This is a genomic window from Pseudomonas vlassakiae (assembly GCF_014269035.2).
Classification (GTDB): domain Bacteria; phylum Pseudomonadota; class Gammaproteobacteria; order Pseudomonadales; family Pseudomonadaceae; genus Aquipseudomonas; species Aquipseudomonas vlassakiae.
The window spans coordinates 1-57154 of record NZ_JABWRP020000011.1 but is presented as its reverse complement, the minus strand read 5'-3'; the positions used below and the strand labels follow the sequence as shown (position 1 = coordinate 57154).

The 57154-nt window shown below is 64.2% G+C and carries 50 protein-coding genes (1 of these 50 cut by a window edge); 36 read left to right on the top strand and 14 right to left on the bottom strand.

The window, feature by feature from the left end:
* From HU738_RS15545 to HU738_RS15510, 8 genes are all read left to right on the top strand, one after another.
* On the top strand, positions 1-979 hold the 3' portion of the coding sequence (locus tag HU738_RS15545; protein ID WP_176510219.1) for an ATP-binding protein. 476 nt of this gene lie to the left of the window's left edge; only the last 979 of its 1455 coding nucleotides appear in the window; its start codon lies beyond the left edge, outside the window; the stop codon is at positions 977-979.
* A 101-nt stretch (positions 980-1080) separates the two neighbouring features.
* Positions 1081-2331, top strand: coding sequence for a D-mannose isomerase (locus HU738_RS15540; protein ID WP_186603937.1), 1251 nt, complete (start codon positions 1081-1083; stop codon positions 2329-2331).
* Between the two features lie 104 nt (positions 2332-2435).
* Complete coding sequence (locus HU738_RS15535) at positions 2436-3722, top strand: ABC transporter substrate-binding protein (RefSeq protein WP_186603938.1); 1287 nt, start codon at positions 2436-2438, stop codon at positions 3720-3722.
* A gap of 192 nt (positions 3723-3914) precedes the next feature.
* Positions 3915-4823, top strand: a complete 909-nt coding sequence (locus tag HU738_RS15530; RefSeq protein ID WP_085673494.1) for a carbohydrate ABC transporter permease — start codon at positions 3915-3917, stop codon at positions 4821-4823.
* Positions 4816-5661, top strand: a complete 846-nt coding sequence (locus HU738_RS15525) for a carbohydrate ABC transporter permease (RefSeq protein ID WP_186603939.1) — start codon at positions 4816-4818, stop codon at positions 5659-5661. Before HU738_RS15530 ends, HU738_RS15525 begins: the two co-directional genes overlap by 8 nt.
* 3 nt (positions 5662-5664) lie before the next feature.
* On the top strand, positions 5665-6819 hold the full coding sequence (locus HU738_RS15520) for an ABC transporter ATP-binding protein (RefSeq protein WP_186603940.1): 1155 nt from the start codon (positions 5665-5667) through the stop codon (positions 6817-6819).
* A gap of 41 nt (positions 6820-6860) precedes the next feature.
* A complete protein-coding gene (locus HU738_RS15515) occupies positions 6861-8204 on the top strand; it encodes a carbohydrate porin (RefSeq protein WP_186603941.1) in 1344 nt (447 codons plus the stop codon).
* 117 nt (positions 8205-8321) lie between these two features.
* Positions 8322-9176, top strand: coding sequence for a D-hexose-6-phosphate mutarotase (locus HU738_RS15510; protein WP_186603942.1), 855 nt, complete (start codon positions 8322-8324; stop codon positions 9174-9176).
* Here HU738_RS15510 and hexR read toward each other — a convergent pair.
* Positions 9169-10032: a DNA-binding transcriptional regulator HexR gene (gene hexR / locus HU738_RS15505; RefSeq protein ID WP_176510233.1), complete on the bottom strand. Its 864-nt coding sequence runs from the start codon at positions 10030-10032 to the stop codon at positions 9169-9171. The two genes, HU738_RS15510 and hexR, sit on opposite strands and share 8 nt — an antisense overlap.
* 211 nt (positions 10033-10243) lie before the next feature.
* On the opposite strand from hexR, the gene zwf reads away from it, so the two are divergent.
* From zwf to HU738_RS15490, 3 genes are read left to right on the top strand one after another with little or no spacing between them, the layout of a single operon-like run.
* Complete coding sequence (zwf, locus tag HU738_RS15500) at positions 10244-11713, top strand: glucose-6-phosphate dehydrogenase (protein WP_176510226.1); 1470 nt, start codon at positions 10244-10246, stop codon at positions 11711-11713.
* Complete coding sequence (gene pgl / locus HU738_RS15495; RefSeq protein ID WP_186603943.1) at positions 11700-12413, top strand: 6-phosphogluconolactonase; 714 nt, start codon at positions 11700-11702, stop codon at positions 12411-12413. The genes zwf and pgl overlap by 14 nt, the downstream gene beginning before the upstream one ends.
* 17 nt (positions 12414-12430) lie before the next feature.
* Positions 12431-13111: a bifunctional 4-hydroxy-2-oxoglutarate aldolase/2-dehydro-3-deoxy-phosphogluconate aldolase gene (locus tag HU738_RS15490; protein WP_186603944.1), complete on the top strand. Its 681-nt coding sequence runs from the start codon at positions 12431-12433 to the stop codon at positions 13109-13111.
* A gap of 129 nt (positions 13112-13240) precedes the next feature.
* On the opposite strand, the gene leuA is transcribed toward HU738_RS15490, so the two are convergent.
* The 4 genes from leuA to HU738_RS15470 form a co-directional block, all read right to left on the bottom strand.
* A complete protein-coding gene (gene leuA / locus HU738_RS15485; RefSeq protein ID WP_176510229.1) occupies positions 13241-14914 on the bottom strand; it encodes a 2-isopropylmalate synthase in 1674 nt (557 codons plus the stop codon).
* Between the two features lie 411 nt (positions 14915-15325).
* On the bottom strand, positions 15326-16153 hold the full coding sequence (locus tag HU738_RS15480) for a M23 family metallopeptidase (RefSeq protein WP_186603945.1): 828 nt from the start codon (positions 16151-16153) through the stop codon (positions 15326-15328).
* 3 nt (positions 16154-16156) lie between these two features.
* Positions 16157-17536, bottom strand: a complete 1380-nt coding sequence (gene xseA, locus HU738_RS15475; protein ID WP_186603946.1) for an exodeoxyribonuclease VII large subunit — start codon at positions 17534-17536, stop codon at positions 16157-16159.
* Positions 17537-17759: 223 nt separating this feature from the next.
* Positions 17760-18635, bottom strand: a complete 876-nt coding sequence (locus tag HU738_RS15470; protein WP_186603947.1) for a LysR family transcriptional regulator — start codon at positions 18633-18635, stop codon at positions 17760-17762.
* 97 nt (positions 18636-18732) lie between these two features.
* Between HU738_RS15470 and HU738_RS15465 the strand changes: the two genes are divergently transcribed.
* The 4 genes from HU738_RS15465 to guaA all read left to right on the top strand — a co-directional run bounded on the left by HU738_RS15465 (position 18733) and on the right by guaA (position 23303).
* Positions 18733-19488, top strand: a complete 756-nt coding sequence (locus HU738_RS15465; RefSeq protein ID WP_186603948.1) for a sulfite exporter TauE/SafE family protein — start codon at positions 18733-18735, stop codon at positions 19486-19488.
* 46 nt (positions 19489-19534) lie between these two features.
* A complete protein-coding gene (locus tag HU738_RS15460) occupies positions 19535-20092 on the top strand; it encodes a sugar ABC transporter ATPase (RefSeq protein ID WP_186603949.1) in 558 nt (185 codons plus the stop codon).
* A gap of 86 nt (positions 20093-20178) precedes the next feature.
* Entirely contained in the window at positions 20179-21648 is a 1470-nt protein-coding gene (guaB, locus tag HU738_RS15455) for an IMP dehydrogenase (protein ID WP_054886233.1), read from the top strand.
* 77 nt (positions 21649-21725) lie between these two features.
* Positions 21726-23303, top strand: coding sequence for a glutamine-hydrolyzing GMP synthase (gene guaA, locus HU738_RS15450; RefSeq protein ID WP_054886234.1), 1578 nt, complete (start codon positions 21726-21728; stop codon positions 23301-23303).
* 162 nt (positions 23304-23465) lie between these two features.
* Here the strand turns inward: guaA and HU738_RS15445 are convergent, their stop codons facing one another.
* The 3 genes from HU738_RS15445 to HU738_RS15435 all read right to left on the bottom strand — a co-directional run bounded on the left by HU738_RS15445 (position 23466) and on the right by HU738_RS15435 (position 27690).
* A complete protein-coding gene (locus HU738_RS15445; protein ID WP_186603950.1) occupies positions 23466-25661 on the bottom strand; it encodes an autotransporter family protein in 2196 nt (731 codons plus the stop codon).
* A gap of 208 nt (positions 25662-25869) precedes the next feature.
* Positions 25870-26715, bottom strand: a complete 846-nt coding sequence (locus HU738_RS15440; protein ID WP_186603951.1) for an alpha/beta hydrolase — start codon at positions 26713-26715, stop codon at positions 25870-25872.
* Positions 26716-26745: 30 nt separating this feature from the next.
* Positions 26746-27690 (bottom strand): helix-turn-helix transcriptional regulator, encoded by a 945-nt coding sequence (locus HU738_RS15435; RefSeq protein WP_186603952.1) that lies wholly within the window; start codon positions 27688-27690, stop codon positions 26746-26748.
* Between the two features lie 178 nt (positions 27691-27868).
* On the opposite strand from HU738_RS15435, the gene HU738_RS15430 reads away from it, so the two are divergent.
* From HU738_RS15430 to tadA, 6 genes are all read left to right on the top strand, one after another.
* Complete coding sequence (locus HU738_RS15430) at positions 27869-28303, top strand: hypothetical protein (RefSeq protein WP_186603953.1); 435 nt, start codon at positions 27869-27871, stop codon at positions 28301-28303.
* Between the two features lie 19 nt (positions 28304-28322).
* The gene (locus HU738_RS15425; protein WP_176510386.1) at positions 28323-28982 is read left to right on the top strand and encodes a hypothetical protein; all 660 of its coding nucleotides are present in this window, start codon (positions 28323-28325) and stop codon (positions 28980-28982) included.
* Positions 28975-29640 carry a hypothetical protein gene (locus HU738_RS15420; RefSeq protein ID WP_186603954.1) on the top strand — a complete coding sequence of 222 codons (666 nt, stop codon included), beginning with the start codon at positions 28975-28977 and terminating at the stop codon, positions 29638-29640. The genes HU738_RS15425 and HU738_RS15420 overlap by 8 nt, the downstream gene beginning before the upstream one ends.
* Positions 29637-31070 (top strand): M48 family metallopeptidase, encoded by a 1434-nt coding sequence (locus HU738_RS15415; RefSeq protein ID WP_186603955.1) that lies wholly within the window; start codon positions 29637-29639, stop codon positions 31068-31070. The genes HU738_RS15420 and HU738_RS15415 overlap by 4 nt, the downstream gene beginning before the upstream one ends.
* 108 nt (positions 31071-31178) lie before the next feature.
* Positions 31179-32561 carry a multicopper oxidase family protein gene (locus tag HU738_RS15410; protein ID WP_186603956.1) on the top strand — a complete coding sequence of 461 codons (1383 nt, stop codon included), beginning with the start codon at positions 31179-31181 and terminating at the stop codon, positions 32559-32561.
* Positions 32561-33040, top strand: coding sequence for a tRNA adenosine(34) deaminase TadA (tadA, locus tag HU738_RS15405; RefSeq protein WP_176510382.1), 480 nt, complete (start codon positions 32561-32563; stop codon positions 33038-33040). Before HU738_RS15410 ends, tadA begins: the two co-directional genes overlap by 1 nt.
* Before the next feature lie 49 nt (positions 33041-33089).
* Here the strand turns inward: tadA and mltF are convergent, their stop codons facing one another.
* Positions 33090-34547, bottom strand: a complete 1458-nt coding sequence (gene mltF, locus HU738_RS15400) for a membrane-bound lytic murein transglycosylase MltF (RefSeq protein ID WP_186603957.1) — start codon at positions 34545-34547, stop codon at positions 33090-33092.
* Between the two features lie 529 nt (positions 34548-35076).
* On the opposite strand from mltF, the gene purL reads away from it, so the two are divergent.
* Positions 35077-38973, top strand: coding sequence for a phosphoribosylformylglycinamidine synthase (gene purL / locus HU738_RS15395; RefSeq protein ID WP_186603958.1), 3897 nt, complete (start codon positions 35077-35079; stop codon positions 38971-38973).
* 3 nt (positions 38974-38976) lie between these two features.
* Entirely contained in the window at positions 38977-39288 is a 312-nt protein-coding gene (locus tag HU738_RS15390; protein WP_186603959.1) for a YqfO family protein, read from the top strand.
* Positions 39289-39324: 36 nt separating this feature from the next.
* Here the strand turns inward: HU738_RS15390 and HU738_RS15385 are convergent, their stop codons facing one another.
* The 4 genes from HU738_RS15385 to tatA all read right to left on the bottom strand — a co-directional run bounded on the left by HU738_RS15385 (position 39325) and on the right by tatA (position 42718).
* Positions 39325-41352, bottom strand: coding sequence for an HET-C-related protein (locus HU738_RS15385; protein WP_186603960.1), 2028 nt, complete (start codon positions 41350-41352; stop codon positions 39325-39327).
* Positions 41353-41427: 75 nt separating this feature from the next.
* Entirely contained in the window at positions 41428-42204 is a 777-nt protein-coding gene (gene tatC, locus HU738_RS15380; protein WP_186603961.1) for a twin-arginine translocase subunit TatC, read from the bottom strand.
* Positions 42201-42491 (bottom strand): Sec-independent protein translocase protein TatB, encoded by a 291-nt coding sequence (gene tatB, locus HU738_RS15375; protein ID WP_186603962.1) that lies wholly within the window; start codon positions 42489-42491, stop codon positions 42201-42203. Before tatB ends, tatC begins: the two co-directional genes overlap by 4 nt.
* Positions 42491-42718 carry a twin-arginine translocase TatA/TatE family subunit gene (gene tatA, locus HU738_RS15370; RefSeq protein WP_186603963.1) on the bottom strand — a complete coding sequence of 76 codons (228 nt, stop codon included), beginning with the start codon at positions 42716-42718 and terminating at the stop codon, positions 42491-42493. Before tatA ends, tatB begins: the two co-directional genes overlap by 1 nt.
* Positions 42719-42863: 145 nt before the next feature.
* Between tatA and gspK the strand changes: the two genes are divergently transcribed.
* Positions 42864-43829: a type II secretion system minor pseudopilin GspK gene (gene gspK, locus HU738_RS15365; protein WP_186603964.1), complete on the top strand. Its 966-nt coding sequence runs from the start codon at positions 42864-42866 to the stop codon at positions 43827-43829.
* Between the two features lie 46 nt (positions 43830-43875).
* On the opposite strand, the gene HU738_RS15360 is transcribed toward gspK, so the two are convergent.
* On the bottom strand, positions 43876-45945 hold the full coding sequence (locus HU738_RS15360; protein ID WP_186603965.1) for a PhoX family protein: 2070 nt from the start codon (positions 45943-45945) through the stop codon (positions 43876-43878).
* Positions 45946-46169: 224 nt separating this feature from the next.
* On the opposite strand from HU738_RS15360, the gene HU738_RS15355 reads away from it, so the two are divergent.
* Genes HU738_RS15355 through HU738_RS15300 form a run of 12 tightly spaced genes read left to right on the top strand, consistent with a single transcriptional unit; the run spans position 46170 to position 56799 of the window.
* Positions 46170-47810: a bifunctional UDP-sugar hydrolase/5'-nucleotidase gene (locus tag HU738_RS15355; protein ID WP_186603966.1), complete on the top strand. Its 1641-nt coding sequence runs from the start codon at positions 46170-46172 to the stop codon at positions 47808-47810.
* A complete protein-coding gene (locus HU738_RS15350; protein ID WP_186603967.1) occupies positions 47807-48232 on the top strand; it encodes a pilus assembly protein PilZ in 426 nt (141 codons plus the stop codon). Before HU738_RS15355 ends, HU738_RS15350 begins: the two co-directional genes overlap by 4 nt.
* A gap of 3 nt (positions 48233-48235) precedes the next feature.
* Positions 48236-50188 carry a type II secretion system secretin GspD gene (gspD, locus tag HU738_RS15345; protein ID WP_186603968.1) on the top strand — a complete coding sequence of 651 codons (1953 nt, stop codon included), beginning with the start codon at positions 48236-48238 and terminating at the stop codon, positions 50186-50188.
* The gene (locus HU738_RS15340; protein WP_186603969.1) at positions 50188-51636 is read left to right on the top strand and encodes a GspE/PulE family protein; all 1449 of its coding nucleotides are present in this window, start codon (positions 50188-50190) and stop codon (positions 51634-51636) included. The genes gspD and HU738_RS15340 overlap by 1 nt, the downstream gene beginning before the upstream one ends.
* 3 nt (positions 51637-51639) lie before the next feature.
* Positions 51640-52842 (top strand): type II secretion system inner membrane protein GspF, encoded by a 1203-nt coding sequence (gene gspF, locus HU738_RS15335; RefSeq protein WP_186603970.1) that lies wholly within the window; start codon positions 51640-51642, stop codon positions 52840-52842.
* A gap of 17 nt (positions 52843-52859) precedes the next feature.
* Positions 52860-53294, top strand: coding sequence for a type II secretion system major pseudopilin GspG (gene gspG, locus HU738_RS15330; RefSeq protein WP_176509771.1), 435 nt, complete (start codon positions 52860-52862; stop codon positions 53292-53294).
* Between the two features lie 3 nt (positions 53295-53297).
* Entirely contained in the window at positions 53298-53735 is a 438-nt protein-coding gene (gspH, locus tag HU738_RS15325; protein ID WP_186603971.1) for a type II secretion system minor pseudopilin GspH, read from the top strand.
* Positions 53732-54100 carry a type II secretion system protein GspI gene (locus HU738_RS15320; protein WP_186603972.1) on the top strand — a complete coding sequence of 123 codons (369 nt, stop codon included), beginning with the start codon at positions 53732-53734 and terminating at the stop codon, positions 54098-54100. The genes gspH and HU738_RS15320 overlap by 4 nt, the downstream gene beginning before the upstream one ends.
* Positions 54097-54687: a PulJ/GspJ family protein gene (locus HU738_RS15315; RefSeq protein WP_186603973.1), complete on the top strand. Its 591-nt coding sequence runs from the start codon at positions 54097-54099 to the stop codon at positions 54685-54687. The genes HU738_RS15320 and HU738_RS15315 overlap by 4 nt, the downstream gene beginning before the upstream one ends.
* Positions 54684-55760, top strand: coding sequence for a GspL/Epsl periplasmic domain-containing protein (locus HU738_RS15310; protein ID WP_186603974.1), 1077 nt, complete (start codon positions 54684-54686; stop codon positions 55758-55760). Before HU738_RS15315 ends, HU738_RS15310 begins: the two co-directional genes overlap by 4 nt.
* Complete coding sequence (gene gspM / locus HU738_RS15305) at positions 55757-56143, top strand: type II secretion system protein GspM (RefSeq protein ID WP_186603975.1); 387 nt, start codon at positions 55757-55759, stop codon at positions 56141-56143. The genes HU738_RS15310 and gspM overlap by 4 nt, the downstream gene beginning before the upstream one ends.
* Entirely contained in the window at positions 56140-56799 is a 660-nt protein-coding gene (locus HU738_RS15300; protein WP_186603976.1) for a type II secretion system protein N, read from the top strand. The genes gspM and HU738_RS15300 overlap by 4 nt, the downstream gene beginning before the upstream one ends.
* The last annotated feature ends 355 nt before the right edge of the window (positions 56800-57154 follow it).

The window sequence follows — 57154 nt, the reverse complement described above, 5'->3', positions numbered from 1 at the left end:
ATGGGCCCATTACTCGCTGACCCTGGAGCCGCTCAACCCGCCGGTGCTGGTGACCCAGATCCGTCTGGGCCAGGGCGAATGGCTGTACATCGCCTCGTTGCTGCCCGAGCCCTATACCAGCCTCGAAACCGAACGCCTGCCGCGTCAGCAGATCGGTTTCATCGTCCTGACCACCGCCTTGCTGCTGCTGTTCATCGGTTTGCTGGTGCACTGGCAGAGCTGGCCGCTCAAGCGCCTGGCGCGCGCTGCGCGCGAACTGTCATTGGGCGCCGACGTGGCGCCGGTGGCCGAGGGCGGTGGCAGCGAGGTGATCGAAGTGGGGCGGGCGTTCAACAGCATGCGCGAGCGCATCAGCCGTTACCTGACCGAGCGTTCGCAGTTGTTCAGCGCCATTTCCCATGACCTGCGCACCCCGATCACGCGCTTGCGCCTGCGCGTGGAGCTGCTCGAGGACGAACGCCTGCAGGCCAAGTTCAGCCAGGACCTCGACGAGCTGGAGCTGCTGGTCAAAGGCGCGCTGCAATGCGTGAAAGACACCGATATCCACGAGAACATCGAGCCGGTCGACCTTAACCAGGTGCTGGAGATTCTCGCCGAGCCGTACCTGGGTGATGGCCGTATCACGGTCGAAGGGCGAGCCGTGTTGCCGTACCCGGGCAAGCCACTGGCCCTGCGCCGCTGTATCGGCAACCTGATCGACAATGCCATCAAGTATGGCGAGCGGGCGCACCTGCGCATCATCGACAGCGCCGAGGGCTTCGTCCTGCAGGTCGATGACCAGGGCCCCGGCGTGCCGCAACAGCAGATGGAGCAGGTGTTCGAGCCGCATTTTCGCCTGGCCGGCAAGCAGCAGGGCTACGGGCTGGGCCTGGGTATCGCACGCAATATCGCCCATAGCCATGGCGGCGAGGTGAGTCTGCTCAACCTGCGCGAAGGCGGCTTGCGGGTGACGCTCTACCTGCCAAGAGGCGTGGAATGAGCTGTGTCACAGCTTGGTGACACAACTGCTCCGCTTCGTGACATCCCGGCCAGGACGGCTGGCTAGACTTCCCCGACGACAGGCAAGGAACGCGCTACTCCATGACGAGCCTCGATCTGGCCCCCGGCAGTTGGCTGGGTTCTACCGCACATGCCGCTTGGCTGCAGGCAGAAGGGCAGCGTCTGCTGGCATTCGCCAAGGCTTCGCAGCTGCCAGACGGCTTTGGCTGCCTTGATGCCCAGGGCTGCCTGCCGGCCGATGCGGGCAGCGAAACCCTGCAGACCACGCGCATGACCCACGCCTTCGCCCTGGCTCACCTGCAGGGTGTGCCTGGCTACCTGCCGTTGGTCGAGCATGGCGTCAACGCCTTGCACGGGGCCTTGCACGACCCCCGCCACGGCGGCTGGTTCGCGCGCCCCCACGGGCTGGGCGACAGCGACAAGGCCGCCTACCTGCATGCCTTCGTCGCATTGGCCGCGAGTTCCGCAGTGGTCGCCGGCGCTGCGGGGGCGCACGGCTTGCTGGAAGATGCCATCGACGTCCTGCAAACGCGGTTCTGGAGCGAGGAGCAGGGTGCCCTGCGTGAGTCGTTCTCCCGCGACTGGCAGCAGGCCGAGGCTTATCGTGGAGCCAACAGCAACATGCACGCCACCGAGGCGTTCCTGGCCCTGGCCGATGTCACCGGCGATACGCTGTGGCTCGATCGCGCCCTGCGCATCGCCCAGCGCATCATCCACACCCACGCTGGCGCCAACGACTATCGGGTTATCGAGCATTTCGACGCGCACTGGCAGCCGCTGCCGCACTACAACCGCGATCACCCCGCCGACCCCTTCCGGCCATTTGGCACCACGCCTGGCCATGCTTTCGAGTGGGCCCGGCTGCTGCTGCATCTTGAAGCTGCTCGCGAACTGGCCGGCCTGCACGCACCGGACTGGCTGCCGGGCTGTGCCCGTGGCCTGTTCGACAGTGCCTGCCGCGATGCCTGGAACGCCGATGGCGGCAAAGGCATCGTCTACACCCTGGACTGGGACAATCGCCCGGTGGTGCGCGAGCGCCTGCACTGGGTGCACGCCGAGGCCTGTGCCAGCGCGGCGGCCCTGCTGCGGCGTACCGGCGAAGCGCAGTACGAACGCTGGTACCGCTGCTTCTGGGACTTCATCGACGGCCATTTCATCGACCGCTTGGCCGGCAGCTGGCATCACGAACTCGACCCGGGTAACCGCCCTGCCGCGACGCTATGGGAGGGCAAGCCGGATCTCTATCACGCCTATCAGGCAACCTTGATACCCGGGCTGCCGTTGGCCCCGAGCCTGGCAACTGCCGTTGCCGGTCATGTAACCAAACGATGACATTCATGCATCGCTTCGTTACCTGACGAGGCGGGCGCGCTGATTAGACTCCATGCAATGCAAGCGATCGACTTGCCCGGCATAACAACAAGAAAGGTACTCCGATGAATTCCACTCTCCGCCTCGCCGCCGCGATCTCCCTCGCCTCGCTCCTGCCGCTCAGTGCCAGCGCCGCCGAATCCAAAGGCAGCGTCGAAGTCGTGCACTGGTGGACCTCCGGGGGTGAAAAAGCGGCTGTCGATGTGCTCAAGGCCCAGATCGAGAAGGATGGCTTCACCTGGAAGGACGGCGCCGTTGCAGGCGGCGGTGGTGCCACGGCCATGACCGTGCTCAAGAGCCGTGCGGTGGCGGGTAACCCGCCTGGCGTCGCGCAGATCAAGGGGCCGGACATTCAGGAGTGGGCTTCCACCGGGTTGCTTGATACCGAGGTGCTCAAGGACGTTGCCAAGGAAGAGAAGTGGGACGCGCTGCTCGACAAGACGGTCTCCGACACCGTGAAGTATGACGGTGACTATGTCGCGGTACCGGTCAACATCCACCGCATCAACTGGCTGTGGATCAACCCTGAAGTTTTCAGGAAAGCCGGCATCGACAAGGCGCCGACCACCCTCGACGAATTCTACGCCGCCGCCGACAAGCTCAAGGCTGCAGGCTTCATCCCGCTCGCCCATGGCGGCCAGCCCTGGCAGGACAGCACCGTGTTCGAGAGCGTGGTGCTGTCGGTAATGGGTGTGGATGGCTACAAGAAGGCCTTGGTCGACCTGGACAGCGCGGCGCTGACCGGCCCCGATATGGTCAAGGCGCTCACCGAGCTGAAGAAGGTCGCCACCTACATGGACCTGGATGGCAAGGGCCAGGACTGGAACCTCGAGGCGGCCAAGGTCATCAATGGCAAGGCCGGCATGCAGATCATGGGTGACTGGGCCAAGAGCGAGTGGACCCTGGCCAGGAAAGTCGCCGGCAAGGACTACCAGTGCGTGCCGTTCCCGGGTACCGACAAGGCGTTCCTCTACAACATCGACTCGCTGGTGGTGTTCAAGCAGAACGACAAGGGCACTGCTGCCGGTCAGCAGGACATCGCCCGCAAGGTCCTGGGCGAGGACTTCCAGAAGGTCTTCAGCATCAACAAGGGCTCCATCCCGGTGCGCAACGACATGCTCGCCGACATGGGCAAGCTTGGCTTCGACGCCTGCGCCCAGACCTCCGCCAAGGACTTCCTCGCCGACGCCAAGACCGGCGGCCTGCAGCCGAGCATGGCGCACAACATGGCCACCACGCTGGCCGTGCAGGGCGCATTCTTCGATGTGGTGACCAACTACATCAACGACCCCAAGGCCGACCCGGCCGATGCGGCGAAGAAGCTGGCGGCGGCGATCAAGGCGGCCAAGTAGACGACAGTCCGGAGGCTTGCGCGGCCCTTGGTGTGGGAGCGGCCTTGCGTCGCGAAAGGACCGCAGAGCGGTCCCACAACCAGGCAGCGCAGTCCTTTTAGAACACTCATCCGGCCCCGGGGCTGCTACGCAGCCCTTTCGCGACGCAAGGCCGCTCCCACAAACAGTGTGGCAGTGCCTGAAAGGTGACCCATGACAACAGCAACCGCCCAACTGCGGGCCTCCCCCCTGGACGCGCTGCAGCGCTGGTTACCCAAACTGGTGCTGGCCCCCAGCATGTTCATCGTCCTGGTGGGCTTCTACGGCTACATCCTGTGGACCTTCGTCCTGTCCTTCACCACCTCGACCTTTCTGCCGACCTACAAGTGGGCCGGCCTGGCGCAATACGCCCGGCTGTTCGACAACGACCGCTGGTGGGTGGCGAGCAAGAACCTGATGCTGTTCGGTGGCCTGTTCATCGCCATCAGCCTGGCCATCGGCGTGCTGCTGGCCGTGCTGCTGGACCAGCGCATCCGCCGCGAAGGCTTCATCCGTACCATTTACCTGTACCCCATGGCGCTGTCGATGATCGTCACCGGTACCGCCTGGAAGTGGCTGCTCAACCCCGGCATGGGCCTGGACAAGCTGCTGCGTGACTGGGGCTGGGAGGGTTTTCGCCTGGACTGGCTGATCGACCCTGACCGGGTGGTGTACTGCCTGGTGATCGCCGCCGTGTGGCAGGCCTCGGGCTTCATCATGGCGATGTTCCTCGCCGGCCTGCGCGGGGTCGACCAGTCGATCATTCGCGCCGCACAGATCGACGGTGCCAGCCTGCCGCGCATCTACTGGACCGTGGTGCTGCCCAGCCTGCGCCCGGTGTTCTTCAGCTCGCTGATGATCCTGGCGCACATTGCGATCAAGAGCTTCGACCTGGTGGCGGCCATGACCGCCGGTGGCCCGGGTTACTCCTCCGACCTGCCGGCGATGTTCATGTACTCCTTCACCTTCAGCCGCGGCCAGATGGGCATGGGCTCGGCCAGTGCCATCCTCATGCTTGGGGCGATCCTGGCGATCCTCGTGCCGTACCTGTACTCGGAACTGCGGAGCAAGCGCCATGCATAGTCCAACGGAAAAACCGGCGCTGAGCCTGAGCCGCATCGCCATCCATGCGGTGCTGCTGATCGCCGTGCTGCTGTACCTGGTGCCGCTGGTGGTGATGCTGCTGACCAGCTTCAAGTCCCCGGAAGACATCAGCACCGGCAACCTGCTGAGCTGGCCCGCCGTGATCACCGGCATCGGCTGGGTCAAGGCCTGGGGCGCGGTCAGTGGTTACTTCTGGAACTCGATCATGATCACCGTGCCGGCGGTGCTGATCTCCACCGCCATCGGTGCGCTGAATGGCTATGTGCTGTCGATGTGGCGCTTTCGCGGCTCGCAGCTGTTCTTCGGCCTGTTGCTGTTCGGCTGCTTCCTGCCGTTCCAGACCGTCCTGCTGCCGGCGTCGTTCACCCTCGGCAAGCTCGGCCTGGCCAGCACCACCACCGGCCTGGTGCTGGTGCACGTGGTCTACGGCCTGGCCTTCACCACGCTGTTCTTTCGCAACTTCTACGTGAGCATCCCCGATGCCTTGGTCAAGGCCGCGCGCCTGGATGGCGCCGGCTTCTTCACCATCTTCCGCCGCATCATCCTGCCGATGTCGACGCCGATCATCATGGTCTGCCTGATCTGGCAGTTCACCCAGATCTGGAACGACTTCCTGTTCGGCGTGGTGTTTTCCAGTGGCGACTCGCAACCGATCACCGTGGCCCTGAACAACCTGGTCAACACCAGCACCGGGGCCAAGGAATACAACGTCGACATGGCGGCGGCGATGATCGCCGGCTTGCCAACCCTGCTGGTCTACGTGGTGGCAGGCAAATATTTCGTCCGCGGGCTCACCGCCGGCGCGGTCAAGGGGTAAGTCATGGCAACGCTTGAACTTCGCAATGTGAACAAGACCTACGGCAGCGGCCTGCCAGACACACTCAAGGACATCCAGCTGTCGATCAAGGACGGTGAGTTCCTGATCCTGGTCGGCCCCTCTGGCTGCGGCAAGTCGACCCTGATGAATTGCATCGCCGGCCTGGAGAGCATCAGCGGCGGTGCAATCCTCATCGACGAACAGGACGTCAGCGGCATGAGCCCCAAGGATCGTGACATCGCGATGGTGTTCCAGTCCTATGCGCTGTACCCGACCATGAGCGTGCGCGAGAACATCGAATTCGGCCTGAAGATTCGCAAGATGCCGCAGGCCGCCATCGACGAGGAGGTGGCGCGGGTGGCCAAGTTGCTGCAGATCGAGCACCTGCTCGCGCGCAAGCCGGCGCAGCTGTCCGGTGGCCAGCAACAGCGTGTGGCCATGGGCCGGGCGCTGGCGCGGCGACCGAAGATCTACCTGTTCGACGAACCGCTGTCCAACCTCGATGCCAAGCTGCGGGTCGAGATGCGCACTGAAATGAAACTGATGCACCAGCGCCTGAAGACCACCACGGTGTATGTCACCCACGACCAGATCGAGGCCATGACCCTGGGCGACAAGGTGGCGGTGATGAAGGACGGCATCATCCAGCAGTTCGGCACGCCCCAGCAGATCTACAACGACCCGGCCAACCAGTTTGTCGCCAGCTTCATCGGCTCGCCGCCGATGAACTTCATTCCGGTACGCCTGACCAAACAGGACGGGCGCCTGTTGGCGGTGCTCGACAGCGGCCAGGCCCGCTGTGAACTGCCGTTGGGGCCGGCCAATGATGACCTCGATGGTCGCGAGATCATCCTCGGCATTCGCCCCGAACAGATCGCCTTGGGCGCAGGCGAGGGCAATGGCCTGCCGGGTATCCGCGCCGAAGTGCAGGTGACCGAGCCCACCGGGCCGGACCTGCTGGTGTTCGTTACCTTCAACCAGACCAAGGTCTGCTGTCGCCTGGCGCCGGACATTGCCTGCCGGGTAGGCGACAGCCTGGATCTGCAGTTCGACCCGGCTCGGGTGCTGCTGTTCGACGCCGACAGCGGCGAGCGTTTGCACCTGGCCAGCAGTCATACCGCCGTAAAGGACAACGTGGCCCATTTCAAGGGCCGATAACTCGTCTACACCGTCAATAAGAAAAAAGAGGACGCAAAGGGATGGAACAGCGCAATCGCATCAGGACATTGGGTTCACTGGCCCTGCTCGCCGTGGTTGGCAGCAGCGGGGTGCAGGCTGCCGAGGCATTCTCCAGCGAGTCGAAATGGATGACCGGCGACTGGGGCGGCGCCCGCACCGAGTTACTGGACAAGGGCTATGACTTCACCCTCGACTATGTCGGCGAGGTGGCCGGCAACCTGCATGGCGGCTACAACGACGACAAGACCGCGCGCTACAGCGACCAGTTCGCCCTTGGCGCGCACCTGGACCTGCAGAAGATCCTCGGCTGGCACGATGCCGAGTTCAAGCTGGCGATCACTGAGCGCAGTGGCCGCAACCTGTCCAACGACCGCATCAGCGACCCGCGTGCCGGGCAGTTCAGCTCGGTGCAGGAAGTGTGGGGCCGTGGCCAGACCTGGCGGCTGACACAGATGTGGGTCAAGCAGAAGTACTTCGACGGCGCGCTGGACGTGAAAGTTGGCCGTTTCGGTGAAGGCGAGGACTTCAACAGCTTCCCCTGCGACTTCCAGAACCTGGCCTTCTGTGGTTCGCAAGTGGGCAACTGGGTCGGCGGTATCTGGTACAACTGGCCCGTCAGCCAGTGGGCGCTGCGGGTGAAGTACAACATCACCCCGGAATTTTTCGTCCAGGTCGGTGCGTTCGAACAGAACCCGTCCAACCTGGAGACCGGCAACGGCTTCAAGCTCAGCGGCAGCGGCACCAAAGGCGCGATCCTGCCGGTGGAGATGGTCTGGTCACCCAAGGTCAATGGCCTGCCGGGCGAGTACCGCCTGGGTTATTACTACAGCACGGCCAAGGCCGACGACGTGTTCGAAGACGTCAACGGCAACCCGCAGGCGGTTACCGGCGAGGCCTTCAAGTCGCACTCGAGCAAGCACGGCTGGTGGGTGGTGGCGCAGCAGCAGGTCACCGCCCATGGCGGCGACATCAACCGAGGGCTGAGCCTGTTCGCCAACTTCACCGTGCATGACAAGGCCACCAACGTGGTCGACAACTACCAGCAACTCGGCCTGGTCTACAAAGGTGCCTTCGACGCTCGGCCCAAGGACGATATCGGTTTCGGCGTGGCGCGTATCCATGTAAATGACGATGTCAAGAAGCGCGCCGAACTGCTCAACGCCCAGAGCGGTATCGATGATTACGACAACCCAGGCTTCGTGCCGCTGCAGCGCACCGAATACAACGCCGAGCTCTACTACGGCTTTCATGTCACCAACTGGCTGACCGTACGGCCCAACCTGCAGTACATCAAGAGCCCGGGTGGCGTGGACGAAGTGGACAACGCGCTGGTCGCAGGTTTGAAGATTCAGTCGTCTTTCTAAGCACACTTGTTGTAAATTTACGCCAATCCAAATTCGGCTCCCGGCACCCACTGGCTTGCAGTGGTTGTCGGGAACAGGCCGAGACAGCGCTATCTCAAACAACAAGAGCTTGGAACCATGCCCGAACATCCGCTACATCGCTTCTTTTCCTCGCAGCGGTCCCGGCCGACGTTCGAGTGGGAGCGTTACCAGCAGCGCGATGTGCTGATCATCGATCATCCCCGTTGCCAGGCGGTATTCAGCCGCCAGGGCGCGCAACTGTTGCACTTCCAGCCGACCGGCGAGCGTCCCTGGCTGTGGTGCGCCGAGCAATGGCCGCAAGTGGGTGCGATTCGCGGTGGAGTGCCGGTGTGCTGGCCCTGGTATGGCCGTCACCCCAGTGAAGACCTGTGGCCTGCCCATGGCTGGGCGCGCTTGCTGGACTGGAAGCTGGTGGACAGCCGTGAGGACGAGCAGGGGGTCAGCCTGAAGTGGCGGCTGGACCTGTGCGATTGGCAGGTGGACTTGCACGCCAGGCTTGGCAGCCGCATGGAACTGAGCCTGAGCACCGAGCATCAGGACAGCGAACCTTGCCAGCTGAGTCATGCGCTGCTGGCCTACTGGCGCATCAGTGACGTTTCCGAGATAGCGCTGTCTGGGCTTGAGGATATCGAAGGCTATGACCGCCTGAGTCGCCAGGCCTGCCGTGAAGATGGCGCGCTCAAGCTCAAGGGCGGCTGCCAGAAGGTTTACCCGGGTACGCCACGGGTGCAGTTGCAGGACCCGGCCTGGGAGCGGGAGCTGTGCATCGACACGGGTGACAGTGACGATACCGTGGTCTGGCACCCCGGTAATCGGCCGCTGATGGGCGTCAGCGGTCGCGAATGCCAAGGTTTCGTCTGTGTCGAGGCGGCCAGCGGCAGTGGCGAGGGCCTGAGCCTGGCGCCGGGGCAGCGCGCGCACCTGCGGTTGCAGGCGCACCGGCTCAGTTGAGTTCGTCGTCCTCGATCGGGTAGCGGCTGGCGTTGAGGCTTTCCTTGATCTTGCGCAGGTGCGGCTGGAAGTCCACGCCACGGCGCAGGGTCATGCCGGTGGCCAGCACGTCGAGCACGGTCAGCTGGATGATCCGCGAGGTCATTGGCATGTAGATGTCGGTGTCCTCCGGCAGCGGGATATGCAGGCTCAGGCTGCAGGCCTGGGCCAGCGGCGAGCCGGCAGCCGTCAGGCCGAGCACCGAGGCGCCGTTTTCCCGGGCCAGGCGTGCCACATCGACCAGTTCGCGGGTGCGCCCGGTGTAGGAGATGATCACGAACAAGTCGCCGGTGTGTGCCACCGAGGCCAGCATGCGTTGCATCAGTACATCGGCATGGGCCGATACCGCGAGGTTGAAGCGGAAGAACTTGTGCTGGGCATCGAGCGCCACCGGTGCCGAGGCGCCGAGGCCGAAGAAGTGGATCTGCCGGGCCTGGATCATCATGTCCACGGCACGGCTGACCTGTTGCGGGTCCAGTTGCTGGCAGGCGCTGTCAAGCGAGGCGATGGCACTGCCGAAGATCTTCTGGGTGTAGGCTGCCGGGTCATCGTCGGCTTCCACTGCGCGGCTTACGTAAGCGGCACCGCTGGCCAGGCTCTGCGCCAGTTGCAGCTTGAGCTCCGGGTAGCCGCTGACGCCGAACGAGCGGCAGAAGCGGTTGACGGTCGGTTCGCTGACCTTGGCCGCCTGGGCCAGCGCGGCGATGCTGAAGCGGGTGGCTTGTTGCGGGTTGAGCAGGATGACTTCGGCGACTTTGCGTTCGGCCTTGTTCAGCTCGTCGAGGCGTCCCTGGATCTGTTCCAGGAGGTTTCGCACGCGGTCCATGGGTGTGTCCTTGGGTCGGGAAGACAGCCGGCTGTGGGAGCAGCAGGCTTTTTGCACGGTCGTCTATCGTACTGTCGGCGCGATTGACGTACCACTTGTCTGTAACGTTCGAATGTAATGTTGTGGTTTTTACTACATTATCCCTTGAAAACCGTGTGTGAAAGCGGTATTCCTAGACCAACTTTAGGAAAGAACCAACATCATGGCTGCGATCAGTGTCGAACCTTGCACCTTTGCCCTGTTTGGCGCACTCGGCGACCTGGCCTTGCGCAAGCTGTTTCCTGCGCTCTACCAGCTCGACCGTGCCAACCTGCTGCACGCCGACACCCGTCTGTTGGCGCTGGCCCGCGAGGCCGGAAGTGCCGAAGATCACCTGAACACCATCGAAGCGCACCTGCGCCGGCATGTGTCCGAGGCTGACATCGAGCCCGCTGCATTGGGGCGCTTCCTTGGCCGCCTGCGCTACCAGCACCTGGACTTCCTGCAGCCCGAAGGCTACCAGGCCCTGGCCGAACAACTGACCGGCGAGCAGCCGCTGATCGCCTACTTCGCCACCGCGGCGGCGGTCTACGGCGCTATCTGCGAGAACCTCGACAAGGCCGGCCTGGCGCCGCGCACGCGGGTGGTGCTGGAAAAACCCATCGGTCATGACCTGGAGTCATCACGGCGGGTCAACGATGCCGTGGCGCGCTTCTTCCCGGAAAGCCGCGTCTATCGCATCGACCACTACCTGGGCAAGGAGACCGTGCAGAACCTGATCGCCCTGCGTTTTGCCAACAGCCTGTTCGAAACCCAGTGGAACCAGAACTCCATCTCCCACGTGGAGATTACCGTGGCCGAGAAGGTCGGTATCGAGGGCCGCTGGGGCTATTTCGACAAGGCCGGCCAGCTGCGCGACATGATCCAGAACCACTTGCTGCAGCTGCTCTGTCTGATTGCCATGGACCCGCCCAGCGAGTTGTCGGCCGACAGCATCCGTGACGAAAAGGTCAAGGTGCTCAAGGCGCTGGCGCCCATCACCGGGGAAGGGTTGAGCACCCGCGTGGTGCGCGGCCAGTACATCGCCGGCTACAGCGATGGCAAGCCGGTGCCTGGCTACCTGGAGGAAGACAACTCCAACGCGCAGAGCGACACCGAAACCTTCGTCGCCCTGCGTGCCGACATCCGCAACTGGCGCTGGTCGGGTGTGCCGTTCTACCTGCGCACCGGCAAGCGCATGCCGCAGAAGCTGTCGCAGATCGTCATCCACTTCAAGGAAACCCCGCACTACATCTTCGCCCCGGAACAGCGTTTGCAGATCGGTAACAAGCTGATCATCCGCCTGCAACCGGACGAAGGCATATCCTTGCGGGTGATGACCAAGGAGCAGGGCCTGGACAAGGGCATGCAACTGCGCAGTGGCCCGCTGCAACTGAATTTTTCCGATACCTGGCGCAGTTCGCGGATCCCGGATGCCTACGAGCGCTTGCTGCTCGAAGTGATGCGGGGCAACCAGAACCTGTTCGTGCGCAAGGACGAGATCGAGTACGCCTGGAAGTGGTGTGACCAGTTGATCGCCGGCTGGCGTAACGCGGGCGATGCGCCCAAGCCTTACGCGGCGGGTTCCTGGGGGCCGATGAGCTCGATTGCATTGATCACGCGTGATGGGAGGGCGTGGTATGGCGATATCTGAATTGAAGCTGCCAGCGAGCGCGCAGGTGCACGACCTGGCGGATGCCAAGGCATTGGCCGCAACCCTGGCCCATGAGGTGGCCGAGCGCCTGCATGCAGCCATAGCCGCCAAGGGCCACGCCTGCGTGGTGTTGTCGGGTGGTCGCAGCCCGGTGCCGTTCCTCGAGAAGCTGGCCGGCGAACAGCTGGACTGGGCCAAGGTCACCGTCAGCCTGGCCGACGAGCGCTGGGTGCCGGTGGAGCACGCCGACAGCAATGCCGGGCTGCTGGCCCGCCACCTGTTCAAGGGCGCTGCCGCCAAGGCCCGCTTCGTCGGGCTCTATCAGCAGGCCGGTAGCCTCGAGGCGGCCGCGTTCAGCGCCGACCAGGCCCTGGCAGAACTGCCGCCGATCGATGTGCTGGTGCTGGGCATGGGGGACGATGGCCATACCGCCTCGCTGTTCCCCGACAGCCCCAACCTTGCCGAAGGCCTCGCCCTGAACAGCACGCGCCGCTGCCTGCCGATGCTGGCCCCGAGTGTGCCGCACCAGCGCCTGTCGATGACGCGCTCGTTGCTGGCCAGTGCGGCATTCATCGCGCTGTCCGTGCAAGGCCCGGGCAAACTCGCTACCCTGCGCGCCGCGCTGGCGGGCAACGACCTTTCCGAAATGCCGATTCGCGCCTTTCTTCACGACCCCCTGGACATCTACTGGTGCCCATGAGCCAAGGATCCACAGTCATGACCACCCTTGAACGCCCACAGCCCAAGCTTTCGATGGCCGATAAAGCCGCCCGGATCGATGCCATCTGCGAAAAGGCGCGCATCCTGCCGGTAATCACCATCGCCCGTGAGCAAGACATCCTGCCGTTGGCTGACGCCCTGGCTGCTGGCGGTATCCGCACCCTGGAAGTGACCTTGCGTTCGCAGCATGGCCTGAAGGCTATCCAGGTGCTGCGCGAGCAGCGCCCGGAGCTGAGCGTCGGCGCCGGCACTGTGCTCGATCGCGGCATGTTCGCGGCGGTGGAGGCCGCTGGCGCGCAGTTCGTCGTCACGCCGGGCATCACCCAGGATCTCCTCGAAGCGGGTGTGGACAGTGAGATCCCGCTGTTGCCAGGCATCAGCACGCCCTCCGAGATCATGATGGGTTATGCCCTGGGCTATCGCCGCTTCAAGCTGTTCCCGGCGGAAATCAGCGGCGGCGTGGCGGCGATCAAGGCCTTTGCCGGCCCGTTCGGTGACATTCGTTTCTGCCCGACTGGCGGTGTGAACCCGGCCAACGTGCGCAATTACATGGCGCTGGGCAATGTGATGTGCGTGGGGGGCACCTGGATGCTCGACAGCAGCTGGATCAAGAACGGCGACTGGGCGCGGATCGAGGCGTGCAGCGCCGAGGCGATGGCACTGCTGGACGCCAATTGAATCTGTTGTGTGCTTTACGGCTTATGGGGCGCTTGGTCGGCGCCCCTTTTTTTGGCCTGAATTATTGCTGTGCCCAGGCATGAAAAAGCCCGCATCAAAGGATGCGGGCTTCGTCTGTTGCGGTGCGGCTCAGGCCGCCTTGGCTTCCTGCTGGCTCAGCGAGCGGTTCAGTGCGCTGAACAGGGCCTTGAAGCTGGCGGTGGTGATGTTCTCGTCGATGCCCACGCCATGCACCGGGCGGCCGCCGGCCACGCGCAGTTCGATGTAGGCCGCCGCCTTGGCATTGGTGCCGGCACTGATGGCGTGCTCGTTGTAGTCCATGATTTCTACCGATACCGGCAGGCCGGCGACAAGGGCTTCCAGGGCGCCGTTGCCCTTGCCGTGCCAATGCAGGGTGGTTTCGCCTTCGCCGGCAACTTCCACTTCCACCGAACTGTTGCCGTTTTCTTCCTTCAGGCGGTGGCTGACCAGTGCATAGGGCGCGTTGGCCTGGAGGTATTCCTTGTGCAGCAGGCTGTAGATCTGCTGGGCGGTCATTTCCAGGCCCAGGCGGTCGGTTTCACCTTGCACCACCTGGCTGAACTCGATCTGCATGCGACGTGGCAGGCTGATGCCGTACTCCTGCTCGAGCAGGTAGGTGATGCCGCCTTTGCCCGACTGGCTGTTGACGCGGATCACCGCCTCGTAGCTGCGGCCGATGTCGGCCGGGTCGATCGGCAGGTATGGCACTTCCCACAGCTCGCCTTCCTGCTGCTTGGCGAAGCCCTTGCGGATGGCGTCCTGGTGCGAGCCAGAGAACGCGGTGTGGACCAGGTCGCCGACGTACGGGTGACGGGGGTGTACTGGCAGCTGGTTGCATTCTTCGACCACCTTGCGCACGCCGTCGATGTCGGAGAAGTCCAGCAGCGGGTCGATGCCTTGGGTGTAGAGGTTCAGCGCCAGGGTCACCAGGTCTACGTTACCGGTACGCTCGCCGTTGCCGAACAGGCAGCCTTCGGCACGGTCGGCGCCGGCCATCAGGCCCAGCTCGGTGGCGGCGATGCCGGTGCCACGGTCGTTGTGGCAGTGCAGGCTGATGATTACGCTGTCGCGGCGGCTGACGTTGCGGCAGAACCACTCGATCTGGTCGGCGTAGATGTTCGGCGTGGACACTTCCACGGTGGCCGGCAGGTTGAGGATGATCTTGTGCTCGGGGGTCGGGTTCCACACTTCGATCACCGCATCACAGACTTCCTTGGCGAATTCCATCTCGGTGGCGCTGAAGGTTTCTGGCGAGTATTGGAAGGTCCACTGGGTTTCTGGCTGCTGGGCGGCATATTTGACGAACAGCTTGGCCGCGTTCACCGCGATGTCCTTCACGCCTTGCTTGTCCTGGTTGAAGACGATGCGGCGGAACGACGGGCTGGTGGCGTTGTACAGGTGGACGATGGCCTTCTTCGCCCCGCGCAGCGACTCGAAGGTGCGGGCGATCAGGTCTTCACGGGCCTGGGTGAGCACCTGGATGGTGGTGTCGTCCGGGATGTGGCCGTCTTCGATCAGCATGCGCACGAAGTCGAAGTCGGTCTGCGAGGCCGACGGGAACGAGGCTTCGATTTCCTTCACACCGACCTGCACCAGGGTCTTCCAGAAGCGCAGCTTCTTCTCCGAGTCCATCGGCTCGATCAGCGACTGGTTGCCATCACGCAGGTCCGAACTGCACCAGATCGGCGCCTGGGTGATGGTCTTCGACGGCCAGGTACGGTCAGGCAGGTCGATGGTCGGGAAAGCGCGGTATTTCTTCGATGGGTCTTTGAGCATGGTCATGGAAGCAATCCTTTTGTGTGCGGCCGAGATCGGGCCTGCCGAGCGATAACGAGATGAACAGGCGAGGCGATGCGATCAACCTGGTAGTCGGGCGCTGACCAGGCAGAGGCTGCGGTGTTGTCGGAGCAGGATGAGGGTGCTGAAGGTTTTCATGCCCTCAACTTAACCAGTGGGGTGGGGGATAGCAAGCGCTGGGAAAAAATTGAGAGGAATGCTTAAAAAAAGCCGGATTGCGAGATTTTATCGCTGATATATGGGTTTAGATTTGTGTTTTTTGCTCAGTATTTTTCGATGGCGCAACACAGTGGAAGTGGTGTTGGCTGTGCTGGCCTCTCGCGGGTAAACCCGCTCCTACAGGGTTTCGCGGTCCCTGTCGGAGCGGGTTTACCCGCGAAACAGGCGGCGCCGCCCTCAGGGCTGGAACGCGCCAATGAAGATCGCCGGATCCACCCGCGCATCGTTCAGGCTGACATTCCAGTGCATGTGCGGGCCGGTGGCGCGCCCGGTCGAACCCACGCGCCCGACCACGTCGCCACGGCGCAGTTGCTGGCCAACCTGAACCTCAATCTTCGACATGTGGCAGAACATGCTGATGAACCCTTGCCCATGGTCGACGAACACCGTTCGGCCATTGAAGAAGTAGTCACCCACCAGGATCACCTTGCCGTTGGCGGGGGTCTTGATCGGTGTTCCAGCCGGTACGGCAAAGTCCAGCCCGGCATGCGGGTTGCGCTCCTCGCCATTGAAGAAGCGACGCACGCCGAACTTGCTCGAAAGCGGCCCGCTGACCGGTTTGTCGAGGATCAGGTTGCTCGGCAATACCGGGCTGAAGCTGCGATACGCCTTGATCTGTTCAGCCAGCTCGCGGTCGATGCGCTTGAGGTCGTCCGGGTTCGGGTTGACCTGGCGGGTGTTCTTCAAGGTGATGTGCTGTTCGGGGTATTTCTTGCTGCCGACGCTGAATGGCAGGCTGCGACTGCCCTGGGTCAACACGGCGGTACCAGGCTTCTGGGTCAACGGAATGCCGACGATGGCCAGCCAGTTGTCCTGCTCTTTGACCACCAGCACCGGTTTACCATCGAAGCGCGCGCTTGGTGCCGTGGTCGCAGGGCCAAGGTCGACCACTGCCACGCCACCCGGCACGGGCTTGTTCAGGGTGCGGGTGATGTAGCTGGCCTGGGCGCCTGCGGCCAGCAGCATGAGGGAGAGGGCGAGCAGGGGCGCGAACAGGCGGGGCATGTGTCAGTCCAGTAAAGAGAGAGTGACCGGGGTCAAGTGGTTGTCTTCGATGCGGACCTGCAGCTCGCCTTCGTTCAGGCGGGCGGTCAGGCGTTGGCCGTTGCGGGTCTGCGCGGCGCTGCGGATGGCCTGGCCCTGCTCGTCGAGAAGGATGCTGTAGCCACGCGCCAGGGTCGCCAGCGGGCTGACCACCTGCAGCGTCTGCAGTTGTGCCTGGAAGCGCTGGCGGCGGTCCTTGAGCACCTCGCGCATGGCCCTTGGCAGGCGTTCGGCGAGGCTGTCCAGACGCTGCTCCAGCAGTTTCAGGGTGCGCCCGGGGTGTTGCGCGGCCAGGCGGGTATCGAGGCGCGCCAGGCGCTCGCGGCGCTGGTTGAGGTTGAGCATGAAGGCGCGGCGCAGGCGCATGTCCAGGTCATCCAGGCGTTGTGCTTGCTGGCGCAGGCGTTCGCCAGGATGGCGCAGGCGCCGGGTCAATGACTCCAGGCGCAGGCGATCGTGGGCCAGGCGGTTCTGCATGCGCAGCAGCAGGCGCCGCTGCAGGCCGTCGAGGCGCTGCTGCAGGCCGCTGTTGTCGGGGGCCAGCAGTTCGGCGGCAGCCGAAGGCGTAGGCGCACGCACGTCGGCGACGAAATCGCTGATCGAAACATCGGTCTCGTGGCCGACGGCGCTGACGATGGGGGTTACGCAAGCGGCCACGGCGCGCGCCACGGCTTCTTCATTGAAGCACCAGAGGTCTTCCAGCGAGCCACCGCCACGGGCCAGGATCAGCGCGTCGAAGCCCAGCCGGTCTGCCTGCTGCAGGGCGCGGACGATCTGGTTGATCGCCTCGCGGCCCTGCACGGCGGTGGGAATCAGGCTCAGCTCGACCTGCGGTGCGCGGCGGCCGAACACGCTGATGATGTCGCGGATCACCGCGCCAGTGGGCGAGGTGATGATGCCGATGCGCTGCGGATGGGCCGGCAGCGGCTTCTTGCGCTCGGCACTGAACAGCCCTTCGGCGCCGAGCTTTTCCTTCAGCGCCTCGAAGGCCAGGCGCAGGGCGCCATCACCGGCCGGTTCGACGGTATCGAGGATCAACTGGTAGTCGCCACGCCCTTCGAACAGCGAAACCTTGCCGCGCACCCGCACCGCCAGGCCGTCACGCAGGGCCTGGCGTACGCGGGTGGCGTTCTGCCGGAACAGCGCGCAACGCACCTGGGCGCCGCTGTCCTTGAGGGTGAAGTACATGTGGCCGGAGGCCGGGCGAGCGAGGTTGGAAATCTCGCCTTCCACCCAGACGCTGCGGAACACGTCTTCCAGCAGCACGCGGGCGCGGCCGTTGAGCTGGCTGACGGTGAGGACCTCGCGGTCCAGGCCGAGTCGTTCGAAGGGGTCTCTGATCATGCTCGGCATCATCGCAGCTGCGGGTGGCGAGCTTCAAGTGATAGAGCATGTTGTTGTCAGAGCAGTCGTGCTGCCAGCGCTGACCTGATCAGCTCGCCATTGGCTCAGGACGAGAAAGTTCGAGGCCTGGTTAAGTGGAACTCCATCTGGCTAAAGGCTGCATTTCAACCAGTCGCAGGATCAGCAACAACTGCCAAAATGCCAGGTCATGTAGCCGTGGTGTTCACTGCATCGCAACCGCGAAATGCCGCACCATCTGCCCGGCATCACGCCGACAAGCCAGCGCCACGCTACTCTGACAACCTCCCTGCAGTGCCACGAAGCTGACCGAAGGCGGCGCAATCTCGCGCATGCACGCCGGTAGCAACGCCACCCCGAACCCCGCCTGGATCAACTGCAACTGGGTGGTCTTGCGCGACAGCACCTGCGCCGCGCGCGGAAAAAAGCCTGCCTCCATGCACAACGAGGCTGACAGGTAACTCAGCCCGCCACGATCCCGATGGGGAATGGAAATGAAGCGCTCCTCGCGCAACTGCTCGAGGTTTACCGGTGCCGCGTCAGCCAGTGGATGCCCAGCGGCAACCGCCAGCAGCAGGGGCTCGCTGAACAGCTCATGCAGCACCACGCCTTCGTGCTGGCGCAACACTGGCAGACGCAGCAGGCCGATATCCAGCCGTCCGTCAGCAATATCCTCCAGCTGCGCCTCCGAGGACTGTTGGGCAATTTCCAGCGAAACCCCTGGGTTGTCGCGCAGGTAACCGCCCAGGCGAGTCAGCAGATGGCCGGTCAGCGGCACGGTACTGGAGTGGTTCAGGCGCAGGCTGCCCTGCAACCCTTCGCCAATATCGCGGGTAACCCGCTCCGCTTGCGCCAGGTCCGCCAGCAAGCGCCGCGCCCGCTCCAGAAAGGCCTGCCCGGCCCGCGTCAGGCGTGGCGTGCGGGCGGTGCGCTCGAACAGCTGCGCGCCGAGTTGATGTTCCAGCTCCTTGATCTGCCGGCTCAGTGCCGACTGGGCAATGTACAGCCGCTCGGCGGCACCGCTGAAGCTGCCGCATTCAGCGATTTCCACGAAGTAACGCAACTGGCGGATCGATGTCATGTCATGCCTTTTCGAGATGGCTGAGGCGATAAAGGCATATTAGTCGGCATGGCTCATGGCTGGCTAACCTTGGTCTGTCTTCAAAGGAACTGCTGCCATGCTCGCCCAACCGTCGTTTTCCGGCCTTGACTGGCTACCTATTCTGCTCGGCGTCGGTGCTGCCTATATCGTCTTTGGCATTGCCGGTTTTGGCACCGCACTGGTGGCAGGCCCGGTGCTTATCCATTTCATGCCGCTGTCGCGGATCATTCCGCTGCTGGTGCTGCTCGACTTTGTCGCGGCGTTCGGCAACCTGGTGCCATCGCGCCGCGATGTCGTGCGCGAAGAGTTGCTGCGGCTGTTGCCGTTCATGGCCATAGGCTGCACCTTGGGGGTGGTGTTTCTGCTGCAGTTGAAGTCCGACGTGTTGCTGCTGTTGATGGGCTTGTTCGTCACCGCCTATGCGCTTTACGGTCTGGCGGTAAAGGTGCGGCCCGCCAACCTGTCTGGTATCTGGGCGGTACCGATGGGCACCACTGGCGGACTGTTCGGTGCGTTGTTCGGCAGTGGCGGCTTCCTGTATGCGCTGTACCTGAGCGCGCGCCTTGAGAAAAAAGAGCAGGTGCGCGCTACCCAGAGCGCGTTGATCAGTTGCAGCACGGTGGTACGCCTGACGCTGTTCCTGATCGCCGGCGTTTATGCCGACCAAAGCCTGCTGTTGCTTGCCGCCTGCTTGCTTCCGGTCATGTTCATCGGCTTATGGGCCGGGCGTCGGCTGACCCACAGGCTGTCCCGCGAAGCCTTCGTGCGCTTGGTCACCTGGCTGGTGCTGGCCAGCGGCCTGGCGCTGATCGGTCGCTACCTGAGCGCCTGAGCGGTAGAATTGCAGGATTACCGCAGTCCGCAGGCCCGCTTCATTCATGAACACCCAAAGCATCATCGTCCCCAAGCTGTCCACCGTGCCCTCGCATGAAGCCCGTGCGCGGGCCATCCTGCGCTGGCTGGTGCGCGAGAAGATCGTCGAAGAGCAACTGACCACCTGCGGGCGCACCGGCAACCGCATGGGCCATGCCTTGGCCGAGGGCGCACGCAAGGTCGCCCTGCACCCTGAAAAGCTGCCATTCGGCGAGCAGGTCAACGGCCTGGAAGTGATGCTCAAGCGTTGCATCTATACCCCGACCGAAGGGTTTCTCGAGGAAGCCGGCTGCCCGGAGTGCCGGCGCGAGGTCGGCGAACCGCTGTTCGAGAGCCTGGAGGAGTGGATGCCGGCGGTGAGCGACAACTTCACCTGCCCGCTGTGCGGCCATGAAGACGACATCAACGGCTTCATTTACCTGCAGCCATGTGCCTTTTCCAACCTTGGGTTCATCTTCAACAACTGGGGCGAGGCCGGGTTCACCCAGGCCTTTCTCGACAGCTTTGCCGACTGGCTCGACCAGCCAGTGGCGGTGGTGCAGGTAAAACTGCCATCACGCTGACCGAAGGCCCTTATTTTGCATTGAGCGGCGCGCCGTGGATGAGTATAATGGCGCGCTTCCATTTTTCCCGCCCGGGAGCCCCCGCGATGCTGCGTATCAGCCAAGAAGCCCTGACCTTCGACGATATCCTCCTTGTACCTGGCTACTCCGAGGTACTGCCCAATGAAGTCAGTCTCAAGACCCGTTTGACTCGTGGCATCGAGCTGAACATTCCGCTGGTTTCCGCTGCCATGGATACCGTCACCGAAGCGCGCCTGGCCATCGCCATGGCCCAGGAAGGCGGCATCGGCATCATCCACAAGAACATGACCATCGAACAGCAGGCCGGCGAAGTGCGCAAGGTCAAGAAGTTCGAGGCTGGCGTGGTCAAGGACCCGATCACCATCGACGCCGACGCCACCGTGCGCGACCTGTTCGACCTGACCCGCCTGAACAACATCTCCGGCGTTCCGGTACTGGCGAACGGCGACCTGGTCGGTATCGTCACCTCCCGTGACGTGCGCTTCGAAACCCGTCTGGACGCCAAGGTCCGCGAGGTGATGACGCCGAAAGAGCGTCTGGTCACCGTTCGCGAAGGCGCTGACAAGAACGAAGTCCGCGAGCTGCTGCACAAGCACCGCCTGGAAAAGGTCCTGATCGTTGACGACAAGTTCAACCTCAAGGGCATGATGACCGTCAAGGACATCGAAAAGGCCAAGGCCTACCCGCTGGCCAGCAAGGACGACCAGGGTCGTCTGCGCGTCGGCGCTGCGGTCGGCACCGGCAAGGACACCGGCGAGCGCGTTGCCGCCCTGGTAGCTGCCGGCGTTGACGTGGTGGTGGTCGACACCGCCCACGGTCACTCCAAAGGCGTGATCGACCGCGTTCGCTGGGTCAAGGAAAACTACCCGCAAGTGCAGGTGATCGGCGGCAACATCGCCACCGGCGCCGCGGCCAAGGCCCTGGCTGAAGCCGGCGCTGATGCTGTGAAGGTCGGTATCGGCCCAGGCTCGATCTGCACCACCCGTATCGTTGCCGGTGTCGGCGTGCCGCAGATCAGCGCCATTGCCAACGTCGCCGCTGCACTGGAAGGCACTGGCGTGCCTCTGATCGCCGACGGCGGCATCCGTTTCTCGGGTGACCTGTCCAAGGCCATCGTGGCCGGTGCTTCCTGCGTGATGATGGGTTCGATGTTCGCCGGCACCGAAGAAGCACCGGGCGAAGTCGAGCTGTTCCAGGGCCGTTCCTACAAGGCCTACCGCGGCATGGGCTCGCTGGGTGCCATGGCACAGGCACAAGGCTCGTCCGACCGTTACTTCCAGGACTCCTCGGCCGGCGCCGAGAAGCTGGTACCGGAAGGCATCGAAGGCCGCGTTCCTTACAAGGGTGCCCTGGCTGCGATCATCCACCAGCTGATGGGCGGCCTGCGTTCGTCCATGGGCTACACCGGCAGCGCGACCATCGAAGAGATGCGCACCAAGCCGGAATTCGTGCGCATCACCGGTGCCGGCATGGCCGAGTCCCACGTGCATGACGTACAGATCACCAAAGAAGCCCCTAACTACCGCGTAGGCTGAGGCTTCAAGCAATAACCGAACGGGGCTGTCACGAACAGCCCCGCGTCGTTTCCGATTTCCACTGACGAGATTGAGTCATGGCCCTCGACATTCACGCTCACCGTATCCTGATCCTCGATTTCGGTTCCCAGTACACCCAGCTGATCGCCCGCCGCGTGCGCGAAATCGGCGTGTACTGCGAACTGCACCCGTTCGACATGGACGATGAAGCGATCCGCGAATTCAACCCGCGCGGCATCATCCTCGCCGGCGGCCCCGAGTCGGTCCACGAAGCCAACAGCCCACGCGCCCCGCAGGCGGTGTTCGACCTGAACGTGCCGGTACTGGGCATTTGCTACGGCATGCAGACCATGGCCGAGCAGATGGGCGGCAAGGTCGAAGGTTCCGACCTGCGTGAGTTCGGTTATGCCCGCGTCGACGTGGTCGGCAAGAGCCGCCTGCTCGACGGTATCGAAGACCACGTCGACGATGACGGTGTGCTGGGCCTGGACGTGTGGATGAGCCACGGCGACAAGGTCACCCAGATGCCGGGCAACTTCCACGTGCTGGCCAGCACCCCGAGCTGCCCGATCGCCGGCATGTTCGACGACGCCCGTGGCTACTACGGCGTGCAGTTCCACCCGGAAGTGACCCACACCAAGCAGGGCGGCCGCATCCTGTCGCGCTTCGTGCAGGACATCTGCGGCTGTGAAGCCCTGTGGACCCCGTCCAACATCGTCGAAGACGCCATCGCCCAGGTGCGTGAGCAGGTCGGTTCGGCCAACGTTCTGCTGGGCCTGTCCGGCGGCGTAGACAGCTCGGTGGTTGCCGCGCTGCTGCACCGTGCCATCGGCGACCAGCTGACCTGCGTATTCGTCGACAACGGCCTGCTGCGCCTGCACGAAGGCGACCAGGTGATGGCCATGTTCAAGGAGAACATGGGCGTCAAGGTCATCCGCGCCGACGCTGAAAAGCAGTTCCTCGACAACCTGGAAGGCGAAGCCGACCCGGAGAAGAAGCGCAAGATCATCGGCCGCACCTTCATCGACGTGTTCGATGCCGAAGCCAGCAAGCTGGAAAACATCCAGTTCCTCGCCCAGGGCACCATCTACCCGGACGTGATCGAGTCGGCCGGCGCCAAGAGCGGCAAGGCCCACGTGATCAAGTCGCACCACAACGTCGGTGGCCTGCCGGAGGAAATGAACCTCAAGCTGGTCGAGCCGCTGCGTGAACTGTTCAAGGACGAAGTGCGCAAGATCGGCCTGGAGCTGGGCCTGCCGTACGACATGGTCTACCGCCACCCGTTCCCGGGCCCAGGCCTGGGCGTGCGCATCCTCGGTGAAGTGAAGAAGGAATACGCCGACATCCTGCGTCGCGCCGACCACATCTTCATCGAAGAACTGCGCAAGGCCGACTGGTACCACAAGACCAGCCAGGCGTTCGTGGTGTTCCAGCCGGTCAAGTCGGTGGGTGTCGTTGGCGATGGCCGTCGCTACGCCTGGGTCGTGGCCCTGCGTGCCGTCGAGACCGTGGACTTCATGACCGCACGTTGGGCGCACCTGCCGTACGAGCTGCTGGAAACCGTCAGCGGCCGTATCATCAACGAAATCGACGGTATCTCCCGCGTCACCTACGACGTGTCGAGCAAGCCGCCAGCGACCATCGAGTGGGAATAAGGCGGGTTCGCAGCGAGCGGTAACTGAGCATGATTGCGGTTACCCTCGTCAGCGATAGCCAGTCAGGCAGGTGGTGTAGCCGGAGTTTTGCGATTTCACCATCAGCCTCAAACAACAAAACCCGCCAATGCGGGTTTTGTTGTTTGAGGCGATGACGTTGGGTCAGAACTCGTAACGTACGTTCGCGGTGAAGGTGTCGGCGTTGAAGCCGCTGCTGGCCATGTAGTTGTAGCTGCCTCCCACACGCCAAGCGCCTACCCGGTAGTTCGCGCCCAGTCCCAGCTCGTAGCTGTCGCGCGCTGGCGTAGCGCCTTGGGTGGTGAACGGGGTGCCACCGAGCACGAAGGTGGAAGTGGTGCGGGCCTCGTCGCCGATGAAATCGTGCCAGGCCATCAGCTTGGCTTCCGGTTCCAGGCTGCCCAGACCAAGATCAAAAGCGGCCGCCAGGCGGGCGCCCAGGCCCATTTCACCGACTTCGTAGCGCTGGCTGCCAACCTTGAGGGCAGCTGAACTCCCTTTTTCGCGGTACGAATCAATCGAAACGTTGGCATAGCGCGCACCAACCTGAGGCTCCAGCAGCCACTGCCTGTCCAGGCGGAACGTGTAGCCTGCCAGTGCGTTGACGCCGAACATATCACTGTCATAGTCGGCCTTGGCGCGGGTACCGGCGATATAGCGTTTGGACTCGTTGTCGTTCCAGCCATAGGTCAACGAGGTATCGACGAAGAAGTTGTCACGTGCCCAGTTGCCATACAGCGTCAGTGCATGGCCGCTGACATCGGTTTTGTGGCCCAGGTCGGATTTGACGTCGCTGGTCAGGTAGCTATAGGCCAAGCCCACGGTGGTCTCGGGGTTGAGTTTGCCGTCGACACCCAGGGCAATGCCGTGAGTGCTGGCGTCGTAGCCATCGACACCATGGCGGCTATCCTGGTTGGCATCACTGGAAAGCGCCTGCAGCCATACCCCTTGTTCCACCAGGACATCGCCGGACGAAAGGCCGCTGCGTGCCTTGCTGGCGCGCTGGTTGATGGCACTTGCGACCAGGTTCTGGCTGTTGGTAGCGGCGTTGATCGCCCCGCGGCTGACGTCTGGCGCCAGGGTGGCGGCAAGCCTGGCCAGATCTTCGCTGGTGGCGGCGTTGGCGAACCCCTGGAATACCGGGTCGCTTTCATCCAGCTGGCCCAGGATGGTGTTCTTCAGCGGCTTGATGGCGTTCACCGCGTTATTCGAACCCTGGGCATCCAGCAGGTCTTGCGTAACCGCCTCATCACTGCGGGTCGCCACCGTTGCTTTCACGTCCTGACCTTCGATGGCGAAACCTCTCACCTCAAGCAACGCAGAAGATGACACCACCGACAGGTTCTGCGGTTCTTCCCAGCTACCCGAGTTGATCAGGGTGTAACGGGTGCCTTGGGCCGGCGTGCGGAAATCGTTGGAGCGAGCCTGCAGTTCGATCTGGCTGCCTTCCGAGAAGTAGGTATTGCCGGTGACCGTCAGGATCGGTGTGTTGGGCTGCGTGTTGTTATCCAGCAGCAGGCGCAGGCGCGCACTTTCGCTGTCCAGGTCGAGGTCGCCGACAAAGGTGGTCTGCGGGCGCAGCAGCGTCATGCGGCCACCGTCGATGTCGATGTACCCGGCGCGGATGGTCGAGCCGTCAAACATCACGTCCCCTCGCACCAGCACGCCGCTCAGGCCCAGCAGGTCACCCTTGACCTGGCCACCCTCCCAGTAGAAATACGAAGGTGTGGCATTGTCCTGTGCCAGAATTGCTGCGCTGCCGCCTTCGATGAGGCCACCCGTCTGCCGGATCGAGAAGAGGTTGGAGCCACCGGAGGGGGCGAGGTTGACGAAGTGGATGCCGATGCCGTCTGCGGAGATCGTCCCGCTGTTGTTGATATCGCTCTTCAGAGGAGCGCCTGGGCTCTGGCCGGTGAAGCGGGCATTTTCGATCTCGATAGCTGTGGAGCCGTCACCGCGGGCGGTGATGGTGCCGGTGTTATTGACGCGCGCCTGGGTCGAGGCGATCAGCATGCCCTCGGCTCCTTCGCCCGTTACCGTGATGCTGCCGTGGTTGTTGACCTCGCCGGCGATATTCGCCAGGTACAGGTCAAGCCCCGAGGCGCTTGTACCGCTCACCTGGATGTCACCCTCATTGACCAGGCTATTGGCCAACGTCACGTAGGCCAGCCTTACCCCTGCGTTCGGTGACGTTCCGGTAAAGGTGGCGCTATTGAAGACATCGCCGGTGCTGCTATAAGCACCTGTGCTCAAGTCGTGGTTCAGGTCGGATGCAGCATGGGCGGTGGCAGTGGTAACCGACAGCGCCAACAACGAGCGGCGCAGGTGGGAGATATTCAAGACAGTATCCTTACAAGGTAGAAAACTGACAGGGAGCAACGCGCGCGTCAGCGTCTGTCTCTGGGCATCCCTGGCAGCTTGTCGGTGAAGCGCTGATTCAAGCGCGCCCAAATTTACCCGATGCGCGTAGGGGGTTCATCATGAAAATGACAAAGCCCAAAACATGAGCGTGAGATTGGGTAGGGGTGGGGGCGTCTGTGTCCTTACGCTAACGACGCTCATCCAGTACTGGCGTTCTGGCCCATCGGCGCCACGTCGCTTCCCAGCCACTGTCGTGGCTCGCGGCTACATGAATGCATTGAGAGAGTGGCGAACCAAGCACCTGTTGATACTTGGCAGCTACTTCAGCCGGGATGATCGGGTCAGCTTCACCGATGAAATGACGCTGGGGTAACAAAGCGAGTCGATCGCGGTAATCCAGTGGTTCCAGTGATCCGTTGAGTGGCGACAGCCCTTTCATCGTCGCCCACATACGAGGGCTGAGATTGCCAGCCAAGGTTTGCACCTGGGCAATATCATCGCGTTGCGCCGCCAGCAGTAACGCAAGCGCGGCGCCTCCCGAATAGCCCACCAGTTCGAACTCACTGTTGCCATAACGCTGTTTTAACTGGCCCAGTGCCTGGTCGAGACGGTTGACCACTTCCTGCGAATAGCGGCGCTGTGTCCACAGCGCGGCTTGACACGCTGTGGCCATGATGAACTGGCAGGGGCGTGCGAGGTACACGTTCGGCGTCGGATCGTTGATCGCCAACCGTGGCACCAACAGATTATGTGGGCTTGGGTCCAGGCTGGGTTGAGTGGCCGTTGCCCAGGCGTGCCCATCGCCTTCCAGGTAGACGCGCAGGCGCTTGATATCTGGTGCAGAACGCGGCGCCAGGATGAAGAGGGGGAAGGTCTGTCCCGGCAGGACCTCCCAGGCTCTGCCGTGCTCTTGAGCCAGCTGTTGCAGGGCCTCTCGCGGCGATTGGCAGGCGATGAGAAGAGTGCTGATTATCACCACACAGGTTTTATGAATACCTGCCCGTGGCCGACGGCTCGGAAAGTCTCTACTCATGAGGCTGTTTTCATTTGCGTCGTGATAATTCTATTCACTGCCCGGAGCGTGGCCGAAATAGGCCTTGTAGGCATGGCAGAAGTTGGCGGGGTTGGCATAGCCGACCTGGTAGGCCACCTGCGAGACCTGCCAGCGCCGCTCCAGCAGCAGGCTGCGGGCCAGTTCCAGGCGTTGTTGCCGCACATACTGCAGGATAGGCCGGCCAAACTCATCGCGGAACGCCCTGCGCAAGGTAGTCTCGCCCACGCCCAGCTGGCGCGCCAGGCTAGCGGCGGTGGGCGGGGCGCTCAGCTGCGCGTCGAGCAGGCGACGCGCTTCGATGGCCAGGTCCCGTAGCCCGCGATCCGGCTTGTTCGTGGCGTGCGCAGGGCCGATCAGGTAGCGGGCCAGCTCCAGCACGATGGCCAGGCTCAGGCTTTCGCAATGCAGGCGCCGGAGCCCGCCAGTGTAAGGGGACAGATACAGCTGCTGCAGCAGGCGGCTCACTGCCGGGCAGTGTGGTAACTGATCGAACCGCATGCCATCTGCCGTCAAGGCCAGCAGGGGCATCAGCTGCGCTTCATCTCGTGCCAGTTCATGCAGGTAGTCACCGGCAATACGCACGCCCGCCATGCGCGCGTGGCTGGCGGCAGGCAACTGGTCCTGCGCCTCCAGGCTCTCGCCGAGGCCCAGCAGGTGCAACTGGCCGGGTGCGTAACGGTTCAGTGTGCCATCGACCTTGTGCTGCCAGGCGCCGTCGAACAGTTGCACGATGCACAAGCTTTGCGGCAGCACCTTGTCGATCTTCAGCGGCTCTGGGAATTGCAGGTTGCAATCGAAGTACTGCAACCCTGTGTGTACCGTCTGCGCCCGATAGTGCCCGGTGGCGCTGCCCATTATCTGCGCCTTGCGGCTGTCCAGGACACCGGCCTCGGCGAGCGACCCTGGGCTGTCGAAGCAGAAGTCGGTGTCCAGGTAGGGGCTGTTCGATGGCATGAGCGCTAAGCATCCTTGGTTGGCGGCGGCATGAGCGCAAATGGTAACGCGTGCACATTTTCGGCAACAACCGTTGTGCGCGAAGGGCCGTCTTTTGTGCGAACCGGTCACGGGGGTTGGCAGTGCCGACAGTGCCGTTTTCAATGGTCGATCGTTTTCGCAACAGGATTGAAAAAAGATGTTCGCTTATCGCAAATGGGCTGCCCTGCTGGTGGCGTCGCTGGTTTTCTGCCTGGGCGTGGCCCATGCAGAACAACGGCCGGTGGTGGCCGAACAGGTGGTTGCCTACATGGGCACGGAGGGCGTCAAGGTGTGGACGCTGCGCATTGGCGAGCGCGCTGCCAATGAAGCACTGGTTCAGATCGAAGGCGTTGATCACGACTGGGACATGCGCATCCAGAAGATGCAGGTCGAGAAGACCGCAAAGGACACCCGCTACTCGACGACAGTGGACGGCAAGAAGTTCGTGGTACTGGTCGTTCAGGGCGGCTGGGGCGGTGAGCTGTACCTGCCTGGCGAGCCGCAACCGGTGCAGGTTGGCTACTCCGAGGGGCTGTCGCGTCAGGGCAATGCCCAGGCATTCCTGACCGATTACCTGGCCAAGCAACAGTGAACAGGGAGAGCGACTGACCATGGTTGAACCTACCGATCCGCTGTCAGAGCTTTCCGGTTCGCTCGGCGAAGCTTATGACCAATCCCGTGCTGCCCAGCGCGACCGGGTAATCGCCGAGCTCAAGCAGGTGATCGAGCGCGTGCCACCGCAAAGCGAGTTCACCAATTCCCGCCGTTACAAGGTCTGGGGGCCGATATTCCTGGTGGGCGCCCTGATCCTTCTGGGCGTGACCTTCAATTTGCAACGCATGGGGGCGCTCGCCGCGGGTGTATTCATCGTCTGCATTGCCGCCGCAGTGACCTGGCAGCACCGCAACGCCGGCACCCAGGTGTTCATGCGCCTGACACGGCGGCAGCTGTTCGTCGATACGCTGGACGCCCCGGTGGATATGGCCGAAGTTGAAGACATCGCGGTCAAGGATGAAGGCCTGGTGATGGTGCAGACGCTGGAAATGAGCAGCGAAGCCGCGCTGCCGAAGCATCGTGTGGTCAAGCTGCAGTTCTTCGGCAACCAGGCGATGGCGCTGAAAAAACCGCGACCGCAAATCCGTATCATGTCCGCTGGCCTGGCCTGCAATGGTCGCAAGCTGGGCAACGAAGAAGTGCTCGCAATGCTCGCGGCCTACCGTGACGCGGCCCACGCGCAGCGGCAACTGGAGCTGATGCAGGCTGATGGATAATGCCGAGCGCGAAGCGCATCTGGCATACCTGCAGTCACAGGCCGACGGCCCCCACGACAGCTTCGAACTGCGGGAGCGTTCGGTTGGCAAAGCGCTGGCGTGCGTAATGACCGCTCTGTTGCTTTGCGCCCTGGGTGCCTGGCTGGTCTGGCTGGCGTTGCTGTTCGGCCCTCAGGCCGGCAGTGGCGCGCTGTGGCTGCTTGTGGGCTGTGGCCTTGGCCTGGCCGCTGTGGGCCTGGCCGCTCTGGCCTGCGCCGCCGCGCTGTTTCGCCGGCAGGGCAAGCGGGTATTGAGCGTGACACCCGATACCTTGTGCTTTGCCAACGCCCAGGCACCGACACCCCTGCATGCGTTCGACGGCTTCGAGGTCGAGCAGGGTTTTTTCAGCACCCGCCTGATTTTCACGATGACGGCGTCCAGCCGTGCTCCCGCGCTGCTTCCGGCCAGTTTCAAAGGGCTGGCTTCGCCTGACGCGATGCCGGTGGCCGGTGGCTTGCGCGTGCGTTTGTGGCTGTGTACGCCGGTAGTCAATGGACGACGCCTTGATCTGCAGGCGCTGGTGGACCTGCTCTATACCTATCTGCAAGCCGCCCAGGCCAGGCACACCCTGCAACAGCTGTTTCCGGGCGTGGCCCGCGTGGGGGTAGAGGCTCCGTGAAGCGCCTGGGTTGGGGGCTGGTCATGCTGCTGTTGCCGCTGGCGTTGTTCGGCTGGGCCAATGTGCAGCACTGGCGGGCCGAGACAGCGCAAGAGCAGGCGCGCATCACCCGGCAATGGCTGGCAGCTCCCAGCGATACCCTGCTGCAGGCGCTGCCTTGGGCCGCGCGTAAGCAGTTTGCCGGGCGCGTCGACACGCGCGGGGTGCTGCAGCGGCAGCTGGACGAACTCGACGACGACCGTCATTGGTTGAACATGCGCAAGGGGATGGCCAGCTTCAGTGGCTGGCTGGCACTGGGCGCCCTGGTCGCCGGCATTGGCGCCTGGCTCAGGCTCAGGGTCGACGCCTGGCGCGCGTTGCGCTCGGCGCAGTACCTGCATCAGCGCATGACGGCCAGCTGGCGGGTGCTGGGGCGTTGGCTGAGCGCCTACATGGGCCTGCTCGCAGGCTCGCTGTGCCTGGTACTGCTCTATGAAACCAGCGCCGGCTTGAGCCACGCTGCGCAGGGCGGCTTGACCGTCTTGGTCGTGGTATTGCCGCTGGCGTCAGTGCTGGCCGTCTGCCTGCGTACCCTCTGGCGCATGCGCCAGCAGTGGCCGCGCATGGGGGCGTCAGAGGCAAGCTTTCTCGGCCGTGAGCTGGTGCGGCAAGAGGCTGCGGCGCTGTGGCAATGGGTCGAAGGCCTGGCTGCGCATCTGCAGGCGCCGCTGCCGGACCATATCGTGGTGGGCATCGACCAAGGCTTTTTCGTCACCAGCGTGCCGATCGTGCTGCAGCCTGGCCAGTCGGTGCTCAGCGGGCGTACCTTGTACCTGTCATTGCCGTGTCTCAACGTCCTGAGCCAGCAAGAGGCTGCCGCGATCATCGGTCATGAGCTCGGCCATTTCCGTAGCCGCGACACGGAGCAGGGCAGCGAGATCAATGCGCGCTTCAGCCTGATGTGCGCACAGTTCTCGGCCATGGTCGACGCCGAGCGGGCCGTGGACTGGGTAGCCCGGCCAGTGGTGTGGATGGCCGGGGAGTTTCTCCATCACTTCCAGGTCGCGGTGCATCATTGGGGGCGCGCGCAGGAATTGTTGGCGGACCGTGCGGGGGCCGAGGTGCATGGCCCGAAGCTGTTCGTTCAGGCGCTGCTGCGGGCGATCGCCCTGGGCAGGATGGTCGACGCCTTGTTGCTCGAACGCGGTGGCGAAGGGCTGCTTGCAGCGCTGGCCCGGCACCTGCAGCACGTGCCGTTGCACCTGGACGAAGACGTGCTCGGGCTGACCATGCCGCATCCCTTCGACACCCACCCGCCCATCGCCGCGCGCCTCGACAATCTGGACGTGATGCTTGACGCCGCGCTGCTGCAGGCCGCCATGCGCGCCCCTTCTGAGCATGACCGGCACTGGTTCAACCAGCTCTGCGGGGCTCCTGCCACCAAGGCATAGCGAGACTTCACTTAATATTTCCCATTTGCAGGTGTATCGTATTCGCCCTTCATCGCCAGCCCCCTAGCCTGGCAGCTTGATTGCGCAGAACGCGAGGTACCCGCACCGATGTCCTTTACCCGTCGACAAATGCTCAAGGGCCTGACCGGCCTGGTTGTGGTTGGCCTGGGCGCCGGTGGCGCGGCGCGTTACTGGCTGGGCAAGGTCGAGGACGATAACGCCGGGCATGACTACGAACTGATCGCCGCACCGCTGGACGTCGAGCTGGTGCCGGGCTTCAAGACCGAGGCCTGGGCCTTCGGCCCTTCGGCGCCGGGTACCGAGCTGCGGGTGCGCCAGGGCACCTGGCTGCGGGTGCGCTTCATCAACCACCTGCCGGTGGAAACCACCATCCACTGGCACGGCATCCGCCTGCCGCTGGAAATGGACGGCGTGCCCTACGTGTCGCAGTTGCCGGTCAAGCCGGGCGAGTACTTCGATTACAGGTTCCGCGTGCCGGATGCCGGCAGCTTCTGGTACCACCCCCATGTCAGCAGTTCCGAAGAGCTTGGGCGGGGTCTGGTCGGTCCGCTGATTGTCGAGGAGCGCGAGCCGACCGGGTTCAGGCACGAACGCACCCTCAGCCTGAAGAACTGGCACGTCGACGAGCAGGGCGGCTGGCTGCCCTTCAGCATTCCCCGCGAGGCCGCACGCAACGGCACTGCCGGGCGACTGATCACCATCAATGGCCAGGCCGACGCGGTCACGGAGTTGCCGGCCGGGCAGGTGGTACGCGTGCGCGTGCTGAACCTGGACAACACCTGGACCTACCGCCTCAATCTCAAGGGCAACTGCGAAGCGAAAATCTATGCCCTCGACGGCAACCCGGTGACCCCACGGCCACTGGAGGACGAGTACTGGCTCGGCCCTGGCATGCGCATCTGCCTGGCCATCCGCATCCCCGAAGCGGGTGAGGAAGTTTCCCTGCGCGACGGTTTCGTGCGCCTGGGCACCTTGCGTTCGGTGGCCAGTACCGAAGCACCCGGCGAATGGCCCAAGGCACTGCCGGCAAACCCGATCGCCGAGCCGGACCTGGAGAATGCCGAGAAGCTCAACTTCAATTTCGAATGGGCGGCGAGTGTCTCGGTCGACAGTAATCCAGACAAACCGTCGAGCATGTGGCAGATCAACGGCCAGGCCTGGGACATCACCGACAAGACCTGCGCTGACCGGCCGATCGCCACGCTGAAGAAGGGCAAAAGCTACATCTTCGAGCTGAAGAACATGACCCAGTACCAGCACCCGGTGCATCTGCACGGCATGAGTTTCAAGGTGATCGGCTCCAATCGCCGGCAAATCCCCGAGCCTTACTTCACCGACACCTATCTGCTGGGCAAGAACGAACGTGCCCAGGTCGCGCTGGTGGCGGATAACCCAGGCACCTGGATGTTCCACTGCCATGTCATCGACCACATGGAAACCGGCCTGATGGCCGCGATCGCGGTGGTTTGATGCGTCCGCAGATCATCGACCGCAGCCGCGATCAGGAATTCATGCGCCTGGCACTGGCCCTGGCCGCCGAGGGCGCGGCCATGGGCGAGGTGCCGGTGGGCGCGGTGCTGGTGCAGCATGGGCAGGTGATCGGCCAGGGCTTCAACCGGCCGATCGTCGACAGCGACCCCAGCGCCCATGCCGAAATGGTCGCCATTCGCGCCGCCGCCAGGGCGGCCTGTAACTACCGGCTGCCGGGCAGCACGCTGTACGTGACCCTGGAGCCGTGCAGCATGTGCGCGGGGCTGATCGTGCATTCGCGGGTGGCCAGGGTGGTGTTCGGGGCGCTGGAGCCCAAGGCGGGCATCGTGCAGAGCCAGGGGCAGTTCTTCGGGCAGGGCTTTCTCAACCATCGCGTGATGGTGGAGGGCGGGGTGCTGGCGCAGGAGTGTGGGCAGATCCTGAGCGACTTTTTCAAGGCCCGCCGAGCCAAGGCGTAACCTTCACCGGCCTGTTCGAGTGCGCGCCCGCGAACAGGCCGGGGCAGCCTTACATCGGCGGAGACTGATCCGCCGGCTTGTCCTTGTTCACGCCGGGCACATGCAGGTTGCCTTCGGCCACCTGGCCTTCAAGCTGCGGCTGGGTCACCCAGGTGAGGATGTCGTAGTAACGGCGGATGTTGGCCACGAAGTGCACTGGCTCGCCACCGCGGGCATAACCATACTTGGTCTGCCGGTACCACTGCTTCTGCGACAGGCGCGGCAGCATCTTCTTCACGTCCAGCCACTTGTTCGGGTTGAGCTTCTCGCGCTTGGCCAGGGTGCGGGCGTCTTCCAGGTGGCCGGTGCCGATGTTGTAGGCGGCCAGGGCGAACCAGGTGCGGTCCGGTTCCTGGATGCTGTCGTCGAGTTCTTCCTTGATCTTCATGAAGTACTTGGCGCCACCCTGGATGCTCTGCTTCGGGTCCAGGCGGTTGGACACGCCCATGGCCTGGGCCGTGCGCTGGGTCAGCATCATCAGGCCGCGTACACCGGTCTTGGACGTGACTTCAGGCTGCCACATCGATTCCTGGTAGCCGATCGCGGCCAGCAGGCGCCAATCGACCTGTTCGACCTTGGCGTAGCTCTTGAAGTGTTTCTCGTACTTGGGCAGGCGTTGCTGCAGGTGCTGGGCGAAGGTGTAGGCGCCGACGTAGCCGAGCACGTCGACATGGCCGTAGTAACGGTCTTTCAGGCGCTGCAGGGTGCCGTTCTTCTGCGCCTTGTCGAGAAATTCGTTGATCTCGTTGAGCAAGCTGTTGTCATCGCCTGCCGCCACCGCCCAGCGCTGGTCGCGGGTGTCGCCCAGGTCGAAGGCGACTCGCACGTTGGGGAAGTACACCTGGTTCATCGCCAGCTCATTGGAATCGACCAGGGTCAGGTCGATCTGCCCTTCGTCGACCATGCGCAGCAGGTCGACCACTTCGACGGCGTCGGATTCTTCGTATTCCAGGCCCGGATACTGTTTTTTCAGTTCGGCCAGCTGGTCGGCGTGGCTGCTGCCCTTGAGCACCATGATCTTCTTGCCGACCAGGCCCTTGGCGTCGGTGGGGCGCGGGCGGCCGTTGCGGTAGATGACCTGCGGGGTCACTTCCAGGTAGGGGTGCGAGTACTTGACCTGGGCCTTGCGCCGGTCGCTGCTGACCAGGCCGGCAGCCGCCAGCACCGGGCCGGAGGGTTTGCCGAGCGAATCGTACAGTTCGTCGAGGTTGTCGGCGGTCTCGATCTGCAGTTTGACGCCGAGGTCGTCGGCGAAATGCTGGACCAGCTCGTACTCGAAGCCGGTTTCGCCGTTGCGATCCTGGAAGTAGGTGGCCGGGCTGTTGCGGGTAATGACGCGCAGCACGCCGTCCTCCTTCACGCGCTCGAGGGTGCTGGGTTTTTCAACGCAGGCACCAAGCAGCAGAAAGAGTCCGGTTGCGATTAGCCATCTGACGCAACGCTGGCGCAAAGCAGTGTGGGCGAACATAGGTTGCAGTATACGCAAAGGACCGGCACAGCCATATCTCGACAACGGTTAGCTTGTCTGGTAGCGGGTTGTGTGGTGGGGGTGAGGTAGGTGGGGATTGCATCAAGGCTACCAGGTGCTTGCCACAACATCTTCAGCGCTTTTGAGATCGAGCGCCGCCCGCGCGGCGCATCGCGACGCAAGGCCGCTCCCACATCTGTTTCGGGCCAGTGAGTCCTGTGGCAGAGGCGCGCGCACCCTTTGGTGCATGGCTCGATATCGTGTCGTACAAACAAGGGGCCGCGCGTCAATGGCTCAGGAATTATTGGCCCGAAACAGATGTGGGAGCGGCCTTGCGTCGCGATGCGCCGCGCGGGCGGCGCTCGATCTCACAGGCGCTGAATTACTCAAGGCTAACCCCTAGGAAATTTGACCCCGAAGTCCGGTTCCGCCGCCCGGCAGCCATGGCTTAGAGCGGGTGCCGAAAGCCATCGAATTAGGCTAGAATGCACGGCCTCTAAGCACACCCCTTCCTGAGGCTGTCCCGACGATGTTGATCCTGCGCGGCGCTCCTGCCCTTTCTGCCTTTCGCCACGGTAAATTACTCGAGCAACTGAGCCAGAAAGTCCCCGCTGTTACTGGTTTGTATGCCGAATTCGCCCACTTCGCCGACGTTGACGGCGAGCTGACCGCCGACCAGCAGCAGGTGCTGGGCCGTCTGCTCAAATACGGCCCGAGCGTGCCGGTACAGGAGCCGACCGGCCGCCTGTTCCTGGTCGTGCCGCGCCTGGGCACCATCTCGCCGTGGGCCAGCAAGGCCAGCGACATCGCCCACAATTGCGGCCTGCAGTCGATCCAGCGCCTGGAGCGCGGCATCGCCTACTACGTGGCTGGCGACCTGAGCGAGGCCGATGCCGGGCTGATCGCCGCCGAACTGCACGACCGCATGACCCAGCGCGTGCTGGCCAAGCTGGAGCAGGCAGCCGACCTGTTCAGCCACGCCCAGCCCAAGCCGATGACCTCGGTCGACATCCTCGGCGGTGGCCGCGCCGCCCTGGCCCAGGCCAACATCGACCTGGGCCTGGCCCTGGCCGAAGACGAGATCGACTACCTGGTCAACGCCTTCCAGGGCCTCAAGCGCAACCCGAACGACATCGAACTGATGATGTTCGCCCAGGCCAACTCCGAGCACTGCCGCCACAAGATCTTCAACGCCAGTTGGGACATCGACGGCCAGGCTCAGGAAAAGAGCCTGTTCGGCATGATCAAGAACACCTATCAGATGCACAACGAAGGCGTACTGTCGGCTTACAAGGACAACGCCTCGGTGATCGTCGGCAGTGTTGCCGGCCGTTTCTTCCCGAACCCTGAAACCCGCCAGTATGGTGCGGTGCAGGAGCCGGTGCACATCCTGATGAAGGTCGAGACGCACAACCACCCGACGGCCATCGCCCCGTTCTCCGGCGCTTCCACCGGTTCCGGCGGCGAGATCCGCGACGAAGGCGCGACCGGCCGTGGTGCCAAGCCAAAGGCCGGCCTGACCGGCTTCACCGTGTCCAACCTGCGCATCCCGGGCTTCGAACAGCCATGGGAGCAGGCCTACGGCAAGCCTGAGCGCATCGTCGACGCCCTCGACATCATGATCGAAGGCCCGCTGGGCGGCGCCGCGTTCAACAACGAATTCGGTCGCCCGGCCCTGACCGGCTACTTCCGTACCTTCGAGCAGGCCATCGACACCCCGCACGGCGAGGAAGTGCGCGGCTACCACAAGCCGATCATGCTTGCCGGCGGCATGGGCAACATCCGTGAAAGCCACGTACAGAAAGGCGAGATCACCGTCGGCGCCAAGCTGATCGTGCTCGGTGGCCCGGCCATGCTGATCGGCCTGGGTGGCGGCGCCGCCTCGTCGGTGGCCACCGGTGCCAGCTCGGCAGACCTGGACTTCGCCTCGGTGCAGCGCGAAAACCCTGAAATGGAGCGCCGTTGCCAGGAAGTCATCGACCGCTGCTGGCAACTGGGCGACAAGAACCCGATCGCCTTCATCCACGACGTGGGGGCCGGTGGCATTTCCAACGCCTTCCCTGAGCTGGTCAACGACGGTGGCCGCGGTGGCCGCTTCGAACTGCGCAACGTGCCCAACGACGAGCCGGGCATGGCCCCGCACGAAATCTGGAGCAACGAATCGCAAGAGCGTTATGTGCTGGCCGTCAGCGCTGTCGATTTCGAGCGCTTCCAGGCCATCTGCGAACGCGAGCGTTGCCCGTTTGCCGTGGTCGGTGAAGCGACCGAAGAGCAGCACCTGACCGTCACCGACAGCCACTTCGGCAACACCCCGGTGGACATGCCGCTCGACGTGCTGCTGGGCAAGCCGCCGCGCATGCACCGCTCGGTCACCCGCGAAGCCGAACTGGGCGATGATTTCGACCCGAGCCAGCTGGACCTGGACGCTGCCGTGCAGCGCGTGCTCAGCCACCCGGCCGTGGCCAGCAAGAGCTTCCTGATCACCATCGGCGACCGCACCATCACCGGCCTGGTTGCCCGCGACCAGATGGTCGGCCCCTGGCAGGTCCCGGTGGCCGACTGCGCTGTCACCGCCACCAGCTTCGACGTCTACACCGGCGAAGCCATGGCCATGGGCGAGCGCACGCCTCTGGCCCTGCTGGATGCCCCGGCTTCCGGCCGCATGGCAATCGGCGAGACCATCACCAACCTGGCTGCTGCGCGCATTGAAAAGCTGTCCGACATCAAACTGTCGGCCAACTGGATGTCCGCCGCTGGCCACCCAGGTGAAGACGCGCGCCTGTACGACACCGTCAAGGCTGTCGGCATGGAGCTGTGCCCCGAGCTGGGCATCACCATTCCGGTCGGCAAAGACTCGATGTCGATGAAGACCAAGTGGAGCGAAGAGGGCGTCGAGAAGAGCGTTACCTCGCCGATGTCGCTGATCATCACCGGCTTTGCCCCGGTTACCGACATTCGCCAGACCCTGACCCCGCAACTGCGCATGGACAAGGGCGAGACCGACCTGATCCTGATCGACCTGGGCCGCGGCAAGAACCGCATGGGCGCCTCGATCCTGGCCCAGACCTACGGCAAGATCGCTGCCCAGGCACCAGACGTCGACGACGCCGAGGACCTCAAGGCGTTCTTCGCCGTGATCCAGGGCCTGAACGCCGACGGCCACCTGCTGGCCTACCACGACCGCTCCGACGGCGGCCTGCTGACCACCGTGCTGGAAATGGCCTTCGCCGGCCATTGCGGCCTCGACCTGCAACTCGACCCGCTGACCGACAGCAAGGCCGATGTGGCCGCGATCCTCTTCAACGAAGAGCTGGGTGCGGTCATCCAGGTTCGCCAGGACGCGACCCCGGACGTGCTGGCGCAGTTCAGCGTTGCAGGCCTGGACGACTGCGTCGCCGTGATCGGCAAACCGATCAACAACGGTGAAGTGTCCATCAGCCTCAACGGCGAAGTGCTGTTCGACGACGACCGTCGCATGCTGCAGCGCCAGTGGGCCGAAACCAGCTACCAGATCCAGCGCCTGCGCGACAACGCCGACTGCGCCGACCAGGAATTCGACCTGCTGCTGGAAGAAGACAACCCTGGCCTGTCGGTCAAGCTGGGCTACGACGTCAACGACGACGTTGCCGCGCCCTACATCAAGAAGGGCGTGCGCCCGCAAGTGGCGATCCTGCGCGAGCAGGGCGTCAACGGCCAGGTCGAGATGGCTGCCGCCTTCGACCGCGCAGGCTTTGCTGCCATCGACGTGCACATGAGCGACATTCTTGCTGGCCGGGTCGACTTCGAAGCCTTCAAGGGCCTGGTCGCCTGCGGTGGTTTCTCCTACGGTGACGTGCTCGGTGCAGGTGAGGGCTGGGCCAAGTCGGCGCTGTTCAACAGCCGCGCCCGCGATGCCTTCCAGGCCTTCTTCGAGCGTAGCGACAGCTTCGCCCTGGGCGTGTGCAACGGTTGCCAGATGATGTCCAACCTGCACGAGCTGATCCCGGGCACCGAGCACTGGCCGCACTTCGTGCGCAACCGCTCGGAGCAGTTCGAGGCGCGCGTGGCCATGGTCGAGGTGCAGAAGTCCAACTCGATCTTCCTGCAGGGCATGGCCGGTTCGCGCATGCCGATCGCCATCGCTCACGGTGAAGGCCATGCCGAGTTCGCCAGCGAAGAGGCACTGCTGGCAGCCGACGTTTCCGGTTGCGTGGCCCTGCGCTACGTCGACAACCACGGCAAGGTCACCGAGGCCTACCCGGCCAACCCGAACGGCTCGCCGCGTGGTATCACCGGCCTGACCAACCGCGACGGCCGCGTGACCATCATGATGCCGCACCCGGAGCGTATGTTCCGCGCCGTGCAGAACTCCTGGCGCCCGGATGAGTGGCAGGAAGACGCCGCGCTGATGCGTATGTTCCGCAATGCGCGCGTGTGGGTGAACTAAGGCGTGTACAAGCTCGCCTTCTTCGTCCCGGCCAGCCACGTTGAAGTGGTCAAGGCCGCCGTGTTCGCCGCCGGTGGCGGGCGTATCGGCGGCTACGACCACTGCGCCTGGCAGACCTTGGGCCAGGGCCAGTTTCGCCCGTTGGACGGCAGCCAGCCGTTCCTCGGGCAGACCGGCCAGGTCGAGGTGGTCGAGGAGTGGAAGGTGGAGCTGGTGGTGGCCGACGACCTGATCACCCAGGTCGTCGCTGCCCTCAGGCAGAGCCATCCGTATGAAACGCCTGCCTATGAGGTCTGGCGGCTCGAACGCTTCTGAGAAGCCTGACGGTCAATCCCTTGGCGAATGCAATGTTCATCCAAGACCAAAGCCAAAGTTGCTAAGCACATCAGTGATGCCTTGCGGCAAGGGTTGATACGCTTGCAGCAGCGCGTTGGTGCGCTCAAGCTCTTCATTCCAGTTCTGCTTTTGCAGCGCCTGCAAGTCATCGTAACTGCTTGCCTTGCTGATACTTGCTCGGGCCTCTTCGCGGTCTTTTGCCTCCCAGGCGGCGACGATATCCTCATGCCAGTCATCTTGCCTGGGATGAATGAGGAAGCTGGTAGCCAGCGTTGCGGGGTCGCGATCGGTTTCCCCACTCCAATAGGCCTGCATGGAGACGCCCACCTGCTCTACCGCATACATGGCCATCAGCCCCGCCAATTCATGTAGCGGATGGCTAGCATGATCCTTGGCCAGCTGCGAATGCGAAGGATACAGCTCGGCGACTTCGTTAGGGTTGCTGCCGGATAGCGTCTGCGCAGTAGCGATATTGTCGGCTATCCACTCGAGCAACTGCCGCATGACACTGTTCATCGCATTGGTGAACAGTTTCGCAGGCAGATTCACTATCCAGGCTGCCGTTTGATAGCGCTTGAACGTTTCATCAGCGGCGGCTTTGTCACGGAACTCGAGATAGCCATTCATCAAAGTCCACGCTGTGTCCGCACCGTACTCTTTCAGAAGAATGTTCAAGACCTTCTCCGAATCGCTGCGATCGCCAGGCTTTATCAACTTGAAATCGATATCTTCGACAGAGAACAGCAGCTTGCCGAGCGGCCCGGCAATGCTGGCGATGATGTCGAGCCCGCTGAACGTACCGGTAATGATGGCAAGACCATGCTGGCCGCGCTGCAGTGTCCAGGGCAGCACGCTGTCGTGGCCGCGCTGGTGCAGGCAGAGCTCGACGAAGTTCGAGTGGGCAAAGTAGTCTTCCAGCACATGCAGTGCTTCGCCGAAATAGCGCCTGCCCAGTGGTGTGTTCCCTGCCTGCATGGCGTCGATGAGCCTGCGGTACATATAGTCCCGCGAATTGTCGATGTAGCGTGCCATCGAACGCTCGGTATCGATGGACAAGAGCGGGTCGCCTGGGTACACCGCAGCTTCGAAATCGCTGTCGATGGTCCTTGGGTCTGCTTTGTCTTCGGCCAGCAGCGGATTGTCGATATGCTCGGAGGGGCGATAGACGCCCAGCATGGCGGTGGTCACGGTGTAGGTTTGTCGATCTTCGGCCGTGCTCTGCAAATCATTGAATTCTTCCAGTGCCAGCAGATCGACAATTTGCGTCAGGACAGGGCGCGGAAGTTTGGGAAACTCAATAGGGGCGGTCGGCTTGCGTACGAGCTTCGGGTCCAGCAGCTGGGAGTAGTCTCGTAGCCAGTTGCCAAAGTAGATGCTGCGAATCTGCTCTTCGGTAAAGTTCGCGGTGGCCAGCCCCTTGGCGATTGCCCCATGCGTGTATGCCCCGTCGTGACCTTTGCCGGCCTCGAACTTTTCGGGGGTGGGCAATGTTTCGCCTTCGGCTTCGAATGGCATCAAGGTCAGGTCATGCTGGCGGTCGCCTGAGTCGAACGTGGCGAAGAGGGTGCCATTTGCCACAATGGGCGTGCAGAACGTGATCATCGCGGCGTAGCTTACGCCGATGTCCATGGCGCTTTGCGCCGCACTGGCCGCGCCTTGACGCAAGGTACTGTGCAAATAGACGCCGAAGGCCTGAAGCATCGCACTGAACAGGTTCGAATTCGCCGCCGCCTCGCTCAGAGCCTGCTCGACGGCAGAGGGCTTTACGGCGATTGAGTGACTGGCCTCGTCGAACGTAGCCAGGCTGGCAATCCGCTCGTCAAGGCGATAAGGCGGATTGGGCACAGTATCTGCGCGCAGGTTGTCATAAAGCTCAACATAGGCAGCCACGGGTACGTCGGTGCCGAATACTGACATGAGCATGTGCAGGAACAGCACTTTATCTGTGCTGCGCGCGAAACTGGCCAACTGCTGCAGTGCAAAGGTGCTGCTTAACGTGGACGGCGCAGCTGCTCCAGAGGTGTGTTCGGTATGTAGTGCCATGGTGGGTTTCCTGTTTTTCAAAGGCGCTACAGACTGAGCATTCTCGATAGATGAAGCGATCCGGCAGCGCCTCCCTCAGGTACTGCCGGTACGTCTGGATGCTCTTCCCTCACCTGCACCAGGCTTGTGGCTGGCCGCTGCCGTTGCCAGCAGTCCGGCTTCGAACAACAGCCACATTGGCACCGCCAGCAGGGTCTGCGAGAACACGTCCGGTGGGGTGAGGATCATCCCCACCACGAAGCAGCCTACGATCACGTAGGGCCGGCTGCGCCGCAGCGTCGGTACATCGGCAAGCCCGGCCCAGACCACGATGAAAGTCGCCACCGGGATCTCGAAGGCCAGGCCGAACGCCAGAAACAGCGCCATGATGAAATCCAGGTACTGACTGATGTCGGTCATCATCGCCACACCGTCAGGCGTCACGCTGGCAAAGAAACCGAACATCATCGGGAATACCAGGTAGAACGCGAACGCCATGCCGGCATAGAACAGCACGATGCTCGACACCAGCAACGGCAGGGCAATGCGTCGCTCACGCCGGTACAGGCCGGGGGCGATGAACCCCCAGGCCTGATGCAGCAACAGCGGCATGGCGACGAACAGCGCGCACATTGCCGTCAGCTTGAACGGCGTGAGGAACGGCGAGGTGACGCTGGTCGCGATCATGCTGGCGCCTTGCGGAAGAAAGCGGCGCAGTGGTTCGGAAATCAGGGTGTACAGCGGCTGGGCCAAGGGGAACAGCCCGGCGAATACCACCGCCAGCAGCAACAGGCAGCGCATCAGGCGCTTGCGCAAGTCGCGCAGGTGGGCGGTCAATGGCATGCGAGCGGCCGGGTCAATGGCAATGCTCATGAGCTGATCTCCCGGGCGGTTGGCGGGGGAACGGTGTCGCTGGCCGGCTCCGCCTCGAGGCTGATGCCCTGGCGGATTTCCTGCTCCAGGCGCTGCAAGGGCGCGCTGTCTAGGTCGGGCATGTCGATCTCGCGTTCCAGCTGCGCACGCAAACCGTTCATGGCCCGGCGCGCCTGGCCAAGGCTACGGCCCAAGGTACGCGCTGCAACCGGCAGGCGTTCCGGGCCCAGCACCAGCAGTGCGACGATGCCTACCAGCAAGAGTTCGCTGAAACCTGCCTCGAACATCAGGCCTGGCGATCCGCTTGCTGCTGTTGCGCGGCCTGAGCGGTCAGCGGTGGCTGCTGTTGTACCTGAGCAGGAGCATCGACGTCATGATCGCCGCCCATGGATTTGCGAAAGCCCTGGATCGCCTCGCCGACATCGCTGCCCAGCCCCTTCAGGCGCTTGGTGCCAAACAGCAGAAACACGATCAGCAGTACGATCACCAGTTGCCAGATTCCGATGCCACCCATTTCGACCACTCCTGTAAGGTCATGAAAAAGAAGGCCAATCCTGCCGCGTGCAGATGACACCGAGATGACTGCAAGGCCGTTGCAACCTGGCTGCAACACCTGGCGTGTTGACTGGCACCCTCATCGACGAAAAGGATGCGCGCGGATGTACGGCAAGCGACAGCAGGGCGCGGCACTGCTGATGGTGCTGGTGGTGCTGGCCATGCTCGCCGCCGGCATGGCCTGGCTGGTGGAGGATGGCCGGCGGCAGGTGGACGAGGTGCAATTGTTGCGTCAGCGCGTGCAGGTACGCGCCATGGAGCAGGCCGGCCTGGCCTATGCCGAGCAGGCCCTGCGTGACCCTGCCTGGCGGCTCAGCCCGTTGTTCTGGCAGGCCTTGCGCGGGCAACCGCTGAAGTACGATTTTGGCGCCGGGCAGGCGCAGTTGCGCGTGCGTGACCAGCACACCTGCTTCAACGTGAATGCGCTGCTGGGGGCAGATGGCGCGCGCGCCGAGCGCCAGCTCAAGCACTTGCTGGGCAATGACATGGCCGCCGAGCGCCTGGTGGATGCCTTGGCCGACTGGCTCGACGGTGACAGCGATGCCCGCCTGCAAGGCGCCGAAAGCGCCCTGTACCTGCGCCAGCAGCCCCCGCGCCTGGCGGCCAACCAGCCGATGCTCGATACCAGCGAGCTGAACCTGCTGCTGGAGCCGGACGCTTCCCGCCAGCGCCGCTACCCGATGCTGTGCGCCTTGCCGCAGACCACTGGCTGGCGCCTGAATGCCAATGCCCTGGGATTGGATCAACTGCCATTGCTCGATGCGCTGTACGAAGGGCGTTACCCGCGTTCCTTGCTCAGCCGCATCATCAGCGGTCGGCCGGCATCGGGATATGAGGATGCCTCGGCGTTGCGCCAGGCGCTGGGCGCGGTGGATGACGAGACGTTCGAACGGTTGAGCGAGGGATTGCTGCTCAACAGCGGGCATTACCTGTTGCAGCTGTCGTTCGAAGAGCAGGGCAGGGTGATGCGCAGTGAGTTTCAGCTGGAGGCGTTGGGCGTGGTGCAGTGGCATGCGCGGGTGCCGGCGCAACAGGTGCGGGTGCGCAGCCGGGAACCGGTGTTGTGGTGATGCTCGAAGTTGCCGGGGCTGCGAAGTAGCCCCGTGCGCAGATCGATCAGGCGGTACCAATCTCCCCGCCATCAATCCGCTGGATCACCACCGTCGAAGCCCGTGGTCTAACCTTGGCTCCGGCCGGGGTCGCATCGGTCGCCTTGTCGGTATACGGCCAGTTGTCCGGGTGCTGGATGTTGATGAACAGAGTCTTGTTGTCCGGGGTGAAGGTAATGCCCGTCACCTCGCAACCGTTCGGCCCGACGAAGAAGCGGCGCAGGGCCGTCTGGTTCTGGGCATTGACCGGCACCTGCTTGCCGCTGGCATCGACCAGGTCGGTGGGGATCACCGCCAGCAGCTGGTCGTTGGTGTAGTCGGTGAGGGTGGTCTCGCCATTGTCCGTCTCGAACCACAGCACCCCACGGCTATCGAAGCTCATGCCGTCGGGGCTGGCGAACTGGTTCAGCTCGGTCAGGCCCGAGCGGTTGATGTCGGCCGTGCCGGCCGCGTTGGCACCGAACACGAAGATGTCCCAGGTGAAGCTCAGCTGGTCGTCGCTGTCGTGCCAGCGGATGATATGGCCATGGCGGTTCGGGCCGCGCGGGTTGGCGGCATCGACCTTGTCGGCGGTGCGCGCGCTGTTGTTGGTCAGGGTCAGGTAGACATCGCCGTTGAGCGGGTTGACCGTGGTCCACTCCGGGCGGTCCATCGGCGTGGCGCCCACGGCATCGGCAGCACCACGGGTGTTGAGGATGATGCCGGCGAGGTCTCCGTACAGCGCGCCGAGGGTGCTGCCAGCGGAGGTGGCGGTGTTCACGTCCAGCAACAGCCATACGCCGGTGCCGTCGGCATTGAAGCGGGCCACGTACAGCTTGCCCTGGTCCAGGTACTTGGCCCCAGTGGCCAGGCGGTCGGCCGGGTTGGCGTCGGCGGCATCCCACACGGCGGTGGACACCCACTTGTACAGGTACTCGTTGTTCGAGTCGTCACCCATGTACCACACCAGCGGCTTGCCAGCGACCGGCAGGCCAGGGGCGCAGCCTTCGTGGCGGAAGCGGCCCAGTGCGGTGCGCTTGGTGGCCAGTGTGCTGCTGTTGTACGGGTCGATTTCGACGATGTAACCGTAGGTGCTGGCTTCGTTGCGGTAGTCGTCGGTGGCGCTGGCGCCCTTGACGGTGACGTCGAAACGGGCGAATTCATCGGCCACTTCGCTGCTGTCACCGGCAGCGCTTTCCCACTTGTACTGGCCGCTGGAGGTGCCCACGCCGATGCGGCGCTGGTCTTCTGGGCGGGTGCCCTTGTTGACGAAGATGCCCGGCCAGTTCTCTTCGCAGGTCAGGTAGGTGCCCCACGGGGTGTAGCCATTGCCGCAGTTGTTGTTGGTGCCGCGGCAATGGGTGCCATCGGCCGAGTACTTGGTCTTGACGTGGTCGGTGCCACGCAGCGGCCCGCTCAGTTCCATGCGCGAAGCGGTGGTGAAGCGGCGGTTGAGCGGGTCGTTGTCGACCACCTGCCAACGGCCGTTGACCTTCTGCAGGCGTACCACGCCAGCACCGTGGGCGTTGATTTCCTTGCGCACTTCTTCGGCCGGTCGCTTGCCACTGGCATCGGTAGTCGGGCCGTTGGGGTGCAGCGCCGCGGTGTCGATGTACTCGAAGTTGATCGCCAGCAGGCCGTCTTCGGAGCTGCCATTGATCGGGAAGAAGTGCATGCCGTCATGGTGCATGCCCATGGCATTGGCCTGGTCGGTCGACGTGTTGCTGCCGTCCGCTTTCCACGGGTTGGCGTTGCTGTTCAGCGGCGTGCCCCAAGGCGCCAGCACATAGGCGCTGTAACCGGCGGCGACGACGCAGGCGTCGGTGCGCGAGCCGGCGATGGACTGGAAGCCCAGCGCCAGTTTCGGGACTTCCGGTTCGGTCGGGTCGGTCACCGGCGGTTGCGGCGCCGGGGCGTCATCAGAGCCGCCGCCACTGTCGAAGCAGCCGGTCAGGCCGGTACCGGCAATCATGGCGATGGCGGCGCCCAGGCTGCCGCGCATCACGCTGCGACGGCTCAGGTAAGCGTCCATCACGCTGGCCATTGGCAGGTTGCCGCTCTGGTTGCGGTCCAGGTTATCGCCGGTATCTCGACTCATCAGGGTGTCCTTGTAGTGGCTGAGTTGGAGAAAACCGCGACTTTAGGGCGCTATTGTGATGATTCATTGGCAAAAATATTAACGGGTTTTTAAAACTGTAAGTTCTTATTACAAATCAAGTCAGATCAATCTGGAATGATCGTCGGATTTCTGACATTAAACTGTCATGCCAACGCCGCAACATCCGGAGCCCTACAGGAACTCGGATAAGGACGGCGGGCTCGATGGCAAGCAGTGTGTATAGGCGCGAAGTGATCAGCTGGATGGGTATCGGTGCGCTGGCACCGCTGCTCGGCGCCTGTTCCGCATTGCCAGGCCAACGTGGCGGCAGCGCCAGTGTGGATCTGTTGTACGTCGCTGACACCCTCGATGCGCGCCAGCCCGGTCTGCCGGTCGTGCCAGCCACGCGCCTGGGCCCGGTCAGCCAGCTGGGCCGGGCACCGTGGATGACCGGTGCCAGTGCCAGCCTGGCTCATCCGCAACTGGCACCCTTGCTCGATGCGAACCAGGTGGCGGGCGCAACGCTTGGTGGCTATGCAGTGCTGGGTGCGCTACTGGAGCAATTGCGCAACGAAGCCGGGCCCGGCAACAGCCTGACCCTGGAGAACGGCCAGGGCTGGAACGGTAGCGGTCTGGCCTACCTCACACAGGGCGAAAGCGGCGTGCAGGGCAGTCAGTTGCTGGGCAGCGAGGCGCGGGTCAGCAGCGATGAACGCGTGCTCTGGCCCCAGCGCAGCGCGGCGCTCTACCGCCAGTCTGGCGCTGTCACCCTTGCTGCCGGGTTGGCACACGAGCAACGCAAATCGTTGGGCCTGGAGCCTCTGCAGGTGTTCGAGCGCGGCGGTGCCCGGATCGCCGTGGTCGGTGTCACCGACCCTTATGCACAAGACCAGAAGGGCTCGCTCAAACAGTGGTACCAGTCACTGCTGCCGACCTTCGAGCAGGCGCGGCGCGAGGCCGACCTGGTGGTGGCGATGGCCGATGTCGGCACCGGGCCAGGCCTTTGGCTGGCCGAGCGACTGGTCGAAGCCGATGTACTGCTCTGTGCCCGTGGCCAAGACCTGTGGCCGGTACCGGTTCAAGCCACCCAGGCCAGTGGCCGTCGGGTGCCGGTGCTATTTGCCGGCTGCCGTGGTAGTGGTGCATTCCGTCTGCGTTGCCAGCAGGTCGCTGGGCAATGGCAGTTCGACGGGCAGTTCTTCCCGGCCTTTGAGCGCTACCTGTCGCCTGCTGCGCAGATGCGCGCCAGCCAGTTGCAGGGAGAACTGCGCCAGCAACGGGCCGGCCACGCGGCGTGGCTCGACCAGCCACTGGCGCGTGCGCCCCAGGCCTTGTGGCGGCGGGATACCCGTGGCGGTAGCTGGGACCGCCTGCTGCACCAAGCCTTGGCCGATGACAGCAGCCTGCCGGTGCTGCTGCCGGGCCTGCGCTACGACTACCCCCTGGCGGCAGGCGAGGCGATCACCCGCGAGCACCTGATCAGCCTGACCGGTGGCTACCCGGCTCCCGTCGTCGAGGCCCCGGCCCGGCAAGTTGAACAAGTGCTGGAGAACGCGGCCGAGCAACTGTTCGGCGACCCATTGCTGCTCGACAACAGCCAGGACCTGCCGCGTTGGCAGGGCCAGGCCTGGCGTGTCAGTTACAGCCCGCAAGGCAAGCGCGTGAGCGGTATCGACGCGGTGCAGGGCTTGTGCCGCACCTTTGGCCTGCAATTCGAAGCCCGGGCGGGCGAGCCGCTGTGGCAGCGGGTCGAGGCCTGGCTGGCGCGGCAAAAGACCGATTGGCAACTGGCGTCGTTGCCATTGCCCGAGGTGCGCTACGTGCAGGGTCACCCAGGCTGGCACCCGCGGCAGGCCGTTTCGTGAGCCGGGCTTCACGCCTGATGACTGGCGGCCTGCTGACCCTGGCCGGCTGGCTGGCCGCCCAGTGCGTGTTGCAACTGAGCCGCCAGCCGCAACCGGCCAGCCCGGCGCAGGTCGCCACCACTCCGCTACCTGGCCTGCTGATCGGTCACTGGCGGCCAACGGTCGATGACGGCGCGATTGCCATCACCCGCCTGCCGTTGCAGTACCTCGGCGGCCTCAAGGCCCAGCCGTGGTCGGCCAGCGTGGTGGTGCTGCGCTATGGCCAGCAGGTTCGCACCCTCGGCCGCGGTCAACGCCTGGCGCCGGGCATCGTATTGCAGGACATCGATGCCGATGGCCTGATTTTCGACAACCAGGGGCGGCGCGAACGCCTGCCCTGGCCGCCACGCCCTGCCGTGACCGGCTTCAAGCGGCAAGGATGAATGATGTTTGCCAGATACTGCGTGGCCGCAGCCTTGAGCCTGGGCCTGTCTCTCGCCTGGGCGCAAGAGCCGGACACCTTCGATGAAAACGGCACACCGCTGTACGAGGTGAACTTCGTCGACACCGAACTGGGCGAGTTCATCGACAGCGTGTCGCGCATCACCGGCACCACCTTCATCGTCGACCCGCGGGTCAAGGGCAAGGTCACCGTGCGCACCGTCGACCGCCACGACGCCGATGCCATCTACGACATTTTCCTCGCCCAGTTGCGTGCCCAGGGCTATGCGGCTGTCGACCTGCCCAACGGCAGCGTCAAGATTGTCCCCGACCAGGCCGCGCGCCTGGAGCCGGTGCCGGTCGAACCCGCTGGCAAACCGAGCGCAGGCAGCGACGGCGTGGCCACCCGGGTGTTCAATGTGCGCAATGCCGCCAGCGAGCAGATGCTCGGCATCCTCAAGCCGCTGATCGACGCCAGGGTCGGGGTGATCACGCCGTATCCGGCAGCCAACCTGTTGGTGGTCACCGACTGGCGCAGCAACCTCGAACGCATCGACAGCCTGCTGCGCCAGCTCGACCAGGTGAGCGACGAGCCGCTACAGGTGATGCCATTGCGCCACGCCAGCGCTGCCGACACCGCGCAGCTGCTCACCCGCCTGCTGGCCCGCGAACAGGGCGCCGACAGCACCCAGGTGGTCGCCGACCCGCGCAGCAATGCCTTGCTGGTCCGTGGCAGCACCGACCGGGTGCGGGCATTGCTCGGCCAGCTCGACCGCCCCAGCGACAACCAGCACAGCAGCAACACCCAGGTCATGTACCTGCGCCATGCCAACGCCGCGGAAGTGGTCAAGGTGCTGCGTGGCCTCAGCCAGGAAGGCGCGGTGCCCGGCGAAGCGGCGGGCGAAGGGGAGGGCAAGGCGCGGCCGGTGATGGCGGCTGCCAGCGACTCGGGCATCCGCCTGGAATACGAAGAGGGCACCAACGCTGTGGTCATGGTCGGCCCCGACAGTGAACTGGCGGCCTACCGCTCGATCGTCGAACAGCTGGACATCCGCCGTGCCCAGGTGGTGGTCGAGGCGATCATCGCCGAGGTGTCCGATATACAGGCCCAGGAACTGGGCGTGCAGTGGTTGTTCGCCGATGAGAAGTTCGGCGCCGGCATCGTCAACTTTGGCAGCAACGGCGTGAACATCGCCAACATCGCAGGTGCGGCGGCCAGTGGTGACAACGAGGCACTCGGCGAGCTGCTGTCCTCCACTACGGGCGCCACGGCCGGCTTCGGTCACATCGGCGGCGGTTTCAACTTCGCCATGCTGATCAACGCACTCAAGGGCAAGAGCGGCTTCAACCTGCTGTCGACGCCAACCCTGCTCACACTGGACAACGCCGAGGCATCGATCCTGGTGGGCCAGGAGGTGCCGTTCGTGACCGGCTCGGTGACCCAGAACAACACCAACCCCTACCAGACCATCGAGCGCAAGGAAGTGGGGGTGAAGCTGCGCATCAAGCCACAGATCAACGTCGACAACAGCGTGCGCCTGGACATCGTTCAGGAAGTTTCTTCGATCGCCGAATCCCGCGCTGCGAGCGACGTGATCACCAACAAGCGCGAGATCAAGACCAAGGTCATGGTCGAGGACAATGGCCTGGTCATCCTCGGCGGCCTGATCAGCGACGAGCTCAGCACCAGTGACCAGCGCGTGCCGTTGCTCGGTGACATTCCTTACCTGGGCCGGCTGTTCCGTTCCGACGCGAGCAAGAACACCAAGCAGAACCTGATGGTGTTCATCCGCCCACGCATCCTGCGCGACGGGCCGAGCCTGGCGAGCCTCAGTGAAGGCAAGTACCGCACCCTGCAGCAAACCACGCCGCTGCAGTTGCCCGAACTGGCCGAGGGCACCCCGTTGTTGCAGGTGTTCCCCGCCAGCCGCGCACGCCTCGAAGGCGGTAACTGGTGATGCTGCCGTATCGCCTGGCCCGCCAGGCCGGGCTGGCCATGGCGCCGGCCGAGCAAGGCTGGCGTCTGTGGCTGCGTCGCGACGCCGACAGCGACCAGTTGCAGGAACTGCTGCGCGTGCATGGTCGGCCCCTGGCGCTGGAGTACCTGGAGCCTGCGGCGTTCGATGAGCGCCTTGGCCAGCTTTATGAGGCTGGCGCTGGCGCGACCGAAGCGCTGATCGAAGGCATTGGCGAACAGGTCGACCTGGACAGCCTGATGAGCGAAATGCCGCGCATCGAAGACCTGCTCGAAAGCGACGACGAAGCCCCGGTGATCCGCCTGATCAACGGCCTGTTCGGCCAGGCGCTGCGCCTGCGTGCCTCGGACATCCATATCGAAACCTTCGAGCAGAGCCTGGTGGTGCGCCTGCGCGTCGACGGCCACTTGCGTGAGGTGCTGCGCCCGCCGCGGGCGCTGTCGGCGATGCTGGTGTCGCGGATCAAGGTCATGGCCCGGCTGGACATTGCCGAAAAGCGCCAGCCCCAGGATGGCCGCATCACCTTGCGCGCGGCCGGCCGGGAGGTGGATGTGCGAGTGTCGACGTTGCCCGGTATTCATGGCGAGCGCGTGGTGATGCGGGTGCTAGACAAACAGGCCAGCCTGCTGGCGCTTGCCAACCTCGGTATGCCCGCCGCCGTGTTGCAAGGCCTGCGCAGTTGCCTGGCGCGGCCAAACGGTATCGTCCTGTCCACCGGCCCGACCGGTTCGGGCAAGACCACCACGCTGTACGCCAGCCTCAACAGCCTCAATGACGGCAGCCGTAACATCCTCACCGTCGAAGACCCGGTCGAGTACGCCATCGCCGGCATCGGCCAGACCGCCATCAACCCACGCGCCGGGCTGACCTTCGCCAGCGGCCTGCGCGCCATCCTGCGCCAGGACCCGGACGTGATCATGCTCGGTGAAATTCGCGACCAGGAGACCGCGCAGATCGCCGCGCAAGCCAGCCTCACTGGCCACCTGGTGTTGTCGACGCTGCACACCAACAGCGCGGTTGGCGCCGTCACCCGCCTGCGCGACATGGGCATCGAACCCTTCCTGATCGCCTCGTGCCTGCGCGGCGTATTGGCCCAGCGCCTGGTCAGGCGCCTGTGCCAGTGCGCCGTCGCGCAGCCATTGCAACCGGCCGAGCGCGCCCTGTGGCCGGAGCTGGCGGCGCTGCACAGTAGCTATCACGCGGTCGGTTGTGAGCGATGCCAGGGCAGTGGCTATGTCGGCCGCCTGGGGCTCTACGAATTCATCGAACTGGACGCCGGCCTGGTCGGCCTGCTGTACGAAGGCGCGAGCGAACTGGCCATGCAGGACTACCTGGCGGAACGCCGGCAAAGCCTGGTGGCGATGGCCAGCGACTGCCTGGCCCGCGGCGAAACCAGCCTGGCCGAAGTGCTGCGCGTGGTACAGGGCTGACCCATGCCGACCTTCCGCTACCAGGCCGTCGACCTCGCCGGCAAGACCCACAAGGCCAGCCTGCAGGCTGACAGCGAACGCCATGCGCGCCAGTTGCTGCGCGAGCAAGGCTTGTTCCCGCGCCAGCTCCAACGCCATGAGGCCGGCAGCCGGCAACCGCGCCGTCAGCGCCTGAGCCGTGCGCAGTTGTGCGAGCTGACGCGCCAGTTGGCGACGCTGACCGGCGCGGGTATCCCCCTGGTCGATGCCCTGGCCACGCTGGAACGGCAGCTGCGCGAACCGGCCCTGCATGCCGTGCTGGTGGCCCTGCGCGGCTCGCTCGCCGAAGGCCTTGGTCTGGCTCGCAGCCTCGCCCGGCAAGGTGCGCCATTCACTGGTTTGTACTGCGCGCTGGTCGAGGCCGGCGAGCGCTCCGGGCGCCTGGCCCAGGTGCTGACTCGCCTGGCCGATCACCTCGAACAGGTACAACGCCAGCAGCACAAAGCGCGCACTGCACTGATCTACCCCTGCGTGCTGATGGGCGTGTCGCTGGCGGTGGTGGTTGGCCTGATGACCTTCGTCGTGCCCAAGCTCACCGAACAGTTCGCCCACGCGGGCCAAAGCCTGCCGTTGATCACTTCGCTGCTGATCGGCCTGAGCCAGGGCCTGGTGCATGCCGGCCCGTGGTTATTGGGGCTGGCGCTGCTTTCCGGTGTGCTGGGCAGCTGGCTGCTGCGCAAGCCGCACTGGTGCCTGCGCCGTGATGAACTGCTGCTACGCCTGCCGCGTCTCGGCGTGTTGCTGCAGGTGCTGGAAAGCGCCCGCCTGGCACGCAGCCTGGCGATCCTCTGCAGCAGTGGCGTGGCCCTGCTCGAAGCCCTGCAGGTGGCCACCGAGACCGTCGGCAACCGGCGCATTCGCCAGGCCATGGAGCAGGTGCGCCAGCACGTGCAGGGCGGCACCAGCCTGCATCGCGCCCTGGATGCCAGTCAGCAGTTTCCGCCACTGCTGGTGAACATGGTCGGCAGCGGTGAGGCCAGCGGCACCCTGGCCGACATGCTCGAACGCGTGGCCGACGACCAGGAGCGCGGCTTCGCCCGCCAGGTGGACACCGCGATGGCGCTTTTCGAACCCCTGATGATCCTGGTGATGGGCGCCGTGGTGCTGTTCATCGTGCTGGCGGTGCTGCTACCGATCATGCAACTCAACCAGGGCCTGCAACTGTGAACACAAGGAGCATTTCCATGCAGCATCGACGCAAACGCCAGCGCGGCTTCACCCTGATGGAGATCATGGTGGTGATCTTCATCATCGGCCTGCTGATCGCCGTGGTCGCGCCCAGCGTGCTGGGCAACCAGGACAAGGCCATGAAACAGAAGGTCATGGCCGACCTGGCGACCCTGGAGCAGGCGCTGGACATGTATCGCCTGGACAACCTGCGCTTCCCCAGCAACGAACAGGGCCTGGCCGCCCTGGTAAAGAAGCCGACCCAGGAACCGCTGCCACGCAGCTGGCGTAGCGACGGCTACGTGCGTCGCCTGCCGGAAGACCCTTGGGGCACCCCGTACCAGTACCGCATGCCCGGTGAACATGGGCGGGTCGATGTGTATTCGCTGGGTGCCGATGGCGTGCCCGGTGGCGAAGGCCAGGATGCCGACCTGGGCAACTGGGCGCTCTGACGCATGCCAGGCCAGCGCGGCTTCAGCTTGCTCGAATTGCTTGTGGTACTGGCCATCGCAGGGCTTATGACCAGCATGGCGGTGGCCTGGCTCGACAGCAGCAAGTCCGGCGTCGATCAGGCCCTGCAGCGCCTGGCCATTGAAACCCGCATCCAGGCCGCGCTGGCCCGGCACGCCGGGCAGCTGCGCGGATTGCGCTGGACTGGCCAGCGGCCTGAGTTCGTGCGCCGTGACGGCGATGGCTGGGTGGTCGAGGCAGGCGCCCCGGCTGACTGGCCAAAGGGCCTGCGCCCGGATTGGCCGGCCAGCGCCCAGCCGCGTGTGCTGTTCACCCCGCAGGGCTGGGCGCAGCCGGGTTCGGTGAGCTGGCGCTGGGCCGGCGGCAGCCAGCGTTGGGAGTGGGGCCGCGACGGCCAGTTGCACGTGGCGATGGCGCCATGACGCGCAGGCAGCGCGGGTTCACCTTGCTGGAAGTGACCGTGGCCCTGGCGATCGCCGCGGTGCTGGCGGTCATCACCAGCCAGGTGTTGCGCCAGCGCCTGGCGGTGCAGGACAACGTGCAGCAGCATCGTCTGGGCGTGCTGTGTGCGCGCGAGCTGCAGGCGCGCTTCACCGTCGAGCAATACTGGCCGGCCAGCAACCAGGTCGAGGGTGTGCTCAGCCAGGGTGGCCAGGCCTGCCATTGGCAGATGCAGCTGCGCCGTACCGGTGTGCGTGATCTGCGCCGTGGCGAATTGCAGTTGTATGCCGACCGCGACCAGCGCCTGCCACTCGGGCAATACACCGTTTTTCTGGAGCAGCCATGAAGCGGCGCCAGGCAGGGTTGACCCTGATCGAACTGATGGTGGCCATGGCCCTGACCGCGCTGCTCGGGGTCATGCTGTCGGCGTTGGTCAATGGCTGGCTCAAGGTGCGCGAGCGGCTGCAGGTGAACACCCAGGAAACCAGCGTGCTGGAGTTCTGCCTGGCCCTGGAGCGGCGCTTCGACAGCCCGGTGCTGCGCCGTCTGTACGAACAGCGCCTGCCCCTGGCCAGCCGCTGGCTCGACTGGCAGGCCGACCGCCAGCAGTTGCTGTGGGTGGCTGCCGCCGCCTTGCCCGAGGCCGAGGGCGGTTCGCGCCTGCAACGCCAGCGCCTGCGCTTCGATGCGCGTGAGCAACGCCTGCTGCTGGAAAGCTCGGCCGAGCTCTACGCCGCCAGCGAGCCGCACTGGGAATTGCGCGAGCAACTGCCGCAGGTCAGCGCGATCAACGTGCTTTACCACCAGGGTGGCCGCTGGCTGCCCTGGCCCTCCGATCAACCCGCGCACCCCGGCCGTGGCGTGCGCCTGGAATTGCAGCGTGATGGAGCACCGTATGTCTGCACCTTTGTTCTGCCCTGGGGGCGCTCATGAAGTTTGAATGGCGCAAATCTGCGACAGCGCGACCGTGGTTGTTGCTGCGCCCGGGCGAGGTCTGGGACTGGCTGCTCGTCGAAGCGGCTGGCGCCCATCGCCAAGGGCAGGGCAAGCCCCCGCTGGACCTGCAGGCACGGGTGGCGCTGATCGTCCCCGGCGAATGCTGCAGCCTGTTTCAGCTGGCGGCGCCACCGGGTCTGAAGCGCGACGAGTGGCCGCTGTTGCTGGAAGACCGCTTGCTGCAGAGCCCGGATGAGATCCTGTGTGCCTGCCTGTCGCGTCAGGCGGGGCAATTGCGCTTGGTGGCGGTGGAGCGGCAATTGCTGGAGCCGTGGCGTGAGCAATGTGCCGAATGGGGGCTGCAAGTGGAAAGCTGCTGGGCCGAGTTCCAGTTGCTGCCAGCACCCGAGCCGGGCAGTGCATGGCAGTGGCAGTGCACGCCGGAATTAGTGCTGTGCAAAGGGCTGGTGGAGGACGGGCCGGAGCAGTGGTTGGCCTGGCCCATTGCCTTGGGCGATCTGCCTCAGCAACCTTGGTCGGGTCTGTCCCAGAGGGTTATGTCCGGTATCTGGCCAACTGCCTTGGCACCGCTCGACAACCTGCCCAGCCTGCTCGATCAACCCTGTCGGCCGCGCTCGCTGCCGTGCGTGGCGCGGCCGCAGCTGCGCCTGCTTGCGGCGTGCCTGGTGTTGGCCAGCATTTGGGCCGGCCTGTGGCTGACTCAGCAATGGCGCCAGGTGCAGACCTGGCGTGCGCAGGTAATGGCGGTCACCGGTGAACAGGCCAGCCCCCGGCACGCGGCGCAGGCTCTCAAGCGCCTGCGGGAAAGCCAGCTGCAACAGCACGTGCGCGAGCGGCAACTCGAAGACCTGCAGGCACGTTTGCAAGCCTGGCTGCGCCATCACCCCGCCTGGCGGCTGCAGGCCGTGCGTTTCGATGGGCAACGCTGGCACCTGCGCCTGGACGGCGATGGCGCCGCGCCGCCATGGGCCGAGATGGCCAGTGCGGTTGGCGCTGCCGTGCAGGTACAGAACCGGCAGGTGGTATTCGACCTGGGAGCGGCCTCATGAATCGGGACTGGATGCAGCGGCATCGGCTGTGGTTTGCATGGGGGCTGATCGGCTTGCTGCTGGCCTTTCTGTTCGTGCGCGAAGGCCTGGCGCAATGGCGTGAGCTCAGCCAGTGGCGTGAGCTGGCAGTGCAGGCCGCAGGCTTGCAGGGTGGCCCGGGCGTGAGCCTGGAACGCCTGCGCCAGTCAGCCCAGTCGCGGCAAATCGAACTGGCCGATGTCGATGTGCAAGGCAAAAGCTGGCAGCTGCGGGGGCAGGTAGCGGATGAGCGCGTGCTGCAGGGCTGGTTGCAGAGCTTGCGTGCTGAAGGGGCGCAGCCGTTGCAATGGGGGCTGGAGCAGGATGCCAAGGGGCTGCGCTTTGAGTTGGTGATGCAACCATGAACCGTCGCGGGCTGCTGTGGTGCGGGTTGGTATTCACGCTGACCCTGTTGGTCGAGTTACCGGCTGCCTGGGTGATGCGCAGCGCTGGCCTGCCGGCAGGTGATGTCAGCGGCAGCGTGTGGCAGGGCCAGGCCCAGCAAGTGGGGCCGGTTGGGCCACTGTACTGGACGATACAGCCATGGCGCATGCAGGCCAACGCACAGATCGGCTTCCAGGGCCAAGCCTGGCTGGTGCGCGCCGAAGGCTGGCCCTGGCGTTGGCAATTGGAAGCCGCGGCTTTGACGCCTCAGGCGACGGCACTGTCGGATTACCGCCTGGCCGGGCAGTGGCAAGGGGCGCTGCGCATGCAGGGTTCGGGGCGCCAGTGTCGAAGCAGCGAGGGGCGGGTGGGCGTGACGGATCTGGCCTTGAGTGAGCCGTGGTCGCTAGGGTTGGGGCAGGGCTGGGTGGAGATGGATTGCTCTGCTGGCTGGCGCTTGCGTGGGCAATTGGTGCAGCAGGGGCAGCATGAACTGAAGCTGGAGGCGGACCTGCTGACGCACCGAGCGTCAATTTTGCTCGATTTGCAGCCGGATGCCGGACTGACTGCAGTATTGAGGGGTATACAGTGGCTGGGCCCACAGGCGTTGTCTGGGCAAAAAAGGGTTCAGTGGTAACGATCCTTCCTACAGACGTTTCTGACGTTACAAAAAACGCCATTGAACAGAAGCGCCTGCCTCTCGTTCGGGAGGCACTGATTTCCCTGGCGTGTGGCTTTTTGATGTCATGTTTGCTCCCCTCAAACCCGCGCCGCACAAGGCCTGAACTCAGTTGACACAACAACGCTCGAGCCTATTTACTCAGCGCCTTTCACGGATGATTACACGGCAATTGGATTGAGACATTCACCGTGCATTTCATGGAGATGCTGATGTACATGGATCGACGCGACCCGGTCGCAGGCTATCCTGTCTCTGGCGAACAGGAGTAACCCTCATGTTCGAAGCAGCCAGGTTCGGCGACGACATATCG

Excerpts from the sequence above, each read along its gene's own strand:
- HU738_RS15460 (WP_186603949.1), top strand. The coding sequence starts at position 19,535 with ATGAACACCCAAAGCATCATCGTCCCCAAGCTGTCCACCGTGCCCTCG.
- HU738_RS15515 (WP_186603941.1), top strand. The coding sequence starts at position 6,861 with ATGGAACAGCGCAATCGCATCAGGACATTGGGTTCACTGGCCCTGCTC.
- HU738_RS15520 (WP_186603940.1), top strand. The coding sequence starts at position 5,665 with ATGGCAACGCTTGAACTTCGCAATGTGAACAAGACCTACGGCAGCGGC.
- tadA (WP_176510382.1), top strand. The coding sequence starts at position 32,561 with ATGCGTCCGCAGATCATCGACCGCAGCCGCGATCAGGAATTCATGCGC.
- gspF (WP_186603970.1), top strand. The coding sequence starts at position 51,640 with ATGCCGACCTTCCGCTACCAGGCCGTCGACCTCGCCGGCAAGACCCAC.
- gspH (WP_186603971.1), top strand. The coding sequence starts at position 53,298 with ATGCCAGGCCAGCGCGGCTTCAGCTTGCTCGAATTGCTTGTGGTACTG.
- pgl (WP_186603943.1), top strand. The coding sequence starts at position 11,700 with ATGGCGATATCTGAATTGAAGCTGCCAGCGAGCGCGCAGGTGCACGAC.
- gspM (WP_186603975.1), top strand. The coding sequence starts at position 55,757 with ATGAATCGGGACTGGATGCAGCGGCATCGGCTGTGGTTTGCATGGGGG.
- HU738_RS15340 (WP_186603969.1), top strand. The coding sequence starts at position 50,188 with ATGCTGCCGTATCGCCTGGCCCGCCAGGCCGGGCTGGCCATGGCGCCG.
- HU738_RS15490 (WP_186603944.1), top strand. The coding sequence starts at position 12,431 with ATGACCACCCTTGAACGCCCACAGCCCAAGCTTTCGATGGCCGATAAA.
- tatB (WP_186603962.1), bottom strand. The coding sequence starts at position 42,491 with ATGTTCGAGGCAGGTTTCAGCGAACTCTTGCTGGTAGGCATCGTCGCA.
- guaB (WP_054886233.1), top strand. The coding sequence starts at position 20,179 with ATGCTGCGTATCAGCCAAGAAGCCCTGACCTTCGACGATATCCTCCTT.
- tatA (WP_186603963.1), bottom strand. The coding sequence starts at position 42,718 with ATGGGTGGCATCGGAATCTGGCAACTGGTGATCGTACTGCTGATCGTG.
- HU738_RS15535 (WP_186603938.1), top strand. The coding sequence starts at position 2,436 with ATGAATTCCACTCTCCGCCTCGCCGCCGCGATCTCCCTCGCCTCGCTC.
- tatC (WP_186603961.1), bottom strand. The coding sequence starts at position 42,204 with ATGAGCATTGCCATTGACCCGGCCGCTCGCATGCCATTGACCGCCCAC.
- HU738_RS15315 (WP_186603973.1), top strand. The coding sequence starts at position 54,097 with ATGAAGCGGCGCCAGGCAGGGTTGACCCTGATCGAACTGATGGTGGCC.
- HU738_RS15420 (WP_186603954.1), top strand. The coding sequence starts at position 28,975 with ATGGATAATGCCGAGCGCGAAGCGCATCTGGCATACCTGCAGTCACAG.
- gspG (WP_176509771.1), top strand. The coding sequence starts at position 52,860 with ATGCAGCATCGACGCAAACGCCAGCGCGGCTTCACCCTGATGGAGATC.
- HU738_RS15540 (WP_186603937.1), top strand. The coding sequence starts at position 1,081 with ATGACGAGCCTCGATCTGGCCCCCGGCAGTTGGCTGGGTTCTACCGCA.
- HU738_RS15440 (WP_186603951.1), bottom strand. The coding sequence starts at position 26,715 with ATGAGTAGAGACTTTCCGAGCCGTCGGCCACGGGCAGGTATTCATAAA.
- HU738_RS15430 (WP_186603953.1), top strand. The coding sequence starts at position 27,869 with ATGTTCGCTTATCGCAAATGGGCTGCCCTGCTGGTGGCGTCGCTGGTT.
- HU738_RS15360 (WP_186603965.1), bottom strand. The coding sequence starts at position 45,945 with ATGAGTCGAGATACCGGCGATAACCTGGACCGCAACCAGAGCGGCAAC.
- HU738_RS15385 (WP_186603960.1), bottom strand. The coding sequence starts at position 41,352 with ATGGCACTACATACCGAACACACCTCTGGAGCAGCTGCGCCGTCCACG.
- mltF (WP_186603957.1), bottom strand. The coding sequence starts at position 34,547 with ATGTTCGCCCACACTGCTTTGCGCCAGCGTTGCGTCAGATGGCTAATC.
- guaA (WP_054886234.1), top strand. The coding sequence starts at position 21,726 with ATGGCCCTCGACATTCACGCTCACCGTATCCTGATCCTCGATTTCGGT.
- HU738_RS15425 (WP_176510386.1), top strand. The coding sequence starts at position 28,323 with ATGGTTGAACCTACCGATCCGCTGTCAGAGCTTTCCGGTTCGCTCGGC.
- HU738_RS15510 (WP_186603942.1), top strand. The coding sequence starts at position 8,322 with ATGCCCGAACATCCGCTACATCGCTTCTTTTCCTCGCAGCGGTCCCGG.
- purL (WP_186603958.1), top strand. The coding sequence starts at position 35,077 with ATGTTGATCCTGCGCGGCGCTCCTGCCCTTTCTGCCTTTCGCCACGGT.
- HU738_RS15320 (WP_186603972.1), top strand. The coding sequence starts at position 53,732 with ATGACGCGCAGGCAGCGCGGGTTCACCTTGCTGGAAGTGACCGTGGCC.
- gspK (WP_186603964.1), top strand. The coding sequence starts at position 42,864 with ATGTACGGCAAGCGACAGCAGGGCGCGGCACTGCTGATGGTGCTGGTG.
- HU738_RS15355 (WP_186603966.1), top strand. The coding sequence starts at position 46,170 with ATGGCAAGCAGTGTGTATAGGCGCGAAGTGATCAGCTGGATGGGTATC.
- HU738_RS15410 (WP_186603956.1), top strand. The coding sequence starts at position 31,179 with ATGTCCTTTACCCGTCGACAAATGCTCAAGGGCCTGACCGGCCTGGTT.
- HU738_RS15480 (WP_186603945.1), bottom strand. The coding sequence starts at position 16,153 with ATGCCCCGCCTGTTCGCGCCCCTGCTCGCCCTCTCCCTCATGCTGCTG.
- HU738_RS15530 (WP_085673494.1), top strand. The coding sequence starts at position 3,915 with ATGACAACAGCAACCGCCCAACTGCGGGCCTCCCCCCTGGACGCGCTG.
- zwf (WP_176510226.1), top strand. The coding sequence starts at position 10,244 with ATGGCTGCGATCAGTGTCGAACCTTGCACCTTTGCCCTGTTTGGCGCA.
- HU738_RS15435 (WP_186603952.1), bottom strand. The coding sequence starts at position 27,690 with ATGCCATCGAACAGCCCCTACCTGGACACCGACTTCTGCTTCGACAGC.
- HU738_RS15300 (WP_186603976.1), top strand. The coding sequence starts at position 56,140 with ATGAACCGTCGCGGGCTGCTGTGGTGCGGGTTGGTATTCACGCTGACC.
- xseA (WP_186603946.1), bottom strand. The coding sequence starts at position 17,536 with ATGATCAGAGACCCCTTCGAACGACTCGGCCTGGACCGCGAGGTCCTC.
- HU738_RS15525 (WP_186603939.1), top strand. The coding sequence starts at position 4,816 with ATGCATAGTCCAACGGAAAAACCGGCGCTGAGCCTGAGCCGCATCGCC.
- HU738_RS15310 (WP_186603974.1), top strand. The coding sequence starts at position 54,684 with ATGAAGTTTGAATGGCGCAAATCTGCGACAGCGCGACCGTGGTTGTTG.
- HU738_RS15470 (WP_186603947.1), bottom strand. The coding sequence starts at position 18,635 with ATGACATCGATCCGCCAGTTGCGTTACTTCGTGGAAATCGCTGAATGC.
- gspD (WP_186603968.1), top strand. The coding sequence starts at position 48,236 with ATGTTTGCCAGATACTGCGTGGCCGCAGCCTTGAGCCTGGGCCTGTCT.
- leuA (WP_176510229.1), bottom strand. The coding sequence starts at position 14,914 with ATGACCATGCTCAAAGACCCATCGAAGAAATACCGCGCTTTCCCGACC.
- HU738_RS15465 (WP_186603948.1), top strand. The coding sequence starts at position 18,733 with ATGCTCGCCCAACCGTCGTTTTCCGGCCTTGACTGGCTACCTATTCTG.